The organism is Pseudomonas sp. HMSC063H08 (assembly GCF_001813645.1).
In the GTDB taxonomy this organism is placed as follows: domain Bacteria; phylum Pseudomonadota; class Gammaproteobacteria; order Pseudomonadales; family Pseudomonadaceae; genus Pseudomonas; species Pseudomonas aeruginosa.
On sequence record NZ_KV813441.1, the window covers coordinates 76,901 to 123,950 of the forward strand.

Annotated in this window: 51 protein-coding genes and 1 tRNA gene (1 of these 52 only partly in view); 30 read left to right on the forward strand and 22 right to left on the reverse strand. The window is 66.5% G+C overall.

What is annotated here, in order from left to right:
* Positions 1-932, forward strand: the 3' portion of a protein-coding gene (locus HMPREF2924_RS15115; protein WP_003099584.1) for a multifunctional CCA addition/repair protein. Its footprint begins 301 nt before the window's first position; only the last 932 of its 1,233 coding nucleotides appear in the window; the start codon falls outside the window, past its left edge; the stop codon is at positions 930-932.
* Here HMPREF2924_RS15115 and folK read toward each other — a convergent pair.
* Together folK and folB are read right to left on the reverse strand one after the other, a co-directional pair.
* Positions 905-1,447: a 2-amino-4-hydroxy-6-hydroxymethyldihydropteridine diphosphokinase gene (folK, locus tag HMPREF2924_RS15120; RefSeq protein WP_003085067.1), complete on the reverse strand. Its 543-nt coding sequence runs from the start codon at positions 1,445-1,447 to the stop codon at positions 905-907. The two genes, HMPREF2924_RS15115 and folK, sit on opposite strands and share 28 nt — an antisense overlap.
* Positions 1,438-1,791, reverse strand: coding sequence for a dihydroneopterin aldolase (gene folB, locus HMPREF2924_RS15125; RefSeq protein ID WP_003099587.1), 354 nt, complete (start codon positions 1,789-1,791; stop codon positions 1,438-1,440). Before folB ends, folK begins: the two co-directional genes overlap by 10 nt.
* Positions 1,792-1,874: 83 nt before the next feature.
* Between folB and plsY the strand changes: the two genes are divergently transcribed.
* Complete coding sequence (gene plsY / locus HMPREF2924_RS15130) at positions 1,875-2,444, forward strand: glycerol-3-phosphate 1-O-acyltransferase PlsY (protein ID WP_003085061.1); 570 nt, start codon at positions 1,875-1,877, stop codon at positions 2,442-2,444.
* Positions 2,445-2,522: 78 nt separating this feature from the next.
* On the opposite strand, the gene tsaD is transcribed toward plsY, so the two are convergent.
* A complete protein-coding gene (gene tsaD / locus HMPREF2924_RS15135; protein WP_003129196.1) occupies positions 2,523-3,548 on the reverse strand; it encodes a tRNA (adenosine(37)-N6)-threonylcarbamoyltransferase complex transferase subunit TsaD in 1,026 nt (341 codons plus the stop codon).
* A gap of 200 nt (positions 3,549-3,748) precedes the next feature.
* On the opposite strand from tsaD, the gene rpsU reads away from it, so the two are divergent.
* The 9 genes from rpsU (at position 3,749) to HMPREF2924_RS15180 (ending at position 14,531) form a co-directional block, all read left to right on the forward strand.
* Positions 3,749-3,964, forward strand: a complete 216-nt coding sequence (gene rpsU, locus HMPREF2924_RS15140) for a 30S ribosomal protein S21 (protein ID WP_003085057.1) — start codon at positions 3,749-3,751, stop codon at positions 3,962-3,964.
* A gap of 69 nt (positions 3,965-4,033) precedes the next feature.
* Positions 4,034-4,483, forward strand: a complete 450-nt coding sequence (locus HMPREF2924_RS15145; RefSeq protein WP_003085042.1) for a GatB/YqeY domain-containing protein — start codon at positions 4,034-4,036, stop codon at positions 4,481-4,483.
* Positions 4,484-4,565: 82 nt separating this feature from the next.
* Positions 4,566-6,560: a DNA primase gene (gene dnaG, locus HMPREF2924_RS15150; RefSeq protein ID WP_003121834.1), complete on the forward strand. Its 1,995-nt coding sequence runs from the start codon at positions 4,566-4,568 to the stop codon at positions 6,558-6,560.
* Between the two features lie 79 nt (positions 6,561-6,639).
* On the forward strand, positions 6,640-8,493 hold the full coding sequence (gene rpoD, locus HMPREF2924_RS15155; protein WP_003085035.1) for an RNA polymerase sigma factor RpoD: 1,854 nt from the start codon (positions 6,640-6,642) through the stop codon (positions 8,491-8,493).
* Between the two features lie 106 nt (positions 8,494-8,599).
* Complete coding sequence (locus tag HMPREF2924_RS15160; RefSeq protein WP_003129195.1) at positions 8,600-12,337, forward strand: bifunctional diguanylate cyclase/phosphodiesterase; 3,738 nt, start codon at positions 8,600-8,602, stop codon at positions 12,335-12,337.
* A 16-nt stretch (positions 12,338-12,353) separates the two neighbouring features.
* A tRNA-Ile gene (locus HMPREF2924_RS15165) sits at positions 12,354-12,430 on the forward strand.
* A gap of 128 nt (positions 12,431-12,558) precedes the next feature.
* Positions 12,559-12,720 (forward strand): hypothetical protein, encoded by a 162-nt coding sequence (locus HMPREF2924_RS15170; RefSeq protein WP_015502271.1) that lies wholly within the window; start codon positions 12,559-12,561, stop codon positions 12,718-12,720.
* A 261-nt stretch (positions 12,721-12,981) separates the two neighbouring features.
* Positions 12,982-14,103, forward strand: a complete 1,122-nt coding sequence (locus tag HMPREF2924_RS15175; protein WP_003129194.1) for a Fic family protein — start codon at positions 12,982-12,984, stop codon at positions 14,101-14,103.
* Positions 14,104-14,195: 92 nt separating this feature from the next.
* Positions 14,196-14,531 (forward strand): nuclease-related domain-containing protein, encoded by a 336-nt coding sequence (locus tag HMPREF2924_RS15180; RefSeq protein WP_003129193.1) that lies wholly within the window; start codon positions 14,196-14,198, stop codon positions 14,529-14,531.
* A 325-nt stretch (positions 14,532-14,856) separates the two neighbouring features.
* Here HMPREF2924_RS15180 and HMPREF2924_RS35895 read toward each other — a convergent pair whose 3' ends face one another.
* Entirely contained in the window at positions 14,857-15,000 is a 144-nt protein-coding gene (locus HMPREF2924_RS35895; protein ID WP_003085001.1) for a hypothetical protein, read from the reverse strand.
* Between the two features lie 99 nt (positions 15,001-15,099).
* On the opposite strand from HMPREF2924_RS35895, the gene impA reads away from it, so the two are divergent.
* The 5 genes from impA (at position 15,100) to HMPREF2924_RS15205 (ending at position 19,971) form a co-directional block, all read left to right on the forward strand.
* Entirely contained in the window at positions 15,100-17,871 is a 2,772-nt protein-coding gene (gene impA, locus HMPREF2924_RS15185) for an ImpA family metalloprotease (protein ID WP_031690607.1), read from the forward strand.
* Between the two features lie 190 nt (positions 17,872-18,061).
* Complete coding sequence (locus HMPREF2924_RS15190; RefSeq protein WP_003129190.1) at positions 18,062-18,676, forward strand: DMP19 family protein; 615 nt, start codon at positions 18,062-18,064, stop codon at positions 18,674-18,676.
* Positions 18,666-19,013: an SMI1/KNR4 family protein gene (locus HMPREF2924_RS15195; RefSeq protein ID WP_003129189.1), complete on the forward strand. Its 348-nt coding sequence runs from the start codon at positions 18,666-18,668 to the stop codon at positions 19,011-19,013. The genes HMPREF2924_RS15190 and HMPREF2924_RS15195 overlap by 11 nt, the downstream gene beginning before the upstream one ends.
* A 13-nt stretch (positions 19,014-19,026) precedes the next feature.
* Positions 19,027-19,497 carry a hypothetical protein gene (locus HMPREF2924_RS15200; RefSeq protein ID WP_003084993.1) on the forward strand — a complete coding sequence of 157 codons (471 nt, stop codon included), beginning with the start codon at positions 19,027-19,029 and terminating at the stop codon, positions 19,495-19,497.
* A gap of 15 nt (positions 19,498-19,512) precedes the next feature.
* Positions 19,513-19,971, forward strand: coding sequence for a DUF6985 domain-containing protein (locus HMPREF2924_RS15205; RefSeq protein WP_003084991.1), 459 nt, complete (start codon positions 19,513-19,515; stop codon positions 19,969-19,971).
* A gap of 9 nt (positions 19,972-19,980) precedes the next feature.
* Here the strand turns inward: HMPREF2924_RS15205 and HMPREF2924_RS15210 are convergent, their stop codons facing one another.
* Positions 19,981-20,139, reverse strand: coding sequence for a YqaE/Pmp3 family membrane protein (locus HMPREF2924_RS15210; RefSeq protein ID WP_003084988.1), 159 nt, complete (start codon positions 20,137-20,139; stop codon positions 19,981-19,983).
* Positions 20,140-20,326: 187 nt separating this feature from the next.
* Between HMPREF2924_RS15210 and HMPREF2924_RS15215 the strand changes: the two genes are divergently transcribed.
* Positions 20,327-20,842 carry a hypothetical protein gene (locus HMPREF2924_RS15215; protein ID WP_003117947.1) on the forward strand — a complete coding sequence of 172 codons (516 nt, stop codon included), beginning with the start codon at positions 20,327-20,329 and terminating at the stop codon, positions 20,840-20,842.
* Here the strand turns inward: HMPREF2924_RS15215 and HMPREF2924_RS15220 are convergent.
* Complete coding sequence (locus tag HMPREF2924_RS15220) at positions 20,832-21,170, reverse strand: carboxymuconolactone decarboxylase family protein (RefSeq protein WP_003129187.1); 339 nt, start codon at positions 21,168-21,170, stop codon at positions 20,832-20,834. The genes HMPREF2924_RS15215 and HMPREF2924_RS15220 overlap by 11 nt on opposite strands.
* 117 nt (positions 21,171-21,287) lie before the next feature.
* Here HMPREF2924_RS15220 and HMPREF2924_RS15225 point away from each other — a divergent pair, with 117 nt between their 5' ends.
* The 3 genes from HMPREF2924_RS15225 to HMPREF2924_RS15235 all read left to right on the forward strand — a co-directional run bounded on the left by HMPREF2924_RS15225 (position 21,288) and on the right by HMPREF2924_RS15235 (position 23,554).
* The gene (locus HMPREF2924_RS15225; protein ID WP_003084976.1) at positions 21,288-22,199 is read left to right on the forward strand and encodes an AraC family transcriptional regulator; all 912 of its coding nucleotides are present in this window, start codon (positions 21,288-21,290) and stop codon (positions 22,197-22,199) included.
* A gap of 177 nt (positions 22,200-22,376) precedes the next feature.
* Entirely contained in the window at positions 22,377-22,730 is a 354-nt protein-coding gene (locus HMPREF2924_RS15230) for a DUF805 domain-containing protein (RefSeq protein ID WP_003084974.1), read from the forward strand.
* Between the two features lie 128 nt (positions 22,731-22,858).
* Positions 22,859-23,554 carry an HAD family hydrolase gene (locus tag HMPREF2924_RS15235; RefSeq protein ID WP_003084972.1) on the forward strand — a complete coding sequence of 232 codons (696 nt, stop codon included), beginning with the start codon at positions 22,859-22,861 and terminating at the stop codon, positions 23,552-23,554.
* Positions 23,555-23,561: 7 nt separating this feature from the next.
* Here HMPREF2924_RS15235 and HMPREF2924_RS15240 read toward each other — a convergent pair whose 3' ends face one another.
* Entirely contained in the window at positions 23,562-24,050 is a 489-nt protein-coding gene (locus HMPREF2924_RS15240) for a M48 metallopeptidase family protein (RefSeq protein WP_003084971.1), read from the reverse strand.
* 112 nt (positions 24,051-24,162) lie between these two features.
* On the opposite strand from HMPREF2924_RS15240, the gene HMPREF2924_RS15245 reads away from it, so the two are divergent.
* Complete coding sequence (locus HMPREF2924_RS15245; protein ID WP_003129183.1) at positions 24,163-25,341, forward strand: BaiN/RdsA family NAD(P)/FAD-dependent oxidoreductase; 1,179 nt, start codon at positions 24,163-24,165, stop codon at positions 25,339-25,341.
* On the opposite strand, the gene HMPREF2924_RS15250 is transcribed toward HMPREF2924_RS15245, so the two are convergent.
* Positions 25,338-26,105, reverse strand: a complete 768-nt coding sequence (locus HMPREF2924_RS15250; RefSeq protein ID WP_003084969.1) for a class I SAM-dependent methyltransferase — start codon at positions 26,103-26,105, stop codon at positions 25,338-25,340. The two genes, HMPREF2924_RS15245 and HMPREF2924_RS15250, sit on opposite strands and share 4 nt — an antisense overlap.
* A gap of 229 nt (positions 26,106-26,334) precedes the next feature.
* On the opposite strand from HMPREF2924_RS15250, the gene HMPREF2924_RS35900 reads away from it, so the two are divergent.
* The gene (locus tag HMPREF2924_RS35900) at positions 26,335-26,760 is read left to right on the forward strand and encodes a YybH family protein (RefSeq protein WP_003110219.1); all 426 of its coding nucleotides are present in this window, start codon (positions 26,335-26,337) and stop codon (positions 26,758-26,760) included.
* 1 nt (position 26,761) lies between these two features.
* On the opposite strand, the gene HMPREF2924_RS15260 is transcribed toward HMPREF2924_RS35900, so the two are convergent.
* The 6 genes from HMPREF2924_RS15260 to epd all read right to left on the reverse strand — a co-directional run bounded on the left by HMPREF2924_RS15260 (position 26,762) and on the right by epd (position 31,498).
* Positions 26,762-27,244 carry a hypothetical protein gene (locus HMPREF2924_RS15260; RefSeq protein ID WP_003129179.1) on the reverse strand — a complete coding sequence of 161 codons (483 nt, stop codon included), beginning with the start codon at positions 27,242-27,244 and terminating at the stop codon, positions 26,762-26,764.
* Positions 27,245-27,309: 65 nt separating this feature from the next.
* Positions 27,310-28,374 (reverse strand): class II fructose-bisphosphate aldolase, encoded by a 1,065-nt coding sequence (gene fba / locus HMPREF2924_RS15265; protein ID WP_003084964.1) that lies wholly within the window; start codon positions 28,372-28,374, stop codon positions 27,310-27,312.
* A gap of 119 nt (positions 28,375-28,493) precedes the next feature.
* The gene (locus tag HMPREF2924_RS15270; RefSeq protein WP_003084963.1) at positions 28,494-28,835 is read right to left on the reverse strand and encodes an MliC family protein; all 342 of its coding nucleotides are present in this window, start codon (positions 28,833-28,835) and stop codon (positions 28,494-28,496) included.
* Positions 28,836-28,994: 159 nt separating this feature from the next.
* Positions 28,995-29,195: a hypothetical protein gene (locus tag HMPREF2924_RS15275; protein WP_003084961.1), complete on the reverse strand. Its 201-nt coding sequence runs from the start codon at positions 29,193-29,195 to the stop codon at positions 28,995-28,997.
* A gap of 72 nt (positions 29,196-29,267) precedes the next feature.
* A complete protein-coding gene (locus tag HMPREF2924_RS15280; RefSeq protein ID WP_003084960.1) occupies positions 29,268-30,431 on the reverse strand; it encodes a phosphoglycerate kinase in 1,164 nt (387 codons plus the stop codon).
* Positions 30,432-30,436: 5 nt separating this feature from the next.
* Positions 30,437-31,498, reverse strand: a complete 1,062-nt coding sequence (epd, locus tag HMPREF2924_RS15285; RefSeq protein ID WP_003084958.1) for an erythrose-4-phosphate dehydrogenase — start codon at positions 31,496-31,498, stop codon at positions 30,437-30,439.
* A gap of 214 nt (positions 31,499-31,712) precedes the next feature.
* Here epd and otnI point away from each other — a divergent pair, with 214 nt between their 5' ends.
* On the forward strand, positions 31,713-32,510 hold the full coding sequence (gene otnI / locus HMPREF2924_RS15290) for a 2-oxo-tetronate isomerase (RefSeq protein WP_003129176.1): 798 nt from the start codon (positions 31,713-31,715) through the stop codon (positions 32,508-32,510).
* Here otnI and HMPREF2924_RS15295 read toward each other — a convergent pair.
* Together HMPREF2924_RS15295 and tkt are read right to left on the reverse strand one after the other, a co-directional pair.
* Positions 32,491-33,555: a hypothetical protein gene (locus tag HMPREF2924_RS15295; RefSeq protein WP_019485375.1), complete on the reverse strand. Its 1,065-nt coding sequence runs from the start codon at positions 33,553-33,555 to the stop codon at positions 32,491-32,493. The two genes, otnI and HMPREF2924_RS15295, sit on opposite strands and share 20 nt — an antisense overlap.
* Positions 33,555-35,552: a transketolase gene (tkt, locus tag HMPREF2924_RS15300; protein WP_003129158.1), complete on the reverse strand. Its 1,998-nt coding sequence runs from the start codon at positions 35,550-35,552 to the stop codon at positions 33,555-33,557. Before tkt ends, HMPREF2924_RS15295 begins: the two co-directional genes overlap by 1 nt.
* Before the next feature lie 246 nt (positions 35,553-35,798).
* Between tkt and HMPREF2924_RS15305 the strand changes: the two genes are divergently transcribed.
* Together HMPREF2924_RS15305 and metK are read left to right on the forward strand one after the other, a co-directional pair.
* A complete protein-coding gene (locus HMPREF2924_RS15305) occupies positions 35,799-36,800 on the forward strand; it encodes an ArsR/SmtB family transcription factor (RefSeq protein ID WP_003113231.1) in 1,002 nt (333 codons plus the stop codon).
* 15 nt (positions 36,801-36,815) lie between these two features.
* On the forward strand, positions 36,816-38,006 hold the full coding sequence (metK, locus tag HMPREF2924_RS15310; protein ID WP_003084948.1) for a methionine adenosyltransferase: 1,191 nt from the start codon (positions 36,816-36,818) through the stop codon (positions 38,004-38,006).
* 56 nt (positions 38,007-38,062) lie between these two features.
* Here the strand turns inward: metK and HMPREF2924_RS15315 are convergent, their stop codons facing one another.
* A complete protein-coding gene (locus HMPREF2924_RS15315; RefSeq protein ID WP_003129156.1) occupies positions 38,063-39,367 on the reverse strand; it encodes a ferredoxin reductase family protein in 1,305 nt (434 codons plus the stop codon).
* Positions 39,368-39,571: 204 nt separating this feature from the next.
* Between HMPREF2924_RS15315 and HMPREF2924_RS15320 the strand changes: the two genes are divergently transcribed.
* A complete protein-coding gene (locus tag HMPREF2924_RS15320) occupies positions 39,572-40,315 on the forward strand; it encodes a metallophosphoesterase (protein WP_003129154.1) in 744 nt (247 codons plus the stop codon).
* A gap of 3 nt (positions 40,316-40,318) precedes the next feature.
* Here the strand turns inward: HMPREF2924_RS15320 and HMPREF2924_RS15325 are convergent, their stop codons facing one another.
* Positions 40,319-41,287, reverse strand: coding sequence for a CE1 family esterase (locus HMPREF2924_RS15325; RefSeq protein ID WP_003129152.1), 969 nt, complete (start codon positions 41,285-41,287; stop codon positions 40,319-40,321).
* 249 nt (positions 41,288-41,536) lie between these two features.
* Here HMPREF2924_RS15325 and HMPREF2924_RS15330 point away from each other — a divergent pair, with 249 nt between their 5' ends.
* The gene (locus HMPREF2924_RS15330) at positions 41,537-41,956 is read left to right on the forward strand and encodes a DUF1090 domain-containing protein (RefSeq protein WP_003084937.1); all 420 of its coding nucleotides are present in this window, start codon (positions 41,537-41,539) and stop codon (positions 41,954-41,956) included.
* A 191-nt stretch (positions 41,957-42,147) separates the two neighbouring features.
* On the opposite strand, the gene HMPREF2924_RS15335 is transcribed toward HMPREF2924_RS15330, so the two are convergent.
* The 3 genes from HMPREF2924_RS15335 to HMPREF2924_RS15345 form a co-directional block, all read right to left on the reverse strand.
* Positions 42,148-42,606, reverse strand: coding sequence for a c-type cytochrome (locus HMPREF2924_RS15335; protein ID WP_003129150.1), 459 nt, complete (start codon positions 42,604-42,606; stop codon positions 42,148-42,150).
* 112 nt (positions 42,607-42,718) lie between these two features.
* Positions 42,719-43,105, reverse strand: coding sequence for an MAPEG family protein (locus HMPREF2924_RS15340; RefSeq protein WP_003101585.1), 387 nt, complete (start codon positions 43,103-43,105; stop codon positions 42,719-42,721).
* Between the two features lie 69 nt (positions 43,106-43,174).
* Positions 43,175-44,005, reverse strand: a complete 831-nt coding sequence (locus tag HMPREF2924_RS15345) for a DMT family transporter (RefSeq protein WP_003084928.1) — start codon at positions 44,003-44,005, stop codon at positions 43,175-43,177.
* Positions 44,006-44,232: 227 nt separating this feature from the next.
* Between HMPREF2924_RS15345 and HMPREF2924_RS15350 the strand changes: the two genes are divergently transcribed.
* From HMPREF2924_RS15350 to HMPREF2924_RS15360, 3 genes are all read left to right on the forward strand, one after another.
* On the forward strand, positions 44,233-44,742 hold the full coding sequence (locus HMPREF2924_RS15350) for a disulfide bond formation protein B (protein ID WP_003101580.1): 510 nt from the start codon (positions 44,233-44,235) through the stop codon (positions 44,740-44,742).
* Positions 44,743-44,829: 87 nt separating this feature from the next.
* The gene (locus HMPREF2924_RS15355) at positions 44,830-45,438 is read left to right on the forward strand and encodes a LemA family protein (protein ID WP_003084923.1); all 609 of its coding nucleotides are present in this window, start codon (positions 44,830-44,832) and stop codon (positions 45,436-45,438) included.
* A gap of 3 nt (positions 45,439-45,441) precedes the next feature.
* The gene (locus HMPREF2924_RS15360; RefSeq protein ID WP_003129149.1) at positions 45,442-46,467 is read left to right on the forward strand and encodes a TPM domain-containing protein; all 1,026 of its coding nucleotides are present in this window, start codon (positions 45,442-45,444) and stop codon (positions 46,465-46,467) included.
* A gap of 110 nt (positions 46,468-46,577) precedes the next feature.
* On the opposite strand, the gene HMPREF2924_RS15365 is transcribed toward HMPREF2924_RS15360, so the two are convergent.
* Positions 46,578-47,050, reverse strand: a 473-nt coding sequence (locus tag HMPREF2924_RS15365; RefSeq protein WP_070700547.1) for a helix-turn-helix domain-containing protein, incomplete at its 5' end; no start/stop codon positions are given.

Sequence of the window (47,050 nt, forward strand, 5' to 3'; positions counted from 1 at the left end):
ACGAACAGGGCCGGGTAATAGACCCCTACGGCGGCCAGGCCGACCTCGAGGCGCGCCTGCTGCGCCACGTTTCCCCGGCGTTCGCCGAGGATCCCCTGCGGGTCCTGCGCGTAGCGCGCTTCGCCGCCCGCTACGCCGGCCTGGGCTTCCGGGTCGCCGCCGAAACCCTCGCCCTGATGCGCCAACTGGCGGAATCCGGCGAGTTGCAGGCGCTGACCCCGGAGCGCAGTTGGAAGGAAATTTCCCGCGCCCTGATGGAACCCAACCCCGAGGTCTTCATCCAGGTCCTGCACGACTGCGGCGCCCTGGCCGAACTGATCCCGGAAGTCGAGGCGCTATTCGGCGTACCGCAGCCGGCGGCCCACCATCCGGAAATCGATACCGGCGTCCATGTCCTGTCGGTATTGCAGCAATGCGCCCGCCACCGGCAGCCGCTCAGCGTACGCTGGGCCTGCCTGCTGCACGACCTGGGCAAGGGACTCACCAGCGAAGCGGACTGGCCCCGCCATATCGCCCACGAGGCTCGCGGCGTGCCGTTGATCGATGCGGTGAACCAGCGCTTCAGGGTGCCGCGCGACTGCCAGGAACTGGCGCGCCTGGTGGGCGAGTACCACACCCATGCCCACCGGGCGCTGGAGCTGCGCCCGAATACACTGCTGGAGCTGTTGCAGAGCTTCGACGTGTATCGCCGCCCGCAGCGTTTCGAGGAGTTCGTCGCCGCCAGCGAGATGGACGCGCGCGGCCGCCTCGGCCTGGAACAGCGGGACTATCCGCAGGCCGCCTACCTGCTCGGCGCGGCGCAGGCAGCGCGGGCAGTCAGCGTGAAGCCGCTGGTGGAAAAGGGCTTGAAGGGCGCGGAACTGGGCGAGGCGCTGAAGCGTGCGCGCCTCGCCGCACTCAAGGCCTACAAGGAAGAACGCGGAAAGGCCTGAAGCAGCGCTTCGGGAGTCAACGCCTGGCCACGCCATTCGAATGGCGCCGGCCAGAGCTTCTGCTGGATCCTCGCCTCGCGCCAGAGATCGCCCAGCGGCTGGCGGGCGACCGGATGCTCCAGGTTCGGCGCCAGCTCGGACAAGGGCCAGAGCACGAAAGCGTTCTTCAGCACTTCGGCGCGCGGCAGCACCAGGCCATCGAAATCGCCCACCAGGTCGCCGTAGAACAGCACGTCGATATCCAGCGGCAGCCCCTTGCGCTCTGGCGCATAGCGGCCATTGTCGGCCTCGATGTGCTTGAGTCGCAGGCTCAGTTCGGCCAGCGGCAGATCGGTGCGGGCAGACACCACCAGGTTGAAGAACGGCCCGCTCTTGATACCCACCGGCTCGCTCTCGAACACCGGCGAGCAACGCAGGTCATGAAGGAAACCGGCCAGCGCATCGAGGCCGGCATGCAGGTGGCGCTCACGCTCGACATTGCTGCCGAGGCCGAGGTAGACCGGGATCAGCGACATCCGCGTTCGATCTCCACGCCAACGCCACGGGCCGCCGGCACCGCGCCGGGCTTGGTCACGCGGATGCGCAGCCAGGGAATGCCGCGCTCGCCCATCAGTACCTCGGCGAGGCGCTCGGCGAAGGTTTCCACCAACTGGAAATGCGATTCCCGGGCGAATTCCTGCACCCGCTCGGACAACGCGGCATAGTCCAGCGCCAGGGCGAGATCGTCGCCCGCGGCGGCCGGACGGTTGTCCCAGCCCAGGGTCAGGTCCAGGCGCAGGCACTGACGGATGCCGCGCTCCCAGTCGTACACGCCGATGACGGTATCGACCTCCAAGCCTTCGATAAAAACTCTGTCCACTTCGCTACCCGCTCCAAGGGATGCCACGACAAGCGTGCGCCGCCCCGTTAGAATCGAGGACATCCTCGTCCTCGGTGGAATCCATGGTCTGGCTACTGGCGATCCTCGCCTACCTGCTCGGTTCCCTCTCCTTCGCCGTCCTGCTCAGCCGCTGGTTCGGCACCCAGGACCCGCGCGCCAGCGGTTCCGGCAACCCCGGCGCGACCAACATGCTGCGCGTCGCCGGGAAGAAACTCGCCATCCTGACCCTGCTCGGCGACGTCGGCAAAGGCCTGTTGCCGGTGCTGGTCGCCCGCTGGCTGGGGCTCGGCGTGATGGAGGAGGCCTGGGTCGGCATCGCCGCCGTGATCGGCCACCTGTATCCGCTGTACTTCAACTTCCGCGGCGGCAAGGGTGTCGCCACCGCCGCGGGCATGCTCCTCGGCCTCTATCCGCCGGCCGTACTGCTGGCCGCAGCGGCCTGGCTGCTGACCTTCAAGCTGTCGCGCACCAGCTCGCTCGCCTCGCTGGTGGCCACCCCGCTGACCCTGCCGTTGCTGGCCTGGCAGCAGCCCGGAGCGCTGCTGCCGATGACCGTGCTGACCGGCCTGATCGTCTGGCGGCACCGCGCCAACTTACGCGATCTATTCGCCGGCCGCGAACGGCATTTCTAATCCATAAAAGGAAAAAACTTCATGCAGTCTGGCCCAGCTGCGTCATCGACACCTGCCTGACTGCGCCCTGGCGGCCACTCAGACCGCCGGCAGCGACTCCATCGGCCAGCGCGGCTGGACGCTGATCGCCGGGCCGTCATGCTGGCCGGCGAGCAGGCGCTGGCAGCCGGCGTAGGCGATCATCGCGCCATTGTCGGTGCAGAAGCGCGGGCGGGCGTAGAACACCTGCCCCTTCATTTCGCCGAGCATCTTTTCCAGGCCGCTGCGCAGCGCCTGGTTGGCGCTGACACCGCCGGCGATCACCAGGTTCTTCAGGCCGGTCTGCTTCAAGGCGCGACGGCACTTGATCAGCAGGGTCTCGACCACCGCGGTCTGGAACGCCAGGGCGATGTCGCAGCGGGTCTGCTCGCTGTCGTCGCCGGCCTCGACGCAACGCTGCCAGGTGTTCAGAGTAAAGGTCTTGAGCCCGCTGAAGCTGAAGTCCAGGCCGGGGCGATCGGTCATCGGCCGCGGGAACACGAAGCGGCCAGGAGTGCCGAGCTCCGCCAGGCGGGCGATTTCCGGACCGCCGGGATAGCCCAGGCCGATCAGCTTGGCGGTCTTGTCGAAGGCTTCGCCGGCGGCATCGTCCACCGATTCGCCAAGCAACTGGTAGCGACCGATGCCGTCCACCCGCACCAACTGGGTGTGACCGCCGGAAACCAGCAAGGCGACGAACGGGAACCGCGGTGGCTGCTCTTCCAGCATCGGCGCCAGCAGGTGCCCTTCCATGTGGTGCACGCCGACCGCCGGCACGCCCCAGGCGAAGGCCATCGCCTGGGCACAGGAGGCCCCCACCAGCAGGGCGCCGACCAGGCCGGGGCCGGCGGTATAGGCGATCGCGTCGATATCCGCCGGCGTGCAACCGGACTCGTCGAGCACCTGGCGGATCAGCGGCAGCATGCGCTTGACGTGGTCGCGCGAGGCCAGCTCGGGCACGACGCCGCCGTAGACGCGATGGAGGTCGATCTGACTGAACAGCGCGTCGGCCAGCAGGCCGCGTTCGCTGTCGTAAAGGGCGACGCCGGTTTCGTCGCAGGACGTTTCCAGTCCCAGCACGCGCATGGGCTTGAGCCTTAGAGCTTGGCAAATACGAAGCCGCGCATGATAATCGGCGGCTTTGCGCCAGACCAGTGTTTTTCGATCGGAGGCTTTGCATTCCTCCGGCCGAACCGTTAATATCCGCAACCCTTGAAAACCGACGTATCCGCGCCACCTTGCCGGAGTACGTTCAACCCCCGGTAATCAGTGAAGGTACGACCTGGATGCCAGCCGTCAAAGTAAAAGAGAACGAACCCTTCGACGTAGCCCTGCGTCGTTTCAAGCGCTCCTGCGAAAAAGCAGGTGTACTGGCTGAAGTTCGCAGCCGCGAGTTCTACGAGAAGCCCACTGCCGAGCGCAAGCGCAAGGCCGCTGCCGCAGTGAAGCGCCACGCGAAGAAAGTACAGCGCGAACAGCGCCGTCGCGAGCGCCTGTACTGATCCACTCGACGCCCACGCGTCAGTGATCGTGCCTCAGCCCGGCCCCGGCCGGGCTTTCGGCTTTCCGCCATGAGCGAAATCAAATCCCGCCTCCTCGACGCCGTCAAGGTCGCCATGCGCGCCCAGGACAAGCCGCGGCTGACCACGTTGCGCCTGGCCCTCGCGGACATCAAGCGCGTCGAAGTCGACGAACGCATCGAGGTGGATGACGCCCGAGCCCTGCTGATCCTCGACCGGATGATCAAGCAGCGCCGCGACGCCCAGCGCCAGTTCAGCGACGCCGGCCGCCAGGACCTCGCCGAGGTCGAGGCCGCCGAGATCCTCGTGCTCCAGGACTTCATGCCCAAGCCCCTGGACGACCATGAGATCGACGCCCTGATCGAGCGCAGCATCGTCGACAGCGGCGCCCAGGGTCCGCAGGACATGGGCAAGGCGATGAACCTGCTGCGACCGCAGGTCCAGGGTCGCGTCGACATGGCACAGGTCAGCCAGCGCCTGAAGGCGCGCCTCTCCTCCTGAAACACCGCGCCGGCCTGATCGGCCCGGCGATAATTGCTATGCTGCCGCTCTGCGCCCACGCGCCGTCGTTTTCGAGAACACCATGGCCGGCCTGATTCCGCAAAGCTTCATCGATGACCTGCTGAACCGCACCGACATCGTCGAGGTGGTGAGTTCGCGCATCCAGCTGAAGAAAACCGGCAAGAACTACAGCGCCTGCTGCCCGTTCCACAAGGAAAAGACTCCCTCGTTCACCGTCAGCCCGGACAAGCAGTTCTACTACTGCTTCGGCTGCGGCGCCGGCGGCAACGCGCTCGGCTTCGTCATGGACCACGACCAGCTGGAGTTCCCCCAGGCGGTCGAGGAACTGGCCAAGCGCGCCGGCATGGACGTGCCGCGCGAGGAACGCGGCGGACGCGGGCACACGCCGCGCCAGCCGACCGACTCGCCGCTCTACCCGCTGCTCAGCGCCGCCGCCGAGTTCTACAAGCAGGCGCTGAAAAGCCACCCGGCGCGCAAGGCCGCGGTGAACTACCTGAAGGGCCGCGGCCTGACCGGCGAGATCGCCCGCGACTTCGGCCTCGGTTTCGCCCCGCCCGGCTGGGACAACCTGCTCAAGCACCTGGGTGGCGACAACCTGCAACTCAAGGCCATGCTCGACGCCGGCCTGCTGGTGGAGAACAGCGACACCGGCAAGCGCTACGACCGCTTCCGCGATCGCGTGATGTTCCCGATCCGCGACAGCCGCGGGCGGATCATCGCCTTCGGCGGCCGGGTGCTCGGCGACGACAAGCCGAAGTACCTGAACTCCCCGGAGACTCCGGTCTTCCACAAGGGCCAGGAACTCTACGGACTCTACGAAGCCCGGCAGAAGAATCGCGACCTCGACGAGATCATGGTGGTCGAGGGCTACATGGATGTCATCGCCCTGGCCCAGCAAGGCATCCGCAACGCGGTGGCGACCCTCGGCACGGCGACCAGCGAGGAACACATCAAGCGCCTGTTCCGCCTGGTACCGAGCATCCTGTTCTGTTTCGACGGCGACCAGGCCGGCCGCAAGGCGGCCTGGCGCGCCCTGGAGTCGGTGCTGCCGAACCTGCAGGACGGCAAGCGCGTGCGCTTCCTGTTCCTCCCCGAGGGGGAGGACCCGGACAGCCTGGTACGCGCCGAGGGCGAGGATGCCTTCCGCGCACGCATCACCCAGCAGGCCCAGCCGCTGGCGGAGTACTTCTTCCAGCAACTGATGCTGGAGGCCGACCCCGCCACCCTGGAAGGCAAGGCCCACCTGGCGACCCTCGCCGCGCCGCTGCTGGAGAAGATTCCCGGGAACAACCTGCGCCTGCTGATGCGGCAACGTCTGTCGGAAATCACCGGCCTGTCCGGCGAAAACATCGGACAACTGGCGCACCACAGCCCGCCACCGTCGTCCATGGACCACGGAGCGAGCGGCGTCTTGGACGGCGACGACTATTTCGCCGCCAGCGCCTACTACGAGAACGAGCCCTCCCATGCGCCGTTCGACGCTGCGCCAGGCTATGGCGAGGCGCAACCGCGCAAGAGCTGGAACAAGGACAAGAAGCCCTGGGACGGCAAGAAGTGGGATGGCAAGAAGAAGTGGGACAAAGGCGGCCGCGGCGACTTCAAGGCTCCGCAACGAACGCCGGTCAGCGTGGAGTCCACCACCCTCAACGCCCTGCGCACCTTGCTGCATCATCCGCAGTTGGCCTTGAAGGTCGACGATGCGGGCACCCTCGCCAGGGAGCAGGATACCTACGCCCAGTTGCTGGTGTCCCTGCTGGAAGCCCTGCAGAAGAACCCGCGGCAGAGCTCGATGCAACTCATCGCGCGCTGGCACGGCACGCCCCAGGGCCGCCTGCTGCAGGCCCTGGGCGAGAAGGAGTGGCTGATCGTCCAGGAGAACCTTGAAAAGCAGTTCTTCGACACCATTACTAAACTCTCCGAGAGCCAGCGTTTCGGCGAGCGGGAGGAGCGTTTACGCAGCGTCATGCAGAAGAGCTACAGTGAACTGACCGATGAAGAGAAAGCCTTGCTCAGAGAGCACTACAGTGTTGCCGCTTCATCGCCTTCCCAGAGCTGAACTGGCGCCTCAGCCCAGGCATCAGGTATAATCCTCTGCTTATTTTTTGCCCGCCAAGACCTTCAGTGGATAGGGTGTTATGTCCGGAAAAGCGCAACAGCAATCTCGTCTGAAAGAGTTGATCGCCCGAGGCCGTGAGCAGGGATACCTGACTTACGCGGAGGTCAACGACCACCTGCCGGAGGATATTTCCGATCCGGAACAGGTGGAAGACATCATCCGCATGATCAACGACATGGGGATCAACGTATTCGAGACAGCCCCGGATGCGGATGCCCTGTTGCTGGCCGAGGCGGATACCGACGAAGCCGCAGCGGAAGAAGCCGCAGCGGCCCTGGCCGCGGTGGAAAGCGACATCGGTCGCACCACCGACCCGGTGCGCATGTACATGCGTGAAATGGGTACCGTGGAACTGCTGACCCGCGAAGGCGAGATCGAAATCGCCAAGCGCATCGAGGAAGGCATCCGCGAAGTGATGAGCGCCATCGCCCAGTTCCCGGGCACGGTGGACAGCATCCTGGCCGACTACAATCGCATCGTCGCCGAAGGCGGTCGCCTCTCCGACGTCCTCAGCGGCTATATCGATCCCGATGACGGCAGCCTGCCCGCCGAAGAGGTGGAGCCGGTCAACCTGAAGGACGATTCCGCCGACTCGAAAGAGAAGGACGACGAGGAAGAAGAAAGCGACGACAGCAGCGACAGCGACGACGAAGGCGACGGCGGTCCGGATCCGGAAGAAGCCCGCCTGCGTTTCACCGCGGTCTCCGAGCAGCTCGACAAGGCCAAGAAGGCCCTGAAGAAGCACGGTCGCGGCAGCAAGCAGGCCACCGCCGAACTCACCGGCCTGGCCGAGTTGTTCATGCCGATCAAGCTGGTGCCCAAGCAGTTCGACGCCCTGGTCGCCCGCGTGCGCTCCGCCCTGGAAGGCGTGCGCGCCCAGGAACGCGCCATCATGCAGCTCTGCGTGCGTGACGCGCGCATGCCGCGTGCCGACTTCCTGCGCCTGTTCCCGAACCACGAGACCGACGAGAAGTGGGTCGACAGCGTCCTGAAGAGCAAGCCGAAGTACGCCGAGGCCATTGAGCGCCTGCGCGACGACATCCTGCGCAACCAGCAGAAGCTGGCGGCCCTGGAAAGCGAGGTCGAGCTGACCGTCGCCGAGATCAAGGAAATCAACCGCGCGATGTCGATCGGCGAAGCCAAGGCTCGCCGGGCGAAGAAGGAAATGGTCGAGGCCAACCTGCGCCTGGTGATTTCCATCGCCAAGAAGTACACCAACCGCGGCCTGCAATTCCTCGACCTGATCCAGGAAGGCAACATCGGCCTGATGAAGGCGGTGGACAAGTTCGAATACCGTCGTGGCTACAAATTCTCTACCTACGCCACCTGGTGGATTCGCCAGGCGATCACCCGTTCGATCGCCGACCAGGCACGCACCATCCGCATCCCGGTGCACATGATCGAGACGATCAACAAGCTCAACCGCATCTCCCGCCAGATGCTCCAGGAAATGGGTCGCGAGCCCACCCCGGAAGAGCTTGGCGAGCGCATGGACATGCCTGAGGACAAGATCCGCAAGGTACTGAAGATCGCCAAAGAGCCGATCTCCATGGAAACCCCGATCGGTGACGACGAAGATTCGCACCTGGGCGATTTCATCGAGGACTCCACCATGCAGTCGCCGATCGAGATGGCGACCAGCGAGAGCCTCAAGGAATCCACCCGCGAAGTCCTCGCCGGCCTCACTGCCCGGGAAGCCAAGGTGCTGCGCATGCGCTTCGGCATCGACATGAACACCGACCACACCCTCGAGGAAGTCGGCAAGCAGTTCGATGTGACCCGCGAGCGGATCCGCCAGATCGAAGCCAAGGCGTTGCGCAAGCTGCGCCATCCGTCGCGAAGCGAGCACCTGCGCTCCTTCCTCGACGAGTGACGAACGAACCCCCGGCCTGAAAAACCGGGGGTTTTTCTTTGCCGCTTGCCCCGCCGCCCGGCGTCTACACTTCCGCTTATATTCCCGTCCACCGCGAGACCGCCTCATGCAGCGTCTGCAGGCCGTGCTTCTCCTGTGTCTGGCCTGCTGCTGGCCGGGGCTGGCCGGCGCCCTCACGCTCACGCCCGAGGAACGGGCCTGGCTGGCCGAGCACCCGAGCATCCGCCTGGGCGTGGACACCTCCTGGCCGCCATTCGAGTTCCGCGACGAACAGGGCCGCTACCAGGGACTCGCCGCCGGCTACGTCAGCCTGCTGCAGGAACGCCTGGGCGTCAGCCTGACGCCTGTCGAACCGAAGACCTGGACGCAGGTCCTGGAGCAGGCCAAGGACGGTCGGCTGGACCTGCTGCCCGGCATCATGGCTACCCCGGAGCGCCAGGAGTATCTGAGCTTCACCCGGCCCTACCTGGACTTCCCGATCATCATCCTGGCACGCAAGAACGGCCCGATGCCGAAGCGCATCGACGAGCTCTACGGACTCAAGGTCGCGGTGGTCGACCACTATGCTCCTCACGAACTGCTGATCGCCCAGCATCCCGACCTCACCCTGCTGCCGCTGCCTTCGGTAGCGGCAGCCCTGCAGGCGCTGGCCACCGGCCAGGCCGACGCCTTCGTCGGCGACTTCGCCTCCAGCGTATGGAACCTCCGCCAGCTCAAGCTCAACGGCCTGGAGATCAGCGGCGAGACGCCATACCGCTACCAACTGGCGATGGCCGTGCCGCGCGGACAACCGATCCTCGCCGGGATCGTCGACAAGGTCCTCGCCGACCTCAGCGCCGAGGAGATCGAGCGACTCCAGGCCCCCTGGGTCGGCGGCCTGCTCGACCGACGTCCGGCCTGGCGCGAGATGGCGACCTACGGCCTTCCCATCGTCCTGCTGATCCTGGTCTCGGTCGCCATACTGCTGGCCATGAACCGCCGCCTGCGCCGCGAGGTGAGACGCCGGCGGCAATTGGAGCGCGAACTGCGCGACAGCGAACAGCACTACCGGGGACTGGTGGAAAGCCTGAATGCCATCGCCTGGGAAATGCGCCTCGAGGAGAACCGCTTCACCTACGTCTCGCCCCACGCCGAACGCCTGCTCGGCTATCCCCTCGGCGAATGGCTGCAGCCGGGCTTCTGGCAGCGGACCCTGCACCCCATGGACGCCGAGTACGCCATCCACTACTGCATGAGCGAAAGCCAGGCCGGACGCGACCACAGCTTCGACTACCGGATGCTCGCCGCCGACGGCCGGGTGGTCTGGATTCGCGATCTGGTCACCCCGATCACGCAAGGCCGGGACCTGCTCCTGCGCGGTCTGATGATCGACATCACCGAGGCCAAGCTCACCGAGCAGGCCATGCGCCTGTCCGAACAGAAGTTCGCTTCGGTGTTCCACCACTGCCCGGACATGGTGGTACTGGCCAATGGCGCCGACGGCCGCTTCCTCGCGGTGAACAACACCTTCGAGCAGCAGATCGGCATCGCCGCCGACGACGCCATCGGCAAGACCGCCACCGAACTGGGCATCTGGGCACTCCCCGGCCTGGGCCCGCAGGTCCTGGAAAAGCTCGGCCACGGCAACCTGACCAACCTCGAGGTGCCCCTGCGGCGCCGCAATGGCAGTACCTTCAGCGCGCTGCTCAGCGCCCAGCACGTGGCCCTCGACCAGACCCCGGCGCTGGTGGTGGTGATCCGCGACATCACCCACCTGGTGGAGACCCAGGAACTGCTGCGGATCTCCGAGGAGAAGTTCGCCAACGCCTTCCATGCCTACCCCGACGGTCTGCTGATCAGCCGCCTCGAAGACGGCACGCTGATCGACGTGAACGAAGGCTTCACCCGTCTCACCGGCTACCGCCGCGACGAGGTCATCTCCCGCTCCACGCTCGAACTCGGCCTGTGGGTCGACACCGAGGACCGCAAGCGCCTGATCTCGCTGGTACGCCACCACACCCTGACCCAGGGCTTCACCGCCCCTGTACGGGACCGCAACGGTGGCATCCGCCAGTGCGAGATGTCCGCCCACCGGATCAGCATCGATGGCGAGGACTGCGTGCTGACCATCGCCCGCGATATCACCGAGCGCCAGCTCATGCAGGAGAAGCTGCAGCAGGCCGCCACCGTCTTCGAAAGCACCGCCGAAGGCGTGATGATCACCGATACCCGCCAACGCATCACCGCGGTCAACCGCGCCTTCAGCGAGATCACCGGCTACAGCGAGCAGGAGGCGCTGGGACGCTCGCCCAGCCTGCTCTCCTCCGGACAACACGACTCCAGCTTCTACCTCGCCATGTGGAACCAGCTGGAACGCGACGGGCATTGGCAGGGCGAGATCTGGAACCGACGCAAGACCGGCGAGCTGTACCCCGAATGGCTGACCATCAGCGCGGTACACAATCCGCAGGGCGAGATCACCCACTTCGTCGGCGTCTTCGCCGATATCTCCACCCTCAAGTACGCCCAGGCCCGGCTCGACTACCAGGCCCACCACGATCCGCTCACCGGCCTGCCCAATCGCCTGCTGTTCGAGAGCCGGCTCAATCACGCCCTCGACGAGGCCCGCGAAGAGAGCCGTCCCGGCGCCGTGCTGTTCATCGACCTGGACCGCTTCAAGCACATCAACGACAGCCTCGGCCATCCCATCGGCGACCTGCTGCTCAAGGCCATCGCCGAACGCCTGCGCGACCAGTTGCGCGACGTCGATACCGTGGCCCGCCTGGGGGGCGACGAATTCATCATCCTGCTCCCAGGCCTGCACCAGGAAAGCGACGCCGAGCACGTCGCGCGCAAGCTGCTGAATGCCTTCACCGCGCCGTTCCAGGCCGACGGTCATGAATTCTTCGTCAGCGCCAGCGTCGGCATCGCCCTGTTCCCCAAGGACGGCGACGACGCCCCGACCCTGGTGAAGAATGCCGACGCCGCCATGTACCGCGCCAAGTCGCGGGGCCGCAGCCGCATCGAGTACTACACCCGCGAACTGACCTACCTGGCCACCGAGCGCATGGCGCTGGAAACCGAACTGCGCCGCGCCCTCGAGCGCGACGAGTTGCAGCTCTACTACCAACCCAAGCTGAGCCTGGAGAGCGGCTTGCTGGTCGGCGCCGAGGCACTGGTGCGCTGGTACCATCCGCTGTTCGGGGAAATTTCCCCGGAGCGCTTCATCCCCCTCGCCGAGGATTGCGGCCTGATCCTGCCCCTCGGCGACTGGGTGCTGGAACACGCCTGCCAGCAGATGGGCGAATGGCAAAAGCTGCACGCGCCGTTCGGCCCGCTGTCGGTCAACCTCGCCGGCGCCCAGCTCGGCCAGCCGCAACTGATCGAACGCCTCGAGCAACTGCTGGAGCAGTCCGGCCTGGAACCGTCGCGGCTGCAACTGGAAATCACCGAGAGCTTCATCATGAACCAGACCGAGGAGGCCCTCGCCGTCCTCCACGGCCTCAAGCGCCTCGGCGTACAGCTGGCGATCGACGACTTCGGCACCGGCTACTCCTCGCTCAGCTACCTCAAGCGCCTGCCGCTGGACATCCTGAAGATCGACAAGTCGTTCATCCGCGGCCTCCCCGACGATCCCCACGATGCCGCCATCACCCGCGCCATCATCGCCCTCGGCCGCAGCATGCAGCTCACGGTGATCGCCGAAGGCGTGGAAACCGAAGGCCAGCAGAGCTTCCTCACCCACGAAGGCTGCGAGCAGATCCAGGGCTTCGTCCTCAGCCCGCCGCTGCCCGCCGAGCTGTTCGCCAGCAAATTCCTCAAACCGCGCCAGCCGATTGGCGCTCCCCGAGAAGCGCCGGTATAATCCGCCGACCTTCTGGGGGCCTATAGCTCAGTCGGTTAGAGCAGAGGACTCATAATCCTTTGGTCCACGGTTCGAGTCCGTGTGGGCCCACCACCTTCAAAGCCGCGCACTGCGCGGCTTTGCGCTTTCTGGGGTAGTGGCCTCATAAACGGCTCCATGGCCAAAAGGTACAAGATCGGTACAGTACTGGTTAGCCAGTCTGCCTTTGGAGTCCTTATCTGATGGCAACAATCGTCCCCCTTCCCGTGGTCCGCAAAACGGACTGGCCGACCAACGAAAAAACCTTCCGCACCAAGCGCGACGCCGAAGACTGGGCACGCCGCACCGAAGACGAGATGGTACGCGGCGTGTACATCCAGCACAGCGGCTCCGAGCGCATGTGACCTGCCCCCATTTTGTAGCCCGAGAGCTACATGTCCCTGCATCAAATTTTATCGATGCCCAAGGGGTACGGCCGACCTCTATCCACAAGGTTTTTGACGTGCTGAAACAGGCGCTTTAGCTGACTCAGTCCCCCTGAACAGGCATGCTCATCAAGCTATCAACCCAGCTTGAGAATTAGACAGTGAGCCGAATAGTTGGCATTATCGGCTCACAAAATGAGCCGAATAGGCTCTCTAATCGGCTCAAGATGAACATCCCTTATGAACGACCCACTCTGGATCTGGCAGCAGCCCGACTGGCCGCAGTTCAACTGGCAAGCCGAAGCGCTTGCACCACTGCTACGCTCCTGTAGCCAGGCTCAGGGTCGTTTGTTAGGAATGCTCGGTGCCGTGGGGAGTGACACCGAAGTGCAGAGCAGCCTGGATGCCATGCTGCAGAACATCGTCACCTCTTCAGCCATTGAGGGAGAGCAACTGAATGTCGGTTCGGTGCGCTCATCACTGGCACGGCGACTGGGATTGCAAGAAGAAGGTCGAACCACCTCTCGCTCCGAAGGCCTGGCGGAACTGCTGCTCGATGCCACCCACGCATATCAAGGGCCGCTAGACGAACAGCGACTGTTCACCTGGCACAGTTGGTTATTCCCCACCGATGACCAACTTCTGGCTCGACCACTACACATCGGCGCACTGCGCGGCGAAGAGCCCATGCAGGTAGTTTCGGGTCGGATAGACCGCCCTACCGTATATTTCGAAGCCCCTCCCCGCGCAGGGTTGGAAGCGCAACTGGCGGACTTTCTCGCCTGGTTCGAAAGCAGCCGCAGCGATGCCAGCCTCGACCCCTTTCTGCGCGCCGGTATCGCACATTTCTGGTTCGTGACCCTGCACCCCTTCGACGACGGCAACGGTCGCCTCACCCGCGCTATCACCGATCTGGCATTGGCTCAGGGCGAGCAGCAAGCCATTCGCTTCTACGCCATGTCTGCGAGCATCCTCGACGACCGCGCCGGCTATTACCGCATCCTAGAAGCCAGTCAGAAAGGCGGGCTGGATATCACCAAGTGGCTGCAGTGGTTTCTCGAAACCTTGCTCAAGAGCCTGGAGCAAGCCCTTGCCCGTATAGACCGCGTGCTGGTCAAGGCGCGCTTCTGGCAGGCACATCGCAGCCAAACGCTATCGGCGGAGCAGATCAAAGTGCTTAACCGCCTGCTCGATGGCGGCGAAAGGGGGTTCGAGGACGGCATCAGTGCGGCGCAATACCAAGCTGTGGCCAAGGTTTCCAAAGCCACCGCGACCCGCCACCTGAGCGACCTGCTGGAAAAGGGCTGCATCGAGCGACTGCCCGGCGGAGGGCGTAGCACCCGTTACCAGATAGCACGCTGAGCGCCTGCACCTGGCTCATCAGCCCTTGATGCGTCATCGCGCCATAGGACAATGGTCGCCTCTCCATTAAGCAGCTCGGCTCAAGGAAGAAAGTGGATTACAGCCCGATAGTCGCCCAGGTCTGGGGCATGCTGACCTGGTTTATCCCGGCAGCCCTGCTGATCGGCCTGCTCAAATCGCCTTGGGCCAAGGGGCAGATCGGTGAACTGCTGGTGCGCCTGTTCGCCCATTGGCAGCTGGACAGGCAAACCTACCGCCGCCTGCACAACGTCACCCTGAACACGCCGGACGGCACGACACAGATCGACCACGTATTTCTCTCACCCTACGGCATCTTCATGCTGGAAACGGCAGGTTTCCAGCACCTGCCGATAGGTCTCTACCGTTGCACCGGCGAGCCGTGCTGCAGGTCACAGGCTTTGGTGTGAATCGCCCCCCACTGCGCGATCAATTGCAGGGTGTCGGCGGCAGCAGCGCCAGTTTCGGCGAAGGCGAACTGGCGCTGGCGGAGCGGAATCCGATGGACGTGGCGCTCTGCTCGCCGCCTGAGCGTGGGAAGGCACTTATCAGGCACTTCCGAAGGCACTACCGGACGATATCGATTCCATCGCCAACGCGGTAACTTCGAAGCACTTAAACCTTCATGAAACTGTAACTTCCAACTCGATCGACAGCTCTGGAAATACATCCTCGGTATTTTCCTAGACCCTAACCAAAGTCTGGATCGTTTCGTCACAAGAAACGCTGGAGCGCCTATTCCAGAGCGCTTCGAACAATCGGTAAAAATAAAATCCAAATAATCAGACGCAGTTCAAAAACAACCAGAACAGATAGTTTTTCCGCCTTTCCCAACATGCTCCTCTCGCCTTGACTCGTTCGATGCAGCGGATCGCCCATGCGTATTTCCGGCATTGTCCGAGGCCCATTCCCTGTTCGACGCGATACCCGGCGCACCCATAACAATATGCCGCCCTCCACGGGCCGATAGCGCCAGTTGTGAGCCTGTCCACCACTGCATTTCCCTCACTGCAAGGAGAGAACATGAGTCGCTCACCCATCCCTCGCCACCGAGCGTTGCTGGCCGGTTTCTGCCTGGCTGGCGCGCTGTCCGCCCAGGCGGCCACCCAGGAAGAAATCCTCGATGCGGCACTGGTCAGCGGGGATTCCTCGCAACTGACCGACAGCCACCTGGTCGCCCTGCGCCTGCAGCAGCAGGTCGAGCGCATCCGCCAGACCCGCACGCAGTTGCTCGACGGTCTCTACCAGAACCTCAGCCAAGCCTATGATCCTGGCGCCGCCAGCATGTGGGTCCTGCCGGCCAACCCGGACAATACCCTGCCCTTCCTCATCGGCGACAAGGGCCGCGTGCTCGCCAGCCTGAGCCTGGAGGCCGGCGGCCGCGGGCTGGCCTATGGCACCAACGTGCTCACCCAACTGAGCGGGGCCAATGCCGCCCACGCGCCGCTGCTGAAGCGGGCGGTGCAGTGGCTGGTGAACGGCGACCCGGGCGCGGCCACTGCGAAGGACTTCAAGGTCAGCGTGGTCGGGGTGGACAAGACCGCCACCCTCAACGGCCTGAAGAGCGCCGGCCTGCAACCGGCGGACGCCGCCTGCAACGCGCTGACCGACGCCAGTTGCGCCAGCGCCAGCAAATTGCTGGTACTGGGCAACGGCGCCAGCGCCGCTAGCCTGAGCGCCACGGTGCGCGCACGGCTACAGGCCGGGCTGCCGATCCTCTTCGTGCACACCAATGGCTGGAACCAGAGCAGCACCGGCCAGCAGATCCTCTCCGGCCTGGGCCTGCAGGAAGGCCCCTACGGCGGCAACTACTGGGACAAGGACGCGGTGCCATCCAGCCGCACCCGGGCGCGTTCGGTCGAGCTGGGCGGTGCCTACGGCCAGGATCCGGCGCTGGTGCAGCAGATCGTCGACGGTAGCTGGCGCACGGACTACGACTGGTCGAAATGCACCTCCTACGTCGGTCGCACCACCTGCGACGACGTGCCGGGACTGAGCGACTTCAGCAAGCGCGTCGATGTACTGAAAGGCGCCCTCGACGCCTACAACCAGAAGGCGCAGAACCTCTTCGCCCTGCCCGGCACCACCTCGCTGCGGCTCTGGCTGCTGTGGGCCGACGCGGTGCGGCAGAACATCCGCTACCCGATGGACAAGGCCGCCGACACGGCGCGCTTCCAGGAAACCTTCGTCGCCGACGCCATCGTCGGCTACGTGCGCGAGGCCGGCGCGGCGCAGAAGGAACTGGGCAGCTACGCCGGCCAGCGCCAACAGTCGATGCCGGTATCGGGCTCGGAGGAAACCCTGACCCTCACCTTGCCGTCGGCCCAGGGCTTCACCGCCATCGGCCGCATGGCGGCGCCGGGCAAGCGCCTGAGCATTCGCATCGAAGACGCTGGCCAGGCCAGCCTGGCGGTCGGCCTGAACACCCAGCGCATCGGCTCGACGCGGCTGTGGAATACCCGCCAGTATGACCGCCCGCGCTTCCTCAAGAGCCCGGACATCAAGCTCCAGGCAAACCAGTCGGTGGCGCTGGTATCGCCCTACGGCGGCCTGTTGCAACTGGTCTACAGCGGCGCCACGCCGGGACAGACGGTAACCGTCAAGGTAACCGGCGCAGCCAGCCAGCCGTTCCTCGACATCCAGCCGGGCGAGGACAGCAGCCAGGCGATTGCCGACTTCATCCAGGCGCTGGACGCCGACAAGGCCGACTGGCTGGAGATCCGCAGCGGCTCGGTGGAGGTCCACGCCAAGGTGGAGAAGGTCCGTGGCTCGATCGACAAGGACTATGGCGGCGACGTCCAGCGCTTCATCCGTGAGTTGAACGAGGTGTTCATCGACGACGCCTACACCCTGGCCGGCTTCGCCATTCCCAACCAGGCGAAGACTCCGGCAATCCAGCAGGAATGCGCGGTGCGCGGCTGGGACTGCGACAGCGAGACCCTGCACAAGCTGCCCGGCACCCAGCACATCAACGTCGACCAGTACGCCCAGTGCGGCGGCGGTTGCAGCGGCAACCCCTACGACCAGACCTGGGGCCTGAACCCGCGTGGCTGGGGCGAAAGCCATGAGCTGGGCCACAACCTGCAAGTGAATCGACTGAAGGTCTACGGCGGGCGCTCGGGCGAAATCTCCAACCAGATATTTCCGTTGCACAAGGACTGGCGCGTGCTCCGCGAGTTCGGGCAGAACCTCGACGATACGCGGGTCAACTACCGCAACGCCTACAACCTGATCGTCGCCGGACGCGCCGAGGCCGATCCGCTGGCCGGCGTATACAAGCGCCTATGGGAAGACCCGGGCACCTACGCGCTGAACGGCGAGCGAATGGTCTTCTATACCCAGTGGGTGCACTACTGGGCCGACCTGAAGAACGATCCGCTGCAGGGTTGGGATATCTGGACCCTGCTCTACCTGCACCAGCGCCAGGTGGACAAGTCCGACTGGGACGCCAACAAGGCCGCCCTCGGCTACGCCAGCTACGCGCAGCGCCCGGGCAACAGCGGCGACGCCAGCAGCACCGACGGCAACGACAACCTGCTGATCGGCCTGTCCTGGCTGACCCAGCGCGACCAGCGGCCAACCTTCGCGCTGTGGGGCATCCGTACCTCGGCAGCGGCCCAGGCGCAGGTGGCGGCCTACGGTTTCGCCGAGCAGCCGGCGTTCTTCTATGCCAACAACCGGACCAACGAATACAGCACGGTGAAGCTTCTGGACATGAGCCAGGGGTCGCCGGCGTGGCCGTTTCCGTGAGTCGTAGCTGAGGGGGCTGGCGCGGGGTGATGCTTCTCGCTCCGCGCCGGTCCTCATGCCCCTCTCCCCGACGGGAGAGAGGGTCGGCCATGCCAGCGGGCAATGCCGTGCCAGGCTGGCAAGCCAAACTGTCGTTCAAGCTGAACGATCCTGCGCAATAATGAGCCCCTTCCACCAGCAAGGACCGCTCATGACCGACCGCCTTCCCTGCCGCGCCTGCGGCCATCTCATCCTGCCGACCACGGCGGCGAGGAACGACGGACTGTGCATGCCCTGCAAGGGCGGCTACCGGCAGAACATCGAGGATGGCAAGCGTTCCCACACGGAGCGACGGCGCTACCTGGCGAGTCCGCAGGCGCTGTACTGGAGCGCGCTGGTGAATCGCGTCTACGATGGCCGCGAGGGATTCGCCGGGCTGTCGCCGGCCGAACGGAGCTACTACGCAGTGAGCGTGCTCAGCGGCGAAGTGCACAACGGCGGCTTCGACCAGTACTTCGGCAACTCCTCCGGCGACCAGTACCAGGCGGCGCGCGCGGGTCTTCGCGAGTTGGAGGCGGAGGACGCCCTGGCCCTGCTGGAGCGAGCCGCCGCCCTGCTGTTCGGCGACGGTCCGGTGCCAGTCTCCCAGGCCGAACGCCAGTTGCGCATGCCGACCTGGGCCGATGAACCCGACCGCGACTGCGAAGCGGCCCTGGATGCGCTGGACACGCGCTTCTACGCCCTGGCCGACGCGCTGGGCGAACGCCTGCTGGCCCATGCCCGCCACCATGCATTGTTCGCCCTGGACGAGCCCGATGAAGCCTGAATTGGATGCCCTAGAGGCCTGGCTCGGACAACCGCTGCCGGCTGCCTTCGTCGCCGCTCTGGAGCAGCACGGCGGCCGCCTCGTCGAGCCGGGCCTGCTGCTCTACGCCGCCGACGAGTTGCTGGAACGCAACCGGGCCTTCGAAACCTCTCTCTACTGCCCCGGTTACCTGGCCATAGGCGACGACAGCGGCGGCCGCGCCGTGGTGATGGCGCTGGACGACCACTGGCAGGCGCTGTTCCTGGTCGACCATGGCGCGATGACGCCGGACTGCTTCGAACCCCTGGCACCCAGCCTGGAGGCCTGGCTGGAAGCCGGGCCCTGCCTGCCCGAATGACGGAGAAACGCCCATGATTCCTTTCGGCCTCAGCCCCGAACAATTCCGCGAGCGCTACCGCCGCGACCTGCAACGCGCCGCGCCGGGCGTGATCCAGCACCTGCGCGAGCTGCTCCGGCAACCCTTGGAGGAAGGACTGCGCGACGGCGAGATCCAACTGTTCCTCGGCGAGGACGGACGCGACGCAGCGGAAGCGTGGTTGTACCTGAATGGCGCCAGCAACCGGGTGGACGCCAGCGACCCGCGCCTGTTTCCCGGCAAGGCGCTGGACCTGGCGCTCGGCCTGGGACATGCCCCGGATTTCGACGAAGCCTATTTCGCCGACGGCTTCGGCGGCGTCGACCTGCTCGCCGATACGCTGCAAGCCTGGTTCGCCGAGTGCTGGTGGAAGGCCGGCGGCTGGGCCTGGCCGATCCCGCTGTGGCTGCACGTACACGATGGCTTCGGCGACGGCCGTGGCATCGCCCTCACCGAACGCTGCTGAACAGGGAGACCACGCATGGAACTGATCCGCAACCTGGACGATGCGAACATGGGCGAAGTGTATTGGCGCCTGTACCGGCGCTACATCAGCCTGTTCATCGAGAACGAGGCCGACGACGCCTACGCCTGGCGCTGCGCCCGAGCCCTCGACGAACTGGATGACGCCGTGGTCGAGCGGCTTTGTGCCGCCAGCCTGCGCTACCGCGCCGCGCGCCTGGAGCGGCTGGGCGAGTCTGCGGAGGAAGTCGCGCCGGCGCGCGGGGTGCTGGAACGGATCGAGCCGGGCGAGCTGATCGTGCCCGACCCGGAACAGGGCGACGAAGCGGTGATCCACCTGTCGCTGAACTGCGAATGGGACCGCGAACACGGTATGGAATGGATCGTCCGGGGCGGCGAGGTGCTCTATGTCGGCCCCTTCCACGGCGAAGACCCGTGGCGGGACTTCACCGTGAAGGAACCATGGAACTACGCCTGAGCAGGGGCCTCAACGCTTGGCGATGATGTACACCGCGTGGACGATGCCCGGGATGTAGCCGAGCAGGGTGAGCAGGATGTTCAGCCAGAAGGCGCCGCCGAAGCCGACTTGCAGGAACACGCCCAGCGGCGGCAGGAGGATGGCGATGAGGATGCGGATCAGGTCCATGAACGGAACTCCTTGGTCCAGGGTCGATACGGTGTCCGGCGCGTGAGCCGGCGTTTTTTCGCGTCACCCTATGACTGACTCCCGCCATTCGCGGAGGGTTCAACCGCAACGGTACTCGCCGCCTGTCACGCGCAGCGGTACGCTTGAGCCTACGCTCATGCGAGCGGACAACCCGCAAGGAACATCCATGTCCGACCTGCCCCCGCGTCCCGCCTTCTGGCCGTACCTGCCGGGCTACGCCCTGTTGCTGCTTTCGGTGCTGCTCTGCGCCAGCGGCAGCTACCGTTTCGTCACCCCGATGGCGCTCGCCGACGGCGTCGACCTGGTCTACCTCAGCCAGGGCCTGGCGCTGCTACCGCTGGGTACCGGGCTGGTCGGCCTGCTCGCGGGCTTCCTCCTGCATGTCCGCGGGCGCTGGCTCGGCGCGCTGCTGGCGCTGCTGCCGGCGACGCTGATCTGCGCCTGGAACCTGTACAACTATGCCGCCCACGGCGACGAGGCGTTGTCGCCGAGTTTCGCCCAGTACACCCAGGCGCTGCTCGGCCTGCTGCTGCTCGGCGGCGTGCTGAGCCTGGTCGACCTGCTCCACGGCAGGCCCTCGACGCTGCTGCGCAAGGGCCTGCTGGGGCTGGGCTGGCTGGCCCTGGTGGCCTGGCTGGGGTTGCTGTTCTACCTGCAGCGCCTGTACGGCCTCACTTTTTGAACTGGTCGTAGGCTTCCAGCGCGCGCAGCGAATAGACATAGGCGGCGCCGGCATTCAGGGAGATGGCGGTAGCCAGGGTCTGGGCGATTTCCGCCTCGCTGGCGCCGGCCTTCAGCGCGGCCTCGGTGTGCACGCCGATGCAACCGTCGCAACGGGTGGTAATAGCCACGGCGATGGAGATCAGTTCGCGGGTCTTGGCATCCAGGGCGCCCTCGGCGCTGGCTTCCTCCAGCGCGCCATAGGCGGCGAGCATCTTCGGGTGTTGCTTGCCCAGGGTACCGAAGGCTTTTTTCACGGCGGGGACGAACTCGGTCCAGTTGTTCAGCATGGTGATATTCTCCGTTGCTTTCGCGCCGGGAGTGGCGCGTCGGGTTACCAGTCTCGACCAGTCTGGACCGCGCCGCCTGCCCATGCGTCTCTACTTTCGACCTGATCGGCTCATCCCATGGACCCACTCGACCGGCTCATCCAGCTCGCCAACCTGCAGGGCCGCCTCGACCAGCGCTGCCAGCTACAGGGCAGCTGGGCGCTGGAGCACCCGCAAGCGGTGCCCGGCGAGGCGACCTTCCATATCGTCATGGCCGGCACCTGCTATTGCGAATTCCTCGATGGCGCTCGCCTCGACCTGCATCCCGGCGACCTGATCCTGTTGCCACGCGGCACCCCGCACCTCCTGCGCAGCGACAGCCCGGCGCAACCCTGCGAACCCACCGTAGAGCGCCGCGGCAGCATCCCGCTGTACCAGTTGAACGGCCCCGGCGAGGCCCTCGACATGCTTTGCGGCAGCTACCGCTACCACGCCGGTGCCAGCCTGTTCGGCGCGCTCCCCGAGCGCCTGCTGGTGCATATGGACGAGTCGACCCAGCAGCCCCTGCGCGCGCTGATCGGGTTGATGCGCGAGGAAGCCGAGAGCACCCGCAGCGGCGCCCGCTCGATCATCGACGCGCTGGCCACCGCGCTGTTCGCCCTGGCCCTGCGCGCCTACCTGGACCGCCAACCGCTGGGCGACGGCCTGTTCGGCCTGCTGGGCGACGCCCGCCTGGGACGAGCCCTGCGGGCCATGCTGGAACGCCCGGAGCATGCCTGGACCCTGGAACAGCTTGCCCAGCAGGCGGCGATGTCGCGGGCCAGTTTCGTCCGCGCCTTCTCCGCCCTCGGCGGGACCTCGCCGTGGAACCTGCTGACCCGCATCCGCATGGAAAAGGCCCGCGGCCTGCTGCGACAAACGCAGAAGAGCCTGCTGGATATCGCCGCCGAGACCGGCTACCAGTCGGAGGCGGCGTTTTCCCGCAATTTCCGCCAGGCCTTCGGCGAATCGCCGGGCCGTTTCCGCCGCCAGGCCGACTCCGCTCGCTGAAAGCGCTACCGGCGCACATTTCGGCGATCCACTGCTATGCAATGTGAATGATTTTCGCAACATCCTGTACGAATTCACTGACAGTACGGCTACACTGTGCTTTCCCGGCAAGGAGGCGCGGGGGTACTTGTCGCGGCACCCACTCTCCCGCTTTACCAGTACGCCCAGGAGGCAAACATGGAATGGTTTCTGAAATGCGTGAAGGAACACTACTTCGACTTCAACGGGCGTGCCCGTCGCAAGGAATACTGGATGTTCACCCTGGTGAACATCATCATCTCCGTCGCGCTGAGCGTCGTGCTCGGCCTGATCAGTGAAAAGCTCCTGCCGATCGCCAATCTCTACTCGCTCGCCGTGCTGCTGCCGGCCCTGGGCGTCACCGCCCGGCGTCTGCACGACATCAACAAGAGCGGCTGGTGGATGCTGATCGCGCTGATCCCGATCGTCGGCCTGTACCTGATCTACCTGCTGGCCAAGGACAGCGACGCCGGCCAGAACCAGTACGGCCAGAACCCGAAGGGCATCGCCTGATTCCTTCCCGCCGGGCCGCACGGCCCGGCGTTCTCCCGCTCCCTGTTTCCCTTCCCGCCCCTGACCGGGGTTAGAATGCCTCGCTCCCACTCCGGCGCCCTGCGCCAACGCCCGCAGCGAGGTAGCCCATGCCCCATCCCATCGACGCACTGATTTCCGACTGCGACGGCGTCCTGGTCGACAGCGAGGTCATCGCCGAGCGCGTGATGTACGAGGCGCTCAGCGCCTACGCGCCGCTGGAGGAGCTGCAGCGCCTGCTGGAAGGCACCTTCGGCCTGACCAGCCGCGACATCCTCGATCGCGTCGAGAAGCACTTCGGCCTGCGCATCCCCGACAGCTTCAACCGCGAGGTGCGCCAGCGCAGCGAGGAGATGGTCGCCCAGGTCCAACCCATTCCCGGCGCACGCGAGGCGCTGCTGGCCCTGGATCTGCCCGTCGCGGTGGCCTCCAACAGCCGCCGCCACAGCCTGGAGCGCTCGCTGGCGCGCGCCGGGCTCAGCGAACTGATCGGCGAACGCCTGGCCAGCGCCGATATGGTCGCCCTGCCCAAGCCCGCACCCGACGTCTACCTGCACGCCGCCAGCCTGCTCGGCGTCGCCCCCGAGCGTTGCCTGGTGGTGGAAGACAGCAGCACCGGCACCCGCGCCGCCCTCGCCGCGGGGATGCGGGTGATCGGCTTCGTCGGCGCCGGGCACATTCCCGCCGGGCACGCCGAGGTACTGCGCGAGCTGGGCGCCATCGCCATCGTCGAGCACATGCGCGAACTGCCGGAGACCGTGGCGCGCCTGCGCCGCGAGAGCCGAGTGGCGCTGGGAACGCCGTAACCGGGCGTCAGAGACTCTTCCAGGTCAGGTACACCCGCAGGTCGAACTCCAGCTGGTGATAGTCCGGCAGCATGTACTGGCAGAGCTGGTAGAACGCCTTGTTGTGCTCGCTTTCCTTCAGGTGGGCGAGTTCGTGGACGACGATCATCCGCAGGAACTCCGGGGCGGCGTCCTTGAACAGGGAAGCCACGCGGATTTCCTTCTTCGCCTTGAGCTTGCCGCCCTGCACCCGCGAGATCGCGGTGTGCAGGCCGAGGGCACGCTGGACCACGTCGAGCTTGTTGTCGTAGAGCACCTTGTCCAGGCCCGGCGCGTTGCGCAGGTGTTCCTGCTTGAGGTTCATGGTGTAGGCGTACAGCGCCTTGTCACTCTGCACATCGTGACGCCCCGGGTAGCGGCGCTCGAGGTACTCGCCCAGGCGGTTCTCGGCGATCAGCTGGCGGACCTGGTCCTGCAGCGATGCGGGATAGGCCTGGAGGTACTTGAGGGGGATCATGCACGGGTCCGGCGGTTCGCGGAAAACGCCCAGTGTACCGCGTCGGGAGCTCCGGCGGCCGACCGCCGCTTCGGGTAAGATGCGCGCCGTTTCCGATGAGCGGAGTGGGACAGTGGCAAGTACAGATGTGCTGATCGTTGGCGCCGGGGCGGCCGGGCTGATGTGTGCGATGACGGCGGCCGGGCGCGGGCGCCGCGTGCGGGTACTCGACCACGCCAACAAGGCCGGCAAGAAGATCCTCATGTCCGGCGGCGGGCGCTGCAATTTCACCAACCTGTACACCGAGCCGGCCAACTTCCTTTCGCGCAACCCGCACTTCTGCAAGTCGGCGCTGGCCCGCTACACCCAGTGGGACTTCATCGGCCTGGTGGCCAAGCACCAGGTGCCGTACCACGAGAAGAAACTCGGCCAGCTGTTCTGCGACAACAAGTCCAGCGACATCCTCGAGATGCTGCTGCGCGAATGCGCCGAGGCCGGAGCGGAAATCCTGCTGGACACCTCGATCGAAGAGATCGCCCGCGACGACGCCGGCTACCGCCTGCGTACCAGCGCCGGCGAGATGTGCTGCGAGTCGCTGGTGATCGCCAGCGGCGGCCTGTCGATCCCGACCCTCGGCGCCAGCGGTTTCGGCTACCAGGTGGCGCGCCAGTTCGGCCACGAGGTGCTGCCGACCCGCGCCGGGCTGGTGCCGTTCACCATCACCGACCAGCTGAAGGAGCTGTGCGCCGAGCTTTCCGGCACCTCCGTGGATTGCCGGGTGAGCTGCAACGGCCAAGTGTTCCGCGAGAACCTGCTGTTCACCCATCGCGGTCTCAGCGGCCCGGCGATGTTGCAGATTTCCTCCTACTGGCAACCGGGCGATACCCTGGAAATCGACCTGCTGCCGGACCACGACGCCAGCGAATGGCTGGCGCAGCAACAGCGCGAGCGTCCCAACAGCGAGCTGAAGACCCTGCTCGCCGAGTTGTTCACCAAGAAGCTCGCCGGACTGCTGGCCGACCGCTGGTTCGTCTCCAAGCCGATGAAACAGTACACCCCGGCCGAACTGGCGGGTATCGCCGGGCAGCTTTCGGCCTGGCGGGTCACGCCCTCGGGCACCGAGGGCTACCGCACCGCGGAAGTGACCCTGGGCGGGGTGAGCACCGACGAAGTGTCGTCGAAGACCATGGAGTCGCAGCGCTCGCCGGGGCTGTATTTCGTCGGCGAAGTACTGGACGTCAGCGGCCACCTCGGCGGCTTCAACTTCCAGTGGGCCTGGGCCTCGGGTTATGCGGCGGGACAGTACGCCTAGCGCGCCTCGGCCAGATAGGCCTCGGTGCGATAGGGCAGCGCTACCTGCTCCTTCCCCTTGAGCGCCGGGTGGCTGGCGACCAGCTCGCGCAATTGCGCCGCCACGGCGTTCTTTTCCGTCTCCGGCAAGGCGGCGATGAAGCTCACCGAAAGGAAGCGCGAGACGATCACCTGCTCCGGCGGGCCGACATGCTCGTAGGCGAAGGTGGAAAGTCGCAGCGGTCCGAAGGGCGCACGCTCGAACGGCCGACGCCAGTCGCCCTTGTAGAAACGCGGCGCATCGCCTTCGTAGGGGGTGATGATGCGGGTGATCTCGGCGACCCAATCCAGCGACTCGTCACGCACGTTCCACACCAGCCCCAGCCTGCCTTCCGCCGTCAGCACGCGGCGCATTTCCTCCAGCGCCTCCACGGTGGCGAACCAATGAAAGGCCTGTGCGCACACCAGGGCGTCGGCGAAGCCGTTGGCCAGCGGAATCGACTGGGCGCTACCGGCCAGCGCCTGGACCTGCGGCAAGGCTTCGGCGAGCTGGGCGCGCATCGCATCCACCGGTTCCACCGCGACCACCCGCGCGCCGGTACGGGCCAGCAGGCGGGTGAACTTGCCGGTGCCGGCGCCGAGGTCCACCGCGACGGTCTGCGGACGCAGGCCAAGGGCATCGCGCAGCCAGTCGGAGAGCGCTTCCGGGTACTCGGGCCGGCCCTGGGCGTAACGCTGGGCCTCGGCGCTGAAACCTTGCTGGGCGGCGCTGTGTACGGACGACATGAGGGACCTCCTGGGCGGCAGGGAAAGCCCGAGGTATAGCACAGCGGTTTTCCTCCGAATTCCAGACGAACGGTTCAAAGCCTTGCGCAGCGTGGCTCGCAGCCATTGGTCAGGGGCTTCGTGGACCTCTCGGGGAAGAGGCTATTGTCGATCCGAAGGCCCACCCGACGACCAGGGTAAAAGCATCCCGGCACACGCCGGCGTCCCCCGCCACAACCAGGAGTCAGCCATGAGCAGCGAAGTCAGCGCCATCCGCCAATTGATCGAAGACTGGCGAGCCGCCGTCCGCGCCAGCGACGTTCCGCGCATCGTCTCGTACTACGCGGAGGACATCGTCGCCTTCGACGCCATCCTGCAATTGCAATTCAAGGGGCGCGACGCCTACCAGAAGCACTGGCAGGCCTGCACCGAGATGTGCAAAGGACCGATGACCTTCGATATCGCCGAACTGCAGATCCATGCCGACCAGCAGGTCGCCTTCGCCCACTACCTCTGCCACTGCGGCGGCACCGGCCCGGACGGCCAGCCGCACTCCTCGTGGATGCGGGTCAGCGCAGGCTACCGCAAGCAAGGCGACGGCTGGAAGGTGATCCACGAGCATTTCTCGGCGCCGTTCGACATGGACGGCAAGGCGCTGTTCGACCTGCAGCCCTGACTCAGCGCCGCGCGGCGGTCGTCGCCGGGTCGACGCAGCGTTTCACTGCGCGAGGGCTGAGCAGCGAGCAAGGCTTGCCGACCAGGTAGCTGCGGTAGACCTTCAGCAGCGTAGCCTGGCTGTAGCGGCAGCCCTTGCCGCTCTTGCGCAGGCAGGGGCTCTCGAACTCGAAGCGACCGTTGACCGGCTCGGCCAGCTGGATGCGCAACGCCGGCCAGGTGGAGCGGTGCGGCGCCGGCGGGGTTTCCAGTCGGCGACCGTCGCGCACCACCAGTTCGCCGCCGGACTCTGCATAGTCGAAGACGAACAACAGGGTGCGCGAAGTCTTGGTCGTGCAGTCGCTACGCGCCAGGCAATCCTGCGGATCGGCGGGATCACGCGCTACGCTCGGCGACGCGGCCTCCTCGACGTCGCGGGACGGCGTGTGCAGGCCAGCGCAACCGGCCAGCAGGAGGAACGGCAGGGTCAGGAGCCAGCGGCGCATCGGATTTCCCCGGGACGGATGTGCAAGAGCCCCGACCAGCGGGGCTCCCGTTCGAACGAAGGCGCTTAGTTGACCTTCGGATCCAGCTCGCCGCGGGCGTAGCGCTGGAACATGCCTTCCAGGGAGATCGGCTTGATCTTGGAAGCGTTGCCGGCGGTGCCGAAGGCTTCGTAGCGAGCGATGCAGATGTCGCGCATGGCCTCGACGGTCTTGGAGAAGTACTTGCGCGGGTCGAACTCGCTCGGGTTCTGCGCCAGGAAGCGGCGGATGGCACCGGTGGAGGCCAGGCGCAGGTCGGTGTCGATGTTCACCTTGCGCACGCCGTACTTGATGCCCTCGACGATTTCCTCGACCGGCACGCCGTAGGTCTCTTTGATCTCGCCGCCGTACTCGTTGATGATCGCCAGCCAGTCCTGCGGTACCGAGGAAGAGCCGTGCATCACCAGGTGGGTGTCCGGGATGCGCGCGTGGATTTCCTTGATGCGCTGGATCGACAGGGTGTCCCCGGTCGGCGGCTTGGTGAACTTGTAGGCGCCGTGGCTGGTGCCGATGGCGATGGCCAGGGCGTCGACCTTGGTCTTCTTCACGAAGTCGGCGGCTTCTTCCGGATCGGTCAGCAACTGGCTGTGGTCCAGCACGCCTTCCGCGCCGACGCCGTCTTCCTCGCCGGCCATGCCGGTTTCCAGGGAACCCAGGCAGCCCAGCTCGCCTTCCACGGACACGCCGCAGGCATGGGCGAACGCCACGGTCTGCTGGGTCACGCGGACGTTGTAGTCGTAGTCGGCAGGGGTCTTGCCGTCTTCACGCAGGGAGCCGTCCATCATCACCGAGCTGAAGCCCAGCTGGATGGAACGCTGGCAGACGTCGGGACTGGTGCCGTGATCCTGGTGCATGACCACCGGGATGTGCGGGAATTCTTCGATCGCGGCGAGGATCAGGTGGCGCAGGAAGGGCGCGCCGGCGTATTTGCGAGCACCGGCGGAAGCCTGGACGATCACGGGCGAATCGGTCTTGTCGGCCGCTTCCATGATGGCGCGCATCTGCTCGAGGTTGTTGACGTTGAAGGCCGGCACGCCGTAGCCGAATTCGGCGGCGTGATCCAGCATCTGGCGCATGCTGATGAGTGCCATGGTTCTCGTATCTCCCAATCGCGGGGTCGTTCAGTGATTCAGAAGCCTGCCGCAGGGGCAGGCCCGGTTCAAGTTCCTTGCGAGGAGCGGTCGCGGCGCCGCGCCCCTGCCGGCGCGACTCAGCGCGCCTTGCAACCGCGACCGATGAGGTCGTCGGTTTCGACCCAGTACACCAGGCCTTCGTCGTTCTCCAGGTGGAAGCCCAGGCGTCCGTCGCTATAGAAAGCGCCGACGGCCGCAGGTTCCTGCTCCAGATGGTGGACCACGTCGTCCTCGTCCTTCAGGCGCAGGTCGACGATGTTCTTGCTGCCGTCGATATAGCGCCATTCGATCACCGCCTTGCTGTCGCAGGTCCAGCGGGTCCAGTCCTTGCCACCGGGCTTGCCCGAGGAGCCGGAGCAGCCGGCCAGCAGGGCCGCGGCGGCGAGGCCGCCGAGCAGGGCGATACGCGAGTAGTTCATGTCCATCCTCCATCCGTGCGGAACGCTCCGCCGCACCTCGCCGGGCCGCAAGCGGCCCGCGCGGCGGCCGGCTGGCCTTGCCTGTCACAGGAAAGGCGCAATGCTACTGCGTACGCTGGCGAATCCCCAGCCCTTTCCGTAGAAACTGGCAGAAAAGCACTACGGGCATTCCACCGGCTTTTGTCCGGCGGTCGGATCGCCGCTGCTCTGCTGCTCGACCCGCTGGCGGTTCTGCTCGGTCGGCACCATCACGTCCGGCGGACTGATCACCTCGCAGGTGCTCGGGCGTCGACCGCCATCGCCGCTACAGGCGGCCAGGCCCAGGCAGAACATCAGGAGTGGCAAGGTTACGGAACGCATGGGGCACCTCCTTTTTTCGTCGTCCTCAAAGGTGTGACCCCCGAGGACGGCGAATGGTTTGCCCCGTCTGCGTCAGCCCTTGGCGCGCTGCTCCAGGATTTCCACGGCCGGCAGGACCTTGCCCTCGACGAACTCGAGGAACGCGCCGCCACCGGTGGAAATATAGGAGATCCGCTCGGCGATGCCGTACTTGTCGATCGCCGCCAGGGTATCGCCGCCGCCGGCGATGGAGAACGCCGCGCTATCGGCGATGGCATTGGCCAGGGTACGGGTGCCCTCGCCGAACTGGTCGAACTCGAACACCCCGACCGGACCGTTCCACAGGATGGTCTTCGAGGTCTTCAGCAGCTCGGCGAACTGCGCGGCGGTCTGCGGGCCGATGTCGAGGATCATGTCGTCGTCGGCGACCTCGGCGATGGCCTTGACGGTCGCCACGGCGCTCTCGGCGAATTCCTTGGCCACCACCACGTCCACCGGCAGCGGCACCTTGACCTTGGCGGCGATGGCCTTGGCGGTCTCGACCAGGTCGGCCTCGTACAGCGACTTGCCGACCTTGTGTCCGGCCGCGGCGAGGAAGGTGTTGGCGATGCCGCCGCCGACGATCAGCTGGTCGCAGATGCCGGCCAGGCTGTTCAGCACGTCGAGCTTGGTGGAAACCTTGGAGCCGGCGACGATCGCCGCCATCGGCCGCGCCGGGTTGCCCAGCGCCTTGCCCAGCGCGTCCAGTTCGGCGGCCAGCAGCGGGCCGGCGGCGGCGACCTTGGCGAACCTGGCCACGCCGTGGGTCGACCCCTCGGCGCGGTGGGCGGTACCGAAGGCATCCATCACGAACACGTCGCACAGCGCGGCGTACTTCTGCGCCAGCTCGTCGGCGTTCTTCTTCTCGCCCTTGTTGAAGCGCACGTTCTCGAACAGCACCAGGTCGCCCGCCTTGACCTCGACGCCGTCGAGGTAGTCGGCCAGCAGCGGCACTTCGCGGCCCAGGGCCTTGGACAGGTACTCGGCCACCGGCTTCAGGCTGTTCTCGGCGGAGAACTCGCCCTCGGTCGGACGGCCCAGGTGCGAGCAGACCATCACCGCCGCGCCCTTCTCCAGGGCCAGCTTGAGGGTCGGCAGGGCGGCCTTGATCCGTGCATCGCTCTGCACCTGGCCGTCCTTCACGGGCACGTTGAGGTCCTCGCGGATCAGCACGCGCTTACCTTTGAGGTCGAGGTCAGTCATCTTCAACACGGTCATGACAATCAGTCCTTGGGTACTTGTTGATCAGGCACGGCGGCGCGCAGGTAGTGTCCGGCGACGTCGAGCATACGGTTGGCGAATCCCCATTCGTTGTCGAACCAGGCCAGCAGGTTGACCAGGCGAGGCCCGGAAACGCGGGTCTGGCTGCCATCGACGATGGCCGAATGGGGGTCGTGGTTGAAATCGCAACTGGCGTGCGGCAGCTCGGTATAAGCCAGCAGTCCGCGCAGCGGGCCGCTTTCGGCGGCCTCGCGAAGCACCCGGTTGATCTCGGCGGCGGAGGTGTCGCGGGAAGTCTGCAGGGTGATGTCCAGCGCCGAGACGTTCACCGTGGGCACGCGTATGGCTTTGGCCTGGATGCGCCCGGCAAGTTCCGGCAACAGGCGTTCGATGCCGCGCGCCAGACCGGTGGACACCGGGATCACCGACTGGAACGCCGAACGGGTACGGCGCAGGTCCTCATGGTGGTAGGCGTCGATCACCGGCTGGTCGTTCATCGCCGAGTGGATGGTGGTGATCGACACGTATTCCAGGCCGATCGCCTCGTTCAGCAGCTTGAGCAGCGGCACCCCGCAATTGGTCGTGCAGGAGGCGTTGGAGACCAGCGTTTCGCGGCCGCTGAGGTCCTGCTGGTTGACCCCATAGACGATGGTGGCGTCGATGTCCGCCTCGCTCGCCATCGGCTGCGAGAACAGCACCCGCGGCGCGCCGGCGCGGAGGAAACGCTCGGCCTGGGCGCGGTTGGTGTACTGGCCGGAGCACTCCAGCACCAGGTCGACCCGCAGCGCCTGCCAGTCGATGGCCTCCGGAGTCGGGCTGCGCAGCACCTTCACGCAATCGCCGTTGATGTGCAGGCAGTCGCCGTCGACCTTCACTTCGCCGGGAAAGCGGCCATGGGTGGAGTCGAAGCGGGTCAGGTACTCGACGCTGGCCTGGTCGGCCAGGTCGTTCAGCGCGACGATCTCGAAGCCCAGTTGCTCCGGGCGCTCGTGCAGCGCGCGCAGGACGCAGCGGCCGATACGGCCATAGCCATTGAGCGCGACGCGAAAAGGCGGGGTGGACATCGGCAGGGAGAGCTCCGGCAAGGGGCCAGTGAAAGGCGCCAATTATGCGGGGGATGGGCCCGCCTGGGAACCGTCCGCGACCCGCGCGGCGCGGCGTGCGCCGCGGCAACGGCTCGCCTGCAGGCGCTGAAACGATTCATGCGACACCTGGCTGGCGCGACCGCGTTCCGCTGTGCAAGGCTCGCCCGCATCCACCGACCGCCAGGAGCGCCAGATGCCCCGCTTCGCTGCCAACCTCAGCATGCTCTACCCCCGACACGACTTCCTCGATCGCTTCGCCGCTGCCGCGGCGGACGGCTTCGAGGGCGTGGAGTACCTGTTCCCCTATGCCTACCCTGCGGCCGAACTGAAGGCCCGGCTGGACGACCACGGCTTGCGCCAGGTGCTGTTCAATGCCGCACCCGGCGACTGGGACAAGGGCGAGCGCGGCCTGGCCAGCCTGCCGGGGCGCGAGGCCGAATTCCGCCGCGCCATCGCCCAGGCCATCGACTATGCCCAGGTCCTCGGCAACCGCCACATCCATGTCATGGCCGGACTGCTGCCGGCCGGCGCCGACCGCATCCGCCACCGCGAGACCTACCTCGACAACCTCGCCCATGCCGCCCGCGAGGCCGCCGGCGCCGGGCTGACGGTGCTCATAGAGCCGATCAACAACCGCGACATGCCGGGCTTCTTCCTCACCCGCCAGGACGACGCCCAGGCCATCTGCCGCGAGGTCGGCGCGGACAACCTGCAGGTACAGTTCGACTGCTACCACTGCCAGATCGTCGAGGGCGACCTGGCCACCACCCTGCGTCGCGACATCGGCAATATCGGCCACGTCCAGATCGCCGGGGTACCCGACCGCCACGAGCCGGATGACGACAACGAAGTGAACTACCCCTACCTGTTCGAGCTACTCGACCGGCTCGGCTACCAGGGCTGGATCGGCTGCGAGTACCGTCCGCGCGGCGACACCTCGGCAGGCCTGGAATGGCTGCGGCGCTGGCGCGCTACTCGACGCGACGGATGATCGGCTCCAGCGCGTCCAGGCGCTCGCGGGCGGCCAGCCAGTCGCGCACTTCCGCGCACCACTGTTCTTCCTTCAGCACCGCGCGGGCACGGGTCAGCACTCGCGGCCAGGGACGGTCGTCGAACAGGCGCAGCAGCACCTGGTTGAGCTGTTCGCTATCCAGCGGCCGGCGTCCACGGCGCACCGGGGCGTCGACCCGCTGCGCCAGCGATTGCAGCACCCGTTCGCGCTGTGTCGTATCCACCGGCATCGGCTGCTCGTCGTAGGCACAGAGCACCAGGATCTCCGGCGCGACGTTCTCCAGCAGGCCAGCGCGCAGCCGGCAGTGGCCATCGAGGATCACGCAGGCATCCAGGCAGTTCAGGCGCAGCGCCAGCACCGGCGGCAGCTCGCCTTCGCGGGCCTTCTTGCGCCACCACTTGACCCGCCCCTCGTCATCCTCGACCCGGCGCAGGGCGATCAGGGCGTCGTTGTCGCGTCCCCACCAGTCGAGCCACTGCACCCAGTCGTCGTCGAGGACCTTCTCCAGGCTGTAGAAGCGCCAGTCCGGCAACAGTGCGTCGCGCCCGACGCTGCGGTAGCGCCAGCGTTCCAGCACCCGTTCGCGCGGATCGTGGCTCTGCGGTGGCTGCCAGGCGGGCACCTGCTCGGCGAGCGACAGGCGCAGCAACCAGCGCCCGGCCTCCAGGCAACTGCCCGGGCTGGTACGCAGGGTCTCGACGAAATAGCGGCTCCAGGCCTTGTAGCGGGCCTCGCCGCGCAGGCCGCGCAACGCTTCCAGGGTCGGCGAGTCGATGGGCGGCACGCTGGCCTGCGCCGGGCTCGCCGCGACCAGGCTCTTCACCAGCCAGATGCCATCGTGGTACGGCAACTGGGTGGCCCAGAGCAGCGGCTGATCGCCACGCATCAGGCGAATGCGGGCCTGGCCGCCGGATTGCAGATGAAGGAAAGAGGGCGCCCGATGGGCGCCCTCCACCTGGACCGCGAGGCCCAGCCATTCGCCATTGGCGGGGCTTTCGAGGTCCCGCCAGTAGAGCGTGTGCATCAGTCTTCCAGCAGCTCCTCGGCCACCGCCAGGACGTCGTCCAGGGTGAAGCCGAAGTGCTCGAACAGCGCCGGGGCCGGAGCCGACTCGCCGAAGCTGGTCATGCCGATGATGCGCCCGTCGAGACCGACGTACTTGTACCAGTAGTCGGCATGGGCGGCCTCGATGGCGATGCGCGCGCCGACTTCCACCGGCAGCACGGACTGCTTGTAGGACTCGTCCTGCTGCTCGTAGACGCTGGTGCACGGCATCGATACCACGCGGACCTTGCGGCCCTGCTCGCTGAGCTTGTCGTAGGCCTGCACGGCCAGGCCGACTTCCGAACCGGTGGCGATCAGGATCAGTTCCGGCTCGCCTTCGCAGTCCTTCAGCACGTAGCCGCCGCGGGCGATATCGGCCACCTGGGCGACGTCGCGCGCCTGGTGCGGCAGGTTCTGGCGGGAGAAGATCAGCGCGGACGGACCGTCGGCACGCTCGATGGCATGCTTCCAGGCCACCGCCGACTCGACCGCGTCGGCCGGGCGCCAGGTGTCCAGGTTCGGGGTCAGGCGCAGGCTGGCCAGTTGTTCGATCGGCTGGTGGGTCGGGCCGTCCTCGCCGAGGCCGATGGAGTCGTGGGTGAACACGTAGAGCACGCGCTGCTTCATCAGTGCGGACATGCGCACGGCGTTGCGCGCGTATTCCATGAAGATCAGGAAGGTCGCACCGTAGGGAATGAAACCGCCGTGCAGGGCGACGCCATTCATGATCGCGCTCATGCCGAATTCGCGCACGCCGTAGAACACGTAGTTGCCGGCGGCGTCGTCGGCGCTGACGCCCTTGCAGCCCTTCCACAGGGTCAGGTTGGAGCCGGCCAGGTCGGCGGAACCGCCGAGCAGCTCCGGCAGCAGCGGGCCGAAGGCGTTCAGCGCGTTCTGGCTGGCCTTGCGGCTGGCGATGGTCTCACCCTTGTTGGCAACATCGGCGACGTAGGCCGCGGCCTTCTCGGCGAAGTCGGCCGGCAGCTCGCCCTTCAGGCGGCGCAGCAATTCGGCGGCCAGTTCCGGATGGGCAGCCTGGTAGGCGGCGAAACGCTTGTTCCACTCGGCTTCCTGGGCGGCGCCGGATTCCTTGGCGTCCCACTCGGCGTAGATCTGCGCCGGGATCTCGAACGGAGCGTGCTCCCAGCCCAGCGCGGCGCGGGTCGCGGCGATCTCGTCGGCGCCCAGCGGCGCGCCGTGGCACTCTTCCTTGCCCTGCTTGTTCGGCGAGCCGAAACCGATCACGGTCTTGCAGCAGATCAGGGTCGGCTGGTCGCTCTTGCGCGCGGTATCGATGGCGGTCTTGATCTCGTCGGCGTCATGCCCGTCGACGTTGCGGATCACTTGCCAGCCATAGGCCTCGAAGCGCTTCGGGGTGTCGTCGGTGAACCAGCCGTGGACCTCGCCGTCGATGGAAATGCCGTTGTCGTCGTAGAAGGCGATCAGCTTGTTCAGGCGCAGGGTGCCGGCCAGCGAGGCGACCTCATGGGAAATGCCTTCCATCATGCAGCCGTCGCCGAGGAAGGCGTAGGTGTAGTGGTCGACCACCGCGTGGCCGTCGCGGTTGAACTGGGCGGCCAGGACCTTCTCCGCCAGCGCCATGCCCACCGCATTGGCGATGCCCTGGCCGAGCGGGCCGGTGGTGGTCTCGACGCCGGCGGTGTAGCCGTACTCCGGGTGGCCCGGGGTGCGCGAGTTGAGCTGGCGGAAGTTCTTCAGGTCCTCGATGCCGAGGTCGTACCCGGTGAGGTGCAGCAGGGAGTAGATCAGCATCGAGCCGTGGCCGTTGGACAGCACGAAGCGGTCGCGGTTGGCCCACTGCGGGTTGCTCGGGTTGTGCTGCATGTAGTCGCGCCAGAGGACCTCGGCGATATCGGCCATGCCCATCGGGGCGCCCGGGTGGCCGCTGTTGGCTTTCTGCACGGCATCCATGCTCAGTGCACGGATGGCATTGGCTCGCTCACGACGGCTGGGCATCGCAATTCTCCTACGGGGGTTGCTGGTCGGAAGACCAGGAGTGAAAAAAAGGGCGCCATTTTCGCCCACCGAAGGCCCAAGGGGCAATGACAGATCGGCAGGGGGACAGTATGTCGCTGCCGACCGGTTTTGCCAGAAGCCTGGCGCAGCCGGATTGCAATTGCGCGACGGCCACCCGTCATCAATATCAAAAATTTTTGATACAGGCATTGCCGGGGTTCGGACCCGGTACTAGACTGCGCCTCCATGAGCCTTCGCGTGCCTTCGATACGACCAGACGACTACGACCCGCTCGCCGCGCTGTGCAAGGCGGCTGGCGACTCGCTGCGACTGAATGTGTTGCGCGCCCTGGCCAACGATTCGTTCGGCGTGCTGGAGCTGGCGCAGATCTTCGCCATCGGCCAGTCGGGCATGAGCCACCACCTCAAGGTGCTGGCCCAGGCCGGGCTGGTGGCGACGCGCCGCGAGGGCAACGCGATCTTCTACCGGCGTTCGCTGCCCCTGGCCGAACGCACCGGCGGCGCGCTGCACGCGGCGCTGCTGGAGGAAGTGGACGAACGGGCGCTACCCGACGACGTGCGGGCGCGGATCGATGCCGTGCACGCCCAGCGCGCGGCGGTCAGCCAGGACTTCTTCGCCCGCGCGGCGGACAAGTTCCAGGCCCAGCAGGACCTGATCGCAGGACTGCCGCAATACCGTGAGAGCGTGTTGGCCTTGCTCGACGCACTGGCCTTCGCCCCCGGCGCCACGGCGCTGGAGGTCGGCCCGGGGGACGGCGGGTTCCTGCCGGAACTCGCCAGGCGTTTCCGCCAGGTCACGGCGCTGGACAACAGCGCGGCGATGCTGGAACTGGCGCGCCAGCGCTGCAAGGAAGAAGGATTGGGCAACGTCCGCCTGGAATTGGCCGATGCCCTGCAGGATGCCGCCGAACCGGCCGATTGCGTGGTGCTGAACATGGTCCTGCACCACTTCGCCGCGCCGGCGGAGGCGCTGAAACAGTTGGCCCGCCTGGTCCATCCGGGCGGCAGCCTGCTGGTGACGGACTTGTGCCGGCACAACCAGGGCTGGGCCAGGGAGGCCTGCGGCGACCTCTGGTTGGGTTTCGAACAGGAGGACCTGGCCCAGTGGGCCGACGCCGCAGGGCTCACGCCCGGCGAGAGTCTTTACATTGGTTTACGCAATGGCTTCCAGATCCAGGTCCGGCACTTCGCCAGGGATGCATCCGAAAGCCGCCTCACCCACCGGTAATGTAGGAACCGATTGATGAGCGAATATTCCGTTTTCACCTCCGAGTCCGTGTCCGAAGGCCATCCGGACAAGATCGCGGACCAGATCTCCGACGCGGTGCTGGACGCCATCATCGCCAAGGACAAGTACGCTCGCGTGGCATGCGAAACCCTGGTCAAGACCGGCGTGGCGATCATCGCCGGTGAAGTCACCACCTCCGCCTGGGTCGACCTGGAAGAGCTGGTGCGCAAGGTCATCATCGACATCGGCTACGACAGCTCCGACGTCGGCTTCGATGGCGCCACCTGCGGCGTGCTGAACATCATCGGCAAGCAGTCGGTGGACATCAACCAGGGCGTCGACCGGGCCAAGCCGGAAGACCAGGGCGCCGGCGACCAGGGCCTGATGTTCGGCTACGCCAGCAATGAGACCGACGTGCTGATGCCGGCGCCGATCTGCTTCTCCCACCGCCTGGTCGAGCGCCAGGCCGAGGCGCGCAAGTCCGGCCTGCTGCCATGGCTGCGCCCGGACGCCAAGTCCCAGGTGACCTGCCGCTACGAAGGCGGCAAGGTGGTCGGCATCGATGCGGTGGTGCTGTCCACCCAGCACAACCCGGAAGTCTCCTATAACGACCTGCGCGACGGCGTGATGGAGCTGATCATCAAGCAGGTGCTGCCGGCCGAGCTGCTGCACAAGGACACCCAGTTCCACATCAACCCGACCGGCAACTTCGTGATCGGCGGCCCGGTCGGCGACTGCGGCCTGACCGGACGCAAGATCATCGTCGACTCCTACGGCGGCATGGCCCGCCACGGCGGCGGCGCGTTCTCCGGCAAGGACCCGTCCAAGGTCGACCGCTCCGCCGCCTACGCCGGCCGCTACGTGGCGAAGAACATCGTCGCCGCCGGCCTCGCCGAGCGTTGCGAGATCCAGGTTTCCTACGCCATCGGCGTGGCCCAGCCGACCTCGATCTCGATCAACACCTTCGGCACCGGCAAGGTCAGCGACGAGAAGATCGTGCAACTGGTCCGCGAGCACTTCGACCTGCGCCCGTACGCGATCACCAAGATGCTCGACCTGCTCCACCCGATGTACCAGCCGACCGCGGCCTACGGCCACTTCGGTCGTCATCCGTTCGAGCTGACCGTGGACGGCGATACCTTCACCGCGTTCACCTGGGAGAAGACCGACAAGGCCGCTCTCCTGCGCGACGCCGCCGGCCTCTGAGCGACCGCGCGATGAAAAAGCCCCGCTTCGGCGGGGCTTTTTCGTTTCCGGCAGGCTCAGCGCATGCGGAAGGCTTCCTGGTGGAACAGCCGCAGCGGCATGCCCTGCCGGCGCAGATCGCGGCGCAGGCTGTCGGCCAGCCCCTGCGGACCGCAGAACCAGACGCTCGGCCAGCGTCCTTCGGCGCTCTTCAGCACGCCCAGTTGCGCCGCCTGCGGCTTGCCCTGCTCGTCGCTATAGCGGATGTGCAGGATCACGCTGGGCAAGCGTTCGCAAAGCTCGCGCAAGCGCCCGGCGAACAGCGCTTCCTGGGAATTGCGCACGCAATAGTGCAGCTCCACCGACGGCGCGCTTTCCGGCGCGGCCTGCAGCGACTCCAGCCAGGCGATGAACGGCGTCACGCCGATCCCGGCGGCGACCCAGACCTGCCGCCCGGCCAGGCCACGGCGGAAGTCGAAGCAGCCGTATGGCCCCTCCACCTCGACCCTGGCGCCGACCTCCAGGTTGTCCTGCAGGCGCCGGGTGTAGTCGCCCAACGCCTTGATGCTGAAGCGCACCTCGCCGCAGCCGCGGTCGGCGCTGGCGATGGTGAACGGATGGGCACCCTCCAGGCGGTCGCAGGTGAGAAAGGCGAACTGCCCGGCCCTGTGCGACCAGTCGCCCTGCAGCCGGCAGGTCACCTCGAGCAGGCTTTCGCCGTGCCGCTCGACGGCGGTGACCACGCCCGCATGGCGGCGCGCGCGACCGATCCGCCCGCTCAGAGACAACAGTGCGCAGGCCGAACCGAGCAGAGCGCAGGCCGCCACCAGCCAACCGGCCGGCTGGCTCCAGTAGCTGGCCGGGGCGAGCACCACGGAATGGAAGGCCAGTACCAGGTAGACCAGGGCCAACGCCTTGTGCACATAACGCCAGAGGTGATACGGGAAGCGCTGCCAGAGAGTGATCAGCAGCATCCCGCCGAGAATCCACGCCGACCATTCACCCAACTCCTTGGCCGAGCCACGGAAGACATCGAGGAAGGTTTCCACCCGCGGGCCTTTCACCGGTTTGCCGACGATACCCGCCAGCCAGGGGCCGGCCAACTCCAGCAGGTAGTGCAACAGGCCGAGGACGATGGCCAGGATGCCCGCCCACTTGTGCAGGCGGTACATGCGGTCGAGCCCGTCCAGCGGCTTCTCCAGCCAGACCGGACGCACCGCCAGCAGCATGATCAACGACATCAGGGCGAAGGACGCTACCCCGGTAAGCAGGATCGCCTGCTTGCGCACCACCCAGATATCCAGGCTCGCCGGCGGATCGACGGCCAGCGTCAGGCCCCAGGCCGCCAGCGCGGCGGCGAGAACTCCCCATAACAGTTTCATTGGCACCACTCCCCGACAGAACGCGCGAATCGCTGGAATGAACCCTGCGCGTCCAGTCTTAATTGTCCCTTAACTTCATGAGGGAATTAGCGAGGCCAGCGAGGTTTTCCCGCACAGCCATGACCTGCGTCAATCGTTGTCGGCCTTCAACCCCGGGGTGGGCGGAGCTATGCTGGTCCGCCGCGCCTACCGCCGAGCCGTGCCATGAAGATCCGCCTGCTGTCCGACCTCCACCATGAGCATTTCGACGGGCGACGCCAACTGCCAGAGGTCGAGGCCGACGTGGTGGTGCTGGCCGGCGATATCCACAGCCACCTGGAAGGCCTGCACTGGGCCCGCGAGACCTTCGCCGACAGCGAGATCGTCTACGTCGCCGGCAACCATGAGTTCTACTCCTCGGAAATGACCGACCTGACCCAGGCGATGCGCAATATCGCCCGGGCGCTGGAGATCCACTTCCTGGAAAACGACGAAGCGCGGATCGGCCCGGCGCGCTTCCTCGGCGCCACCCTGTGGACCGACTTCCAGCTCTATGGCGCGGACGGCTATGCGCCCGCCCATGAGCTGGCCCTGCAATCGATGCCGGACTTCAGTTGCATCGACTGGTTCGGCGGCGACTTCACCCCCGAGCAGAGCATCGCCCTGCACCGAGCCTCGCGCGACTGGCTCGCCGAACAGTTGGCGCGGCCCCACGACGGCGCGACGCTGGTGGTCAGCCACCACGCGCCCAGTGCGCTGTCGATCCCGCCGCAGTTCGTCGGCAACCCGCTGTCGCCAGCCTTCGCTTCCAACCTCGACGAACTGGTGGCGCAGGCCGACTACTGGCTGCACGGTCACGTCCACGATGCCCTCGACTACCGCATCGGCCGGGCACGGGTGCTGGCCAATCCGGGCGGCTATCCCCACGAGAGAGGCGGGTTCCGTCCGGAATTCGTCTTCGAGGTCTGAGCCTCAGCGCGGCAACTGGCTGAAGAAGCGCCAGATTTCCGCTGGCGCGTCCAGTTCCGGGTCGCTCTTGCCGAGAATCCGCGGGAAGCGATAGTCCGGCTGCGCCAGCACGTGGCCGCCGCCATGCACGCTGAGCAGCTCCACCGGCGGATGGCCGTCTTCCTGCCAGCGCTGGCGCTCGGTCCAGACCGGGCCGGGACGGGTCAGCGGCGCCACGTCCGGCGGCGCGGCGATGCCGTTCAGGCCGGCCCACCAGCGTGCCGAGTCCAGGGTCGAGCGTACCGCGCCCCGGTCGCCGAAGCCGAACAGGCTGACCTTGCCGCCGAGATAGGGATTGATCGGATCGCGCGTGCCGTTGATCAGCAACGCCGCGGTCGGCCGCTCGACCGGCCGACAGGCATCGTTCTCCGTGGTCGGCAGGCTCGCCGCCACCGTTGCGATCGCCGCCGGCAACCCCGGTGCTTCGGCGGCCAGGCGGAAAGCCATCTGGCCGCCATTGGAGTAGCCGGCGACATATACCCGCTGCGGATCGACGCGGTATTCCTGGGCCAGCCGCGCCACCAGCGCGCGGAGGAAAGCCACGTCATCGACGTCACGCAGCCGCGCCGAATAGCTGGCGGCCTTGCGGCAATCGTTCCAGTGGCCCTCGAAGCCGTCCGGGTAGGCCACCAGGAAACCTTCTTGCGCCGCCAGCCGGTCGAAGCCGTAGCCGCTGATGCGGCGCATCTGCGCGCCGTCGCCCCGTGAGCCGTGCAGCACCACCAGCAACGGCGCTCCCTCGGTCACGCCCGGCGGCACGTAGAGCAGGTAATGCCGGCGCAGGCCCGCGACCTTCAGGCTCGAGTCCTCGCTGTGGCCGGCCAGCGCGGGGGTGCGCAGGGCCTCGTCCTGCAGCCACCACCAGGCGCCGGCGAGCAGCGCCAGGACCAGCAGCAGGATAAGCGTGCGAACCAGGCGGATCAGCGTACGCATCGCGGTTCTCCCGTTCTCGGCGTCTTCGGACAACGTTAGGCCGGGTTGCGCCGGAATGCCCGAACCATGGCCCTTCTCCAGAGACACCGGGGCGGCGTACTTTGCTCCCGGACAACCACAACCGTGCCGTTTGCTGGCACACTTGCGCCTTTGTCACGCCGGCTGCCGCCTGCCTCATCCGCCTGCCAGGACGCTCGGCCGAGCCGTCGTCCGGCAACCGCACCGGCCGTTCGATCAAGGAGCCAACCGATGTCCATTCGTCCTTCACTGCCGCTGGCCGGGCTGCTGCTCGCCGTCTCCCTGCCGCTCTCCGCCGCCCAGCCGGGCACCACCAAAGGCGCCCCGCTCAGCGGTTGCGCCGCCAAGCAGGCCGCCATCGAGGCGAAGCTGGAAACGGCCCGTTCGTTCGCCAACGAAGGCCAGGTGGCCGGCTTGGAAAAGGCCCTCTCCGAGGTCAAGGAACACTGCACCGAAGCCGGCCTGCTGAGGGAGAACAAGCAGAAGGTGATCGACAGCGAGCGCGAGGTCAGCGAACGCGAGAAGGATTTGCGCAAGGCCATGGGCAAGGGCGATCCGGAGAAGATCGAGAAACGCAAGGCCAAGCTGGCCGAGGCCCGCGCCGAACTGGAAGAGGCCAAGAAAGGCCTGGAACAGGCCCAGGCACAGTAGGACACCAGGTACCGCCCTACGCCTCGCGCCTCCCACGCAAGGCGTATGATGCCCATGGCGTTATCCGCCATCCGCGCCGCAGCGGGACACCAGGTGCCGCCCAGCGCTGCCGCAACGGCGGATGAGCGCCAGCGCTCATTCGCCCTACCCCTCGCGCCTTCCAGGCAGGGCGTATGACGCCCGGTCCGGCCTCAGAGCGCGCGGAATTTCTTGTGGCAGGCTTCGCAGGCGTCTTCCACCGCGGCGAAGTCCTTGCGCACGCCATCCGGGGTCGGCGTGGCCTGGCGAGTGTTGTCCTGGAGACGGTTCATCGCGTCGATGAAGACCTGGGTGGCGGCCTTGAACTCCTGCTGGCGCTGCCAGACCTCGTCCTTGGCGCGGGTGTCCTCGCCCTCCTCGCCGGCCTTGGGACTGGGGAAGTACTGCCAGGGCTGGTCGGCCAGTTGGTGCAGCTTCACCGATCCGGCGCGGAACTTCTCCGCGTCGAAGGGCAGGCGTCCGCGGAGCATCCCGCCCATGTCCTCGCTGGTCCGTAGCATTTCCTTGAAGATCGCCTGGCGCTTGGCCTCGGGCGAATTGGGATCCATACGGTGACAGCCGCTCAGGGCGACGCCGGCCAGCAGCACGACGAGCAGGGACTTCAGCTTCATGGCAAGGCTCTTTTTTCAGGGTCGATCACGGAAGCGGCGGATTATCCGCCGCCACCGCCGATTGATCCAGAGCCGCGCGCCCGCACTGCGGCCATAGGCCGCAGCGGGCTGCTCAGGCGGAAACCACGAAGAACGCGGCGATGAGCAGCATGCCGACGAACCAGACCAGCGAGCGCAACGGCCCCCAGTCGGCGAGGTAGCAGATGACGTAGAGCAGGCGACTGGTGATCCAGGCAATGGCCAGGCTATCCAGGGTCGCCTGCGAAGCGTTGCCGACCAGATGGGCGATGATCACCGCCGCGGCGAACGCCGGGGTCACTTCGAAAGCGTTCAACTGGGCGTTGTTGGCACGCCGGCGAAAGCCTTCGAGCGAACCGAGGAACGCCCTCGGGTCGGCGTTGGCCCGACCGCCGTAGCCCTCCCCGCCGAACTTGGCGATGGAGGTACAGACGTAAGGCAGGAAGATCGCGATCAGCACGCACCAGAAAGCGATGGTCATGGCAGTTCCTTGTGGTTGTGGAACTGCAACTCAAGCTGGCGCCGCTCGTTCTGTAAAGGCACAGCCCCTTCAGAGTTTCATCAGCAGCATTCCGGCCAGCACCAGGCCGCACGCCAGCAGGCGCGGCAGTCCGAACGGCTCGTTGAGGAAGCGCATGCCGAACAGCACCGCCAACAGCACGCTGGTCTCGCGCAACGCCGCCGCTTCGGCGATCGACCCCAACTGCATGGCCCACAGCACCAGGCCGTAGCTGGCCAGCACGCAGACCCCGACCGCCAGGCCGAGCTTCCACTCCAGCGCCCAGAAGCGGGCGAAGGCGCGGGTTCGCGCGCCGGCGGCGATCAGCGGGAACGGCAGGCCGGAGAGCAGCGTCAGCCAGACCAGGTAGTCCAGCGCCAACGGCCAGCGCTTCAGGGCGTTGCCGTCGCTCCAGGTGTATCCGCCGATGCACAGGCCGATCAGCAGCACCACCGGCAGGGTCCGCCAGGGCAGGCGCGAACCGCCGCCGCCCCAGAGCAGGCAAAGCATGCCGAAGGGAATCAACAGGATGCCGAGGATCTGCCGGCCGCTGAGCTGCTCGCCGCCGAACGCCAGGGTCAGGCCCAGCACCACCAGCGGCGACAGCCCGCGCATCAGCGGATAGACCAGGCCCAGGTCGCCGACCTTGTAGGCCTCGATCAGCAGTACCCGGTAGAGCAGTTGCAGGACGGTGGCGCCGAGCAGCCAGGGCCAGACTTCGGCCGGCGGCAGGCTGACGAAGGGCAACAGCAGGATGGCGCAGAGCACGCCGACCACGTCCATGCAGGCGACGACCAGCAAGCGGTCGCTGCTGAACTTGACCAGGGTGTTCCAGGTGGCGTGGAGAACGGCGGCGCACAGCACCAGGCTGGTGGCTAGCATGATGGTCCTTTTGGTATAGACCAGGATAGTCTATCCCGGCGGAGCCTCCAGATGCTCACCCCGTTGCGGCGTTTTTCCCTGAAAGCTCCTACGAAAGCGGAGAAACATGCAGCAGACATCGTTACGTCAAACGGCTTAATCTTCGGGCAATCCTGATGGACTACCATCGGCCAGCGCCGCACAGTGCCGGCCCGGCCTCCCTTATCAACGACACAGGAATCCCTGCCTTGAGCGCTCTCCTCAAGCCCCTCGACAACCGCTTGTTCTGGCCCGCGGTCGCCATCGGCGGCCTGCTGATCCTCGCTTTCGTCCTCTACCTCCAGCACGTGCGCGGCTTCGCGCCCTGCTCGCTGTGCATCTTCATTCGCCTGGACGTGCTCGGCCTGGTGCTCGCCGGGATCGTCGGCAGCCTCGCCCCGCGTTCACGGATCGCCGGCGGCATCGCCGCGCTGGGCATGCTCGCCGCCAGCCTGGGCGGGATCTACCACGCCTGGTCGCTGGTCGCGGAAGAGAAACTGGCTGCCCAGGGCATGGGCAGTTGCAAGATGTTCATGGGCTTCCCCGAATGGATACCGCTGGATACCTGGCTGCCGCAGGTCTTCCAGCCCGAGGGACTGTGCGGCGAAGTGGTCTGGACCCTGCTCGGCCAGTCCATGGCGGTCTGGTCGCTGGCGCTGTTCGTGTTCTGCCTGCTGGCCCTGGCGGCCAAGCTGGCATTCGGCCGCCGCACCGCCTGACAGCGCCGATATCCGTGCCGGCACAAGGAACGTGCTGGCCATTGGCTGGTCTACAATCGAGCTTTCTCAACCCGGATGAGTACCACCATGCCTCGATTCCTCAGAAATGCCCTCCTTCCCGTCCTCGCCCTGCTGCTCAGCGGCTGCGGCTACAACGCCATGCAGGCCGGCGACGAACAGGTGAAAGCCGCCTGGTCGGAAGTGCTCAACCAGTACCAGCGGCGCGCCGACCTGGTGCCCAACCTGGTCAGCACGGTGAAGGGCTATGCCTCCCATGAGGCGTCGGTCCTGACCCAGGTCACCGAGGCCCGGGCCAAGGTCGGCAGCGTGCAGCTGAACGCCGACCAACTGGACGACGAGCAGGCCGTGCAGCGCTTCCAGAAGGCCCAGGGCGAACTGAGCTCGGCGCTTTCGCGCCTGCTGGTAGTCACCGAGAACTACCCGCAACTGAAGGCCGACGGCCTGTTCAAGGACCTGCTGACACAACTGGAAGGCACCGAGAACCGCATCGCCGTCGCTCGCGGCCGCTACGTCAAGTCGGTACAGGAATACAACGTGCTGCTGCGCCAGTTCCCCGGCGTGATCACCGCCAAGCTGTTCGGCTACAAGCCCAAGGCGAACTTCAGCGTGGAAAACGAAGCGGCCATCTCCACCGCGCCGAAAGTCGATTTCGGCAACCCGCAACCGGCGCAGTAAGCCATGCGCCGGCTGCTACTGGGCGCCGGGCTGCTGCTCGCCAGCCTGGTCGCCTGGGCCGATGTGCCACCGATACCCGCGCTGACGGCGCGGGTCACCGACCTCACCGCGACCCTTTCCGGCGACCAGCGCCAGCACCTGGAGCAACAGCTCGCCGCCCTGGAAGCCAAGAGCGGCGCGCAGCTCGCGGTGCTGCTGGTCCCGACCACCGGCGACGATTCCATCGAGGAGTACGCGGTGCGTACCTTCGAGAAATGGAAGCTGGGCCAGAAGAAGGTCGACGACGGCGTCCTGCTGCTGGTGGCGAAGAACGACCGCACCCTGCGCATCGAGGTCGGCTACGGCCTGGAAGGGGCCATCACCGACGTCCAGGCCGGGCGGATCATCAGCGAGCAGATCACGCCGCAGTTCCGCCAGGGCAATTTCTATGGCGGCATCCAGGCCGGCGTGGACAGCCTGGTGCAACTGATCGATGCCGAGAAGAACCCGGACAGCGCTACCGCCAGCACTCCCGTCGACGCCTTGCCGGCGGTTCCCGAGGCCACGCCGCCGCGGGCCCTGCCGGCACCGGTCGACGAGGGTGAGGTGTATGACAGCGCCCCGCCGGAGCCGAAGAAGAAGAGCGGCCTGAGCGGACAGCTCTGGGGCAATCCGGTCTACCTCGGTGTCTATGTGGCGGTCCTGCTCGCCGTGGCCCTGCTCGGACGCCTGCTGCCGTTGCAGTGGATGCGGCGGCGCAGCATCGGCCGCTTCCTGCTTTGCAGCGCGGCGGTCGCCGGCCTGGCCTGGCTGTTGAGCATGGGCCTGTGGCAGAACGTCGACCGCGCGGCGGACGACAGTCTCGGCGTACTGGCCCCGACCCTGTTCATCTACGCCCTGTTCCTGCTTCCCGGCGAAGTGCTGATGGCCATTCTCAGCGCCATCCTCAATAGTCGCGGCGGCGGTGGGGGAGGCGGCAGCGGCGGTGGCAGCATCTTCCGCGGTGGCGGCGGCTCCAGCGGCGGCGGCGGCGCCTCCGGACGCTGGTGACGAAAAGCCCGAGGCCTGTGCCTCGGGCTTTTTTCATCGGTCGGCGACGGTTCTCGCCGATGCCGGAAGTCTTCGCCGCTATCCGGCAAACGACAGGGTAACGCGCTTCGTCAGGCGTATACCCAGAGCACCCTGACCGGCGCCTGGCTGCGGTTGGCATAGCGGCTGCGCATATGGCTGGGAATCTGGAAACCGTCGCCGGCCTGCAGGCGCAGCTCCTCGTCCTCCAGCCACAGGGTCAGCTCGCCTTCGAGCACGTAGCCACCCTGCTCCGAGCTGTCCAGCAGGTCGCGCTCGCCGCTGTCGGCACCCGCTTCAAGGCAGGTTTCGAGCATGAAGAAGGCACCGCCAAGACGCGGCGACACCAGGTTGTCGCTGGCGCCACGAGCGTAGGCCAGGGTCCGACGCTCGCCCGGACGGGTCACCCAGGGCGAGGCCTGGGTCTTCGGCGAGCAGAAGAAGTAGGTCGCCGGCACCCCGAGCACCTGGCTGATGGCGACCAGGTCGTCCACCGCCGGCCGCGACAGGCCGCGCTCGACCTGGGAGACGAAGCAGGGCAATCGCATGAACGCCTGCCGATTTG

Coding starts and splice junctions, on each gene's coding strand:
- metK (WP_003084948.1), top strand. CDS start 36,816: ATGAGCGAATATTCCGTTTTCACCTCCGAGTCCGTGTCCGAAGGCCAT.
- folK (WP_003085067.1), bottom strand. CDS start 1,447: ATGTCGCTGATCCCGGTCTACCTCGGCCTCGGCAGCAATGTCGAGCGT.
- HMPREF2924_RS15145 (WP_003085042.1), top strand. CDS start 4,034: ATGAGCGAAATCAAATCCCGCCTCCTCGACGCCGTCAAGGTCGCCATG.
- HMPREF2924_RS15305 (WP_003113231.1), top strand. CDS start 35,799: ATGAGCCTTCGCGTGCCTTCGATACGACCAGACGACTACGACCCGCTC.
- HMPREF2924_RS15330 (WP_003084937.1), top strand. CDS start 41,537: ATGTCCATTCGTCCTTCACTGCCGCTGGCCGGGCTGCTGCTCGCCGTC.
- HMPREF2924_RS15355 (WP_003084923.1), top strand. CDS start 44,830: ATGCCTCGATTCCTCAGAAATGCCCTCCTTCCCGTCCTCGCCCTGCTG.
- HMPREF2924_RS15160 (WP_003129195.1), top strand. CDS start 8,600: ATGCAGCGTCTGCAGGCCGTGCTTCTCCTGTGTCTGGCCTGCTGCTGG.
- HMPREF2924_RS15280 (WP_003084960.1), bottom strand. CDS start 30,431: ATGACCGTGTTGAAGATGACTGACCTCGACCTCAAAGGTAAGCGCGTG.
- otnI (WP_003129176.1), top strand. CDS start 31,713: ATGCCCCGCTTCGCTGCCAACCTCAGCATGCTCTACCCCCGACACGAC.
- HMPREF2924_RS15260 (WP_003129179.1), bottom strand. CDS start 27,244: ATGCGCCGCTGGCTCCTGACCCTGCCGTTCCTCCTGCTGGCCGGTTGC.
- HMPREF2924_RS15170 (WP_015502271.1), top strand. CDS start 12,559: ATGGCAACAATCGTCCCCCTTCCCGTGGTCCGCAAAACGGACTGGCCG.
- HMPREF2924_RS15275 (WP_003084961.1), bottom strand. CDS start 29,195: ATGCGTTCCGTAACCTTGCCACTCCTGATGTTCTGCCTGGGCCTGGCC.
- HMPREF2924_RS15335 (WP_003129150.1), bottom strand. CDS start 42,606: ATGAAGCTGAAGTCCCTGCTCGTCGTGCTGCTGGCCGGCGTCGCCCTG.
- HMPREF2924_RS15235 (WP_003084972.1), top strand. CDS start 22,859: ATGCCCCATCCCATCGACGCACTGATTTCCGACTGCGACGGCGTCCTG.
- HMPREF2924_RS15215 (WP_003117947.1), top strand. CDS start 20,327: ATGTCCGACCTGCCCCCGCGTCCCGCCTTCTGGCCGTACCTGCCGGGC.
- HMPREF2924_RS35895 (WP_003085001.1), bottom strand. CDS start 15,000: ATGGGCGATCCGCTGCATCGAACGAGTCAAGGCGAGAGGAGCATGTTG.
- plsY (WP_003085061.1), top strand. CDS start 1,875: ATGGTCTGGCTACTGGCGATCCTCGCCTACCTGCTCGGTTCCCTCTCC.
- HMPREF2924_RS15195 (WP_003129189.1), top strand. CDS start 18,666: ATGAAGCCTGAATTGGATGCCCTAGAGGCCTGGCTCGGACAACCGCTG.
- HMPREF2924_RS15250 (WP_003084969.1), bottom strand. CDS start 26,105: ATGTCGTCCGTACACAGCGCCGCCCAGCAAGGTTTCAGCGCCGAGGCC.
- rpoD (WP_003085035.1), top strand. CDS start 6,640: ATGTCCGGAAAAGCGCAACAGCAATCTCGTCTGAAAGAGTTGATCGCC.
- HMPREF2924_RS15200 (WP_003084993.1), top strand. CDS start 19,027: ATGATTCCTTTCGGCCTCAGCCCCGAACAATTCCGCGAGCGCTACCGC.
- dnaG (WP_003121834.1), top strand. CDS start 4,566: ATGGCCGGCCTGATTCCGCAAAGCTTCATCGATGACCTGCTGAACCGC.
- fba (WP_003084964.1), bottom strand. CDS start 28,374: ATGGCACTCATCAGCATGCGCCAGATGCTGGATCACGCCGCCGAATTC.
- HMPREF2924_RS35900 (WP_003110219.1), top strand. CDS start 26,335: ATGAGCAGCGAAGTCAGCGCCATCCGCCAATTGATCGAAGACTGGCGA.
- HMPREF2924_RS15340 (WP_003101585.1), bottom strand. CDS start 43,105: ATGACCATCGCTTTCTGGTGCGTGCTGATCGCGATCTTCCTGCCTTAC.
- HMPREF2924_RS15230 (WP_003084974.1), top strand. CDS start 22,377: ATGGAATGGTTTCTGAAATGCGTGAAGGAACACTACTTCGACTTCAAC.
- HMPREF2924_RS15320 (WP_003129154.1), top strand. CDS start 39,572: ATGAAGATCCGCCTGCTGTCCGACCTCCACCATGAGCATTTCGACGGG.
- HMPREF2924_RS15295 (WP_019485375.1), bottom strand. CDS start 33,555: ATGCACACGCTCTACTGGCGGGACCTCGAAAGCCCCGCCAATGGCGAA.
- tsaD (WP_003129196.1), bottom strand. CDS start 3,548: ATGCGCGTGCTGGGACTGGAAACGTCCTGCGACGAAACCGGCGTCGCC.
- HMPREF2924_RS15325 (WP_003129152.1), bottom strand. CDS start 41,287: ATGCGTACGCTGATCCGCCTGGTTCGCACGCTTATCCTGCTGCTGGTC.
- HMPREF2924_RS15175 (WP_003129194.1), top strand. CDS start 12,982: ATGAACGACCCACTCTGGATCTGGCAGCAGCCCGACTGGCCGCAGTTC.
- HMPREF2924_RS15315 (WP_003129156.1), bottom strand. CDS start 39,367: ATGAAACTGTTATGGGGAGTTCTCGCCGCCGCGCTGGCGGCCTGGGGC.
- epd (WP_003084958.1), bottom strand. CDS start 31,498: ATGTCCACCCCGCCTTTTCGCGTCGCGCTCAATGGCTATGGCCGTATC.
- HMPREF2924_RS15240 (WP_003084971.1), bottom strand. CDS start 24,050: ATGATCCCCCTCAAGTACCTCCAGGCCTATCCCGCATCGCTGCAGGAC.
- HMPREF2924_RS15190 (WP_003129190.1), top strand. CDS start 18,062: ATGACCGACCGCCTTCCCTGCCGCGCCTGCGGCCATCTCATCCTGCCG.
- HMPREF2924_RS15210 (WP_003084988.1), bottom strand. CDS start 20,139: ATGGACCTGATCCGCATCCTCATCGCCATCCTCCTGCCGCCGCTGGGC.
- HMPREF2924_RS15225 (WP_003084976.1), top strand. CDS start 21,288: ATGGACCCACTCGACCGGCTCATCCAGCTCGCCAACCTGCAGGGCCGC.
- rpsU (WP_003085057.1), top strand. CDS start 3,749: ATGCCAGCCGTCAAAGTAAAAGAGAACGAACCCTTCGACGTAGCCCTG.
- HMPREF2924_RS15205 (WP_003084991.1), top strand. CDS start 19,513: ATGGAACTGATCCGCAACCTGGACGATGCGAACATGGGCGAAGTGTAT.
- HMPREF2924_RS15220 (WP_003129187.1), bottom strand. CDS start 21,170: ATGCTGAACAACTGGACCGAGTTCGTCCCCGCCGTGAAAAAAGCCTTC.
- HMPREF2924_RS15360 (WP_003129149.1), top strand. CDS start 45,442: ATGCGCCGGCTGCTACTGGGCGCCGGGCTGCTGCTCGCCAGCCTGGTC.
- HMPREF2924_RS15270 (WP_003084963.1), bottom strand. CDS start 28,835: ATGAACTACTCGCGTATCGCCCTGCTCGGCGGCCTCGCCGCCGCGGCC.
- tkt (WP_003129158.1), bottom strand. CDS start 35,552: ATGCCCAGCCGTCGTGAGCGAGCCAATGCCATCCGTGCACTGAGCATG.
- HMPREF2924_RS15345 (WP_003084928.1), bottom strand. CDS start 44,005: ATGCTAGCCACCAGCCTGGTGCTGTGCGCCGCCGTTCTCCACGCCACC.